This window comes from Kriegella aquimaris (assembly GCF_900103215.1).
In the GTDB taxonomy this organism is placed as follows: domain Bacteria; phylum Bacteroidota; class Bacteroidia; order Flavobacteriales; family Flavobacteriaceae; genus Kriegella; species Kriegella aquimaris.
Window position 1 is genome coordinate 1,201,375 of record NZ_FNGV01000001.1, and the last position, 43,490, is coordinate 1,244,864.

Annotated in this window: 31 protein-coding genes; 18 read left to right on the forward strand and 13 right to left on the reverse strand. The window is 38.8% G+C overall.

Features of this window, described 5'->3' with window-relative positions; translation table 11 throughout:
- From BLS33_RS05050 to BLS33_RS05065, 4 genes are all read left to right on the forward strand, one after another.
- Positions 1-1,276 (forward strand): thrombospondin type 3 repeat-containing protein (locus tag BLS33_RS05050; protein ID WP_176801326.1); only part of this gene is annotated, 1,276 nt, incomplete at its 5' end.
- Positions 1,277-1,302: 26 nt separating this feature from the next.
- The gene (locus BLS33_RS05055; protein ID WP_176801327.1) at positions 1,303-2,190 is read left to right on the forward strand and encodes a PorP/SprF family type IX secretion system membrane protein; all 888 of its coding nucleotides are present in this window, start codon (positions 1,303-1,305) and stop codon (positions 2,188-2,190) included.
- Between the two features lie 1,000 nt (positions 2,191-3,190).
- The gene (locus BLS33_RS05060) at positions 3,191-5,098 is read left to right on the forward strand and encodes a ThuA domain-containing protein (RefSeq protein WP_089886048.1); all 1,908 of its coding nucleotides are present in this window, start codon (positions 3,191-3,193) and stop codon (positions 5,096-5,098) included.
- A gap of 97 nt (positions 5,099-5,195) precedes the next feature.
- Positions 5,196-7,979, forward strand: a complete 2,784-nt coding sequence (locus BLS33_RS05065; protein WP_176801328.1) for a 3-keto-alpha-glucoside-1,2-lyase-like domain-containing protein — start codon at positions 5,196-5,198, stop codon at positions 7,977-7,979.
- A 143-nt stretch (positions 7,980-8,122) separates the two neighbouring features.
- Here the strand turns inward: BLS33_RS05065 and BLS33_RS05070 are convergent, their stop codons facing one another.
- The 3 genes from BLS33_RS05070 to BLS33_RS05080 form a co-directional block, all read right to left on the reverse strand.
- Positions 8,123-9,529, reverse strand: a complete 1,407-nt coding sequence (locus tag BLS33_RS05070) for a sulfatase family protein (protein ID WP_089886050.1) — start codon at positions 9,527-9,529, stop codon at positions 8,123-8,125.
- A gap of 38 nt (positions 9,530-9,567) precedes the next feature.
- Positions 9,568-11,421, reverse strand: coding sequence for an arylsulfatase (locus BLS33_RS05075; protein ID WP_176801329.1), 1,854 nt, complete (start codon positions 11,419-11,421; stop codon positions 9,568-9,570).
- Positions 11,422-11,513: 92 nt separating this feature from the next.
- A complete protein-coding gene (locus BLS33_RS05080) occupies positions 11,514-12,740 on the reverse strand; it encodes an ROK family transcriptional regulator (protein WP_089886055.1) in 1,227 nt (408 codons plus the stop codon).
- A gap of 498 nt (positions 12,741-13,238) precedes the next feature.
- Here BLS33_RS05080 and BLS33_RS05085 point away from each other — a divergent pair, with 498 nt between their 5' ends.
- The 3 genes from BLS33_RS05085 to BLS33_RS05095 all read left to right on the forward strand — a co-directional run bounded on the left by BLS33_RS05085 (position 13,239) and on the right by BLS33_RS05095 (position 20,636).
- Positions 13,239-16,319 carry a T9SS type A sorting domain-containing protein gene (locus BLS33_RS05085; RefSeq protein ID WP_176801330.1) on the forward strand — a complete coding sequence of 1,027 codons (3,081 nt, stop codon included), beginning with the start codon at positions 13,239-13,241 and terminating at the stop codon, positions 16,317-16,319.
- A complete protein-coding gene (locus BLS33_RS05090) occupies positions 16,320-17,030 on the forward strand; it encodes a hypothetical protein (RefSeq protein ID WP_089886058.1) in 711 nt (236 codons plus the stop codon). It begins immediately after the preceding gene.
- 231 nt (positions 17,031-17,261) lie between these two features.
- Positions 17,262-20,636, forward strand: coding sequence for a tetratricopeptide repeat protein (locus tag BLS33_RS05095; RefSeq protein WP_089886060.1), 3,375 nt, complete (start codon positions 17,262-17,264; stop codon positions 20,634-20,636).
- 4 nt (positions 20,637-20,640) lie between these two features.
- On the opposite strand, the gene BLS33_RS05100 is transcribed toward BLS33_RS05095, so the two are convergent.
- The 5 genes from BLS33_RS05100 to BLS33_RS05120 form a co-directional block, all read right to left on the reverse strand.
- A complete protein-coding gene (locus BLS33_RS05100; protein ID WP_089886062.1) occupies positions 20,641-24,069 on the reverse strand; it encodes a 2-oxoacid:acceptor oxidoreductase family protein in 3,429 nt (1,142 codons plus the stop codon).
- Between the two features lie 83 nt (positions 24,070-24,152).
- Positions 24,153-24,704 carry an OsmC family protein gene (locus tag BLS33_RS05105; RefSeq protein WP_089886064.1) on the reverse strand — a complete coding sequence of 184 codons (552 nt, stop codon included), beginning with the start codon at positions 24,702-24,704 and terminating at the stop codon, positions 24,153-24,155.
- A gap of 176 nt (positions 24,705-24,880) precedes the next feature.
- Entirely contained in the window at positions 24,881-26,731 is a 1,851-nt protein-coding gene (locus BLS33_RS05110) for a sigma 54-interacting transcriptional regulator (RefSeq protein ID WP_089886067.1), read from the reverse strand.
- Between the two features lie 46 nt (positions 26,732-26,777).
- Positions 26,778-27,227, reverse strand: coding sequence for a ferritin-like domain-containing protein (locus BLS33_RS05115; RefSeq protein WP_089886069.1), 450 nt, complete (start codon positions 27,225-27,227; stop codon positions 26,778-26,780).
- Positions 27,228-27,480: 253 nt separating this feature from the next.
- A complete protein-coding gene (locus BLS33_RS05120) occupies positions 27,481-28,002 on the reverse strand; it encodes a DUF421 domain-containing protein (RefSeq protein WP_089886071.1) in 522 nt (173 codons plus the stop codon).
- Between the two features lie 726 nt (positions 28,003-28,728).
- Between BLS33_RS05120 and BLS33_RS05125 the strand changes: the two genes are divergently transcribed.
- Positions 28,729-28,881 (forward strand): YqaE/Pmp3 family membrane protein, encoded by a 153-nt coding sequence (locus tag BLS33_RS05125; RefSeq protein ID WP_089886073.1) that lies wholly within the window; start codon positions 28,729-28,731, stop codon positions 28,879-28,881.
- Between the two features lie 210 nt (positions 28,882-29,091).
- Here BLS33_RS05125 and BLS33_RS05130 read toward each other — a convergent pair whose 3' ends face one another.
- Positions 29,092-29,523, reverse strand: a complete 432-nt coding sequence (locus BLS33_RS05130; protein WP_089886075.1) for a BLUF domain-containing protein — start codon at positions 29,521-29,523, stop codon at positions 29,092-29,094.
- Between the two features lie 177 nt (positions 29,524-29,700).
- Positions 29,701-30,003 (reverse strand): ribosome hibernation-promoting factor, HPF/YfiA family, encoded by a 303-nt coding sequence (gene hpf, locus BLS33_RS05135; RefSeq protein WP_089886077.1) that lies wholly within the window; start codon positions 30,001-30,003, stop codon positions 29,701-29,703.
- A 323-nt stretch (positions 30,004-30,326) separates the two neighbouring features.
- Between hpf and BLS33_RS05140 the strand changes: the two genes are divergently transcribed.
- From BLS33_RS05140 to BLS33_RS05150, 3 genes are all read left to right on the forward strand, one after another.
- Positions 30,327-31,607: a HipA domain-containing protein gene (locus BLS33_RS05140; RefSeq protein WP_089886079.1), complete on the forward strand. Its 1,281-nt coding sequence runs from the start codon at positions 30,327-30,329 to the stop codon at positions 31,605-31,607.
- 202 nt (positions 31,608-31,809) lie between these two features.
- Positions 31,810-32,337 (forward strand): pyridoxamine 5'-phosphate oxidase family protein, encoded by a 528-nt coding sequence (locus BLS33_RS05145; protein WP_089886080.1) that lies wholly within the window; start codon positions 31,810-31,812, stop codon positions 32,335-32,337.
- Positions 32,338-32,381: 44 nt separating this feature from the next.
- Positions 32,382-32,816 carry a response regulator gene (locus BLS33_RS05150; RefSeq protein ID WP_089886082.1) on the forward strand — a complete coding sequence of 145 codons (435 nt, stop codon included), beginning with the start codon at positions 32,382-32,384 and terminating at the stop codon, positions 32,814-32,816.
- Positions 32,817-32,844: 28 nt separating this feature from the next.
- Here BLS33_RS05150 and BLS33_RS05155 read toward each other — a convergent pair whose 3' ends face one another.
- Positions 32,845-33,573, reverse strand: coding sequence for a phosphatase PAP2 family protein (locus BLS33_RS05155; protein ID WP_089886084.1), 729 nt, complete (start codon positions 33,571-33,573; stop codon positions 32,845-32,847).
- Positions 33,574-33,966: 393 nt separating this feature from the next.
- Between BLS33_RS05155 and BLS33_RS05160 the strand changes: the two genes are divergently transcribed.
- The 3 genes from BLS33_RS05160 to BLS33_RS05170 all read left to right on the forward strand — a co-directional run bounded on the left by BLS33_RS05160 (position 33,967) and on the right by BLS33_RS05170 (position 37,519).
- On the forward strand, positions 33,967-34,425 hold the full coding sequence (locus BLS33_RS05160; RefSeq protein ID WP_089886086.1) for a response regulator: 459 nt from the start codon (positions 33,967-33,969) through the stop codon (positions 34,423-34,425).
- Complete coding sequence (locus BLS33_RS05165; protein WP_089886089.1) at positions 34,416-36,935, forward strand: PAS domain-containing sensor histidine kinase; 2,520 nt, start codon at positions 34,416-34,418, stop codon at positions 36,933-36,935. Before BLS33_RS05160 ends, BLS33_RS05165 begins: the two co-directional genes overlap by 10 nt.
- A gap of 131 nt (positions 36,936-37,066) precedes the next feature.
- Positions 37,067-37,519 carry a response regulator gene (locus BLS33_RS05170; protein ID WP_089886091.1) on the forward strand — a complete coding sequence of 151 codons (453 nt, stop codon included), beginning with the start codon at positions 37,067-37,069 and terminating at the stop codon, positions 37,517-37,519.
- 93 nt (positions 37,520-37,612) lie between these two features.
- On the opposite strand, the gene BLS33_RS05175 is transcribed toward BLS33_RS05170, so the two are convergent.
- On the reverse strand, positions 37,613-38,062 hold the full coding sequence (locus BLS33_RS05175; RefSeq protein WP_089886094.1) for a DUF6789 family protein: 450 nt from the start codon (positions 38,060-38,062) through the stop codon (positions 37,613-37,615).
- Positions 38,063-38,256: 194 nt separating this feature from the next.
- Complete coding sequence (locus BLS33_RS05180) at positions 38,257-38,628, reverse strand: hypothetical protein (protein ID WP_089886096.1); 372 nt, start codon at positions 38,626-38,628, stop codon at positions 38,257-38,259.
- Between the two features lie 502 nt (positions 38,629-39,130).
- Between BLS33_RS05180 and BLS33_RS05185 the strand changes: the two genes are divergently transcribed.
- The 4 genes from BLS33_RS05185 to BLS33_RS05200 all read left to right on the forward strand — a co-directional run.
- Positions 39,131-40,375 (forward strand): alpha/beta hydrolase family protein, encoded by a 1,245-nt coding sequence (locus tag BLS33_RS05185; RefSeq protein WP_089886098.1) that lies wholly within the window; start codon positions 39,131-39,133, stop codon positions 40,373-40,375.
- Positions 40,376-40,432: 57 nt separating this feature from the next.
- Positions 40,433-42,487 (forward strand): hypothetical protein, encoded by a 2,055-nt coding sequence (locus BLS33_RS05190; RefSeq protein ID WP_089886100.1) that lies wholly within the window; start codon positions 40,433-40,435, stop codon positions 42,485-42,487.
- A gap of 79 nt (positions 42,488-42,566) precedes the next feature.
- Positions 42,567-42,704: a hypothetical protein gene (locus BLS33_RS24795; RefSeq protein WP_176801331.1), complete on the forward strand. Its 138-nt coding sequence runs from the start codon at positions 42,567-42,569 to the stop codon at positions 42,702-42,704.
- 562 nt (positions 42,705-43,266) lie between these two features.
- Positions 43,267-43,490, forward strand: a 224-nt coding sequence (locus BLS33_RS05200; RefSeq protein ID WP_449405321.1) for a hypothetical protein, incomplete at its 3' end; no start/stop codon positions are given.

The following is a 43,490-nucleotide window of genomic DNA, read 5'->3' on the forward strand; positions in this document are numbered from 1 at the left end:
TGGAGCAACTTCTTTTGATCAGAATATTGGTTCTTGGAATGTAAGCAATGTAAGTAATCTGGATGGAATGTTTTATAATGCTACTTTATCCACATATAATTATGACCAATTACTAATTGGGTGGTCGGCACTAAGCTTAAAAAATGGGATTCCATTTCATGGTGGAAATAGCAAATACTGTTTAGGATCCGATGCGCGCCAGAGCATAATAGACACTTTTGGTTGGACCATTTCGGATGCGGGTATGGCTTGTCTAGACTCGGTAAGTGATGCCGATAATGATGGTGTCATGGATGATGTAGATACCTGTGCAAACACCCCAAGTGGTGAAACTGTTGATGCCATCGGATGTTCAGATTCACAAAAAGATTCGGATAACGATGGTGTTAACGATGCTTTGGACACCTGTGCAAATACCCCAAGTGGTGAAACTGCGGATGCCAATGGTTGTTCTGACAGTCAAAAAGATGCCGATAATGATGGTGTCATGGATGATTTGGATACTTGTCCCAACACACCAGTTGGAGAGACAGTAGATGTCAATGGGTGTTCCGATAGCCAAAAAGATACGGATGTAGATACCGATGGAGATGGTATCATGGACGATGTGGACACCTGTGCAAATACGCCAAGTGGTGAAACTGCGGATTCAAATGGGTGTGCGCCTAGCCAAAAGGATAGCGATTTTGATGGCGTGAACGATGCTGTAGACGCCTGTTCCGATTCTCCCGAAGATGAAGCTGTGGACAGCAATGGTTGTTCCGATAGTCAGAAAGATGCCGATAACGATGGTGTTATAGATGCTATTGATACGTGCAGTAATACTCCATCAGGAGAAACGGCAGATGCCAATGGGTGTTCCGATAGCCAAAAAGATACGACCGAGGATAGCGATAATGATGGTGTTCAAGATACTTTAGACAATTGTCCGACAACCTATAACCCTGATCAAGAAGACAGAGACGGTGATGGTCTTGGTGATGTATGTGATACCGTTGAACTTGACGTATCACAATCCTTTACCCCGAACGGTGATGGCATCAATGATACCTGGGTTATCTATAATATAGAGAACTATCCGAATTCTTTGGTCAGGGTGTACAACTCATGGGGCAAAGAGGTATTCTCGGCAAAGAACTACCAAAACGATTGGGAAGGGCAGTACAAAAATTTGAATAACAAACTACCCGATTCAGGATCGTATTATTTCCAGATCGATTTGGATGGAAACGGAAACGTGGACCAAGATGGATGGCTATACCTGACCGGTCTTTAAAAAAACAACCAACAATAGAAAATAACATGAAGAATATAAAAAATACAATTTTAGGCGTACTACTGCTCGGCTGTAGTACACTGTTCGCACAACAAGAAGGCGTGGTCACTAATTATATGTACCATATGAACGCCTTTAACCCAGCTTACGTGGGAGTAGACGGCCGAACAGCAATCACAAGTACGTTCAGACAACAATGGACGGGTATTGAAGACGCACCTAGCTCACAATTGGTCTCCTTCGGCACCACATTGGGCAAGAACTTAGGGTTGGGGGTCTCTATATTGAACAGCCGCACCTTCGTTGAGAAACAGACCTTTACGGCAATCGATTTTTCTTATAGGATAAAAGTTTCGGAAAAAGCAGATCTGTACATGGGCCTAAAGGCGGGAGGTAATTTTTATAGTGTGAATACGGCGGGGTTAAGAACTTATAACCAAATGGCCGACCCCAATATCACTTCTATATCGAATTTTAATCCGAATATAGGGATCGGAGCCCTCCTTAAGCTCGATAAATGGCACTTCTCTTTGGCAGCCCCAAGACTGCTGTCCACCGATCGCGCAGACAATGAAGACGGTATGGTTACGGTGGCCAAGGCAAGGCCCCATATGTATGCCGTTGCAGGGTACGACCTTTTATTGAATCGATCGAACAACACCTTTCTTAAGCCTTCCGCTTTATTGCGCTATGTGAACGGGGCACCGGTCTCTTTAGATATCAATACCATGCTTTCCTTCGATGGTAATTTCGAAATCGGTGCTACCTATAGAACAGATGCCGCCTTTGCCGGTCTGATAAACTTCAGTATTAAAAAGCGCCTCTTGTTAGGGTATGCTTATGAAGTGAGTACTAGAAAGCAATTAGCCGATATGGGCAATACTAATGAAATACTGTTAAGGTTTTTGTTTTAAGCGATATTAAAGTAAGCTGATAATAAAAAAGGGGAGGTCTAACGACTTCCCTTTTTTTTATGCGCTTTTCTAGCTTTGTACAGAAAGGTTTTTTTACCGTCAAGAGTGGATAAACTTGTCACAACAATGGACAGTTTCGTAGCAATGTCACCACTATTACTGTATTGTAAATTTCCATTTCAATCAAGGTTATATTTCCCTATGCAATGAAATCTTAATCTGTTATTAGGTTGCCATCCATTAGCTAATCATCCCCTCAAGATCAGAATCAATTCTTTTCTACAGCATATAACTGATGGGAGGAATGGGGAACTTCATACCTGTTTATACAAATATCATGGAAATCAGAAGCTGTGATCATAAAAGCAATCTGAATTTCAGATACTGTTGAGATTTAATTAAAATTTAATCACACTACGTTTACCTTTAATAAATCACCTCATGAAACTATGAACATAACAATACTACTATTAAACTTAATTGTTTTGCTAACAATTAATGTTTTTTGCTAATGAGATCCAGCAAATCAAAAACAGTTTATACATAATTTTGCCCCAACGAGCAGAAATGAAATTGAACTTCAAAATAATTTGGATGTAATTCTTTTTGTCCCAAGATAATTGATGTTTTAGCGGCTTATCTTGATGGGTATTCTATATGGGAGGATGCCCTTCCTCCGAATCAGCAAGTTGGGAATTGACAAAATGGCCCTAAGGGTTAATACCAGAGATGAATTAATGTTATTCAGCTAGAAAAGCTGTTTTAGAAGAATTTTTTAAAGTAAATTCATGATTTTTAAATAAGTTTTACCTTTTCCTTTCAACCCTAGAATTTCGATTATAATTGTTAGGATGGAAATGCTAAAGGGTAAGCACTTTTTTCAATAGGATAAAAGGCAGTTAGATTGGGGATTGCGGTGATACTGCGAAGTTTTTAGCGGTTAATACGACATCATGCTTTCATTTGGTCAGATTAAGGATAACAATAAAAAGTAAAGATTATGAAAAATAATTTCTACAAGAAATTTGTCATTATAGTGTCGATTTTATGCTGTAATGTATTACCAGTTAAGGCCCAGATAAAAAATGCCTCCTTTGAAAAAGACGTAATAACTGGTGAGAGACAGATAACCGAAAAAATCAAAGGCTGGACTATTAGTAATGGTAATGTCGAATTAATTACAAGTAACGTATTTTCTGCTGTTGACGGAAACCAAGTGCTAGATTTAAATGGAAACCAACCCGGGCGTATTGCACAGACCGTAAAAGGGCTTCGAAAAACCACGGATTATACCTTAAAGTTTGAATATGCGGACCAAAAAGGAAGACAGCCCGATGATCAGACACTGTTGGCAACTGCGAATGTCATTATTAATGGGATAACGGTCGCCACGCTCCAAAATCTATCACCAGCACCTAATTATATCGGGGGTATTGGATTTGGTTTTAAATCAACAGCCAAAGGAACCGCAACTATTGAATTTGTTTCAACAACAAAAGGGGATATGGGGTTGGTGATTGACAACCTAAGAATAGAAGAGGGACCGCCAATGAACCCTCCGGTAAACAATCATTTAGTAAATGGTGGTTTTGAAATGAAGGTGATTAGTGATAGCGGGAATCCGCATTTATACGGAGACCAGCTGCCAGGGTGGTTGATCATGAGAGAGAATATAGACCTAATTGCCATAGACCGCTTTGGTTCACCAAGTGGAAAATGGGTAATTGATTTAGGGGGGCATGGGCCTGGAGGCATAGCACAAACCATAACCGACTTATCACCAGGGGTCAAATATCACTTGTCGGCATTATATTCCCGTCATCAATATTGGGATCAAGAGGATCCGCTTACAGGTGAAATCTTTATCGATGACGAATTAGTATTAAGCCTGAACAGGGACAAATTGGCAAAAGCACCACGTTGGGAAAGGATATCACACGATTTCATGGCACCATCCAACGGAGAAATAACACTCTCATTATTTTCAACGGCATTTAAAGTAGGTGGTGGAATTTTATATGACGATATTAAGATTGAAAAGGCAAGTGATATTGTTGTACCAAAAAAAATACCCGTCTTGATTATTGATGGTTTTAGTAATCATAATTGGGAATTGAACACTGAATATTTACAAAAAATATTGGAGACCACTGGGAAGTTTAAAGTATCGGTAAGCACCTGTCCAAATCAAAAAGAAAATGAATCGGAGTGGGAAAATTGGAGTCCTGATTTTGATTCTTATCCCGTTGTTATACAGACGTGCAATAATATTTTTAAAGAAGATAGCTTGCAATGGCCCAATCATGTAAAACAGGCTTTTGAAAAATATGTGACGGAAGGCGGTGGCGTATACATGTATCACGGGGCGACCAATGCCTTTAAAGGATGGCCTGCCTATAATAAAATGTTAGCTTTGGGATGGCGAAATAAAGATTTTGGCGAAGCCGTAACCATTAATGGAAAAGAAGAGCTGGAGATTATTCCAAAAGGAGAAGGCGAAAACACAGGGCATGGTGAACGCACAGATGCCTTGGTAACCCGAATAGTCGGTCATCCTATTCATACAGGTATGCCAAAATCTTGGAAAGCTGCCGATGTAGAGATTTACCGTTACGGGAGAGGAACTACCGAAAACCTAGACGTATTATCATATGCGAAAGACCCCAAAACAGAGTTAAACTTCCCTATGGAATGGACGGTTAAATTTGGAAAAGGCAAGGTTTATTGTTCTACCTATGGTCATTTGTGGAAAGATCAAGAATGGCCCCCAAATATGCGTTGTGCCGCATTTCAACAATCCATGACAAGAGCGCTACAATGGTTAAGCGGCAATGTGGTCGATAATTATGTAGATCCAGATTTTCCCACTTCTGAAAGTACCGTTTTAAGATCCCCTATTTTAGATTAAGCTTTTATAAAATATGATGTGCAAAGTAAAAATGTCAATTTCCTCTAAAACTTTCAATAGCTATTCATTGCTATTCGCCTCTATTTTATTTTCCTTAATGTCATGCGGCAGAGAAGAAACGAAAATAGATTCAACTATTGAAAAAGAACCAGACCCGCTTGATAATTACACCGATTGGTCAATTTATAGAGGCGATAAAAAGGGCAATCAATATTCAGAATTGGCACAAATTCATGCTGCCAATGTACATCAGCTAGAGTTGGCATGGCAGTACCGAACGGGTGATGCCACAAAAAATTCGTCCATTCAAGTTAATCCGATTATTGTTGATGGGCTCCTATATATTTCCACCCCAAGTTTAAATGCCGTGGCTTTAGATGCCGCAACCGGAAAAGAAGTCTGGGTTTTTAATTCTTCAAAATTTAACGAAAATCAAACTGCCTTTAATGGGAGAACTAGAGGTGTTACTTATTGGAGTTCTAAAGACGGTAGCGACCAGCGTATTTTTCTTTTTGTTAAAAACAGAGTTTATGCTTTAGAGGCTAAAACAGGCGAACTCATTACCTCATTTGGCACAAACGGCCACATTGATTTACGAGAAAATTTAGATATGGATGTTAATAAAGCATCCATTGAAGTAACGTCGCCCGGCATTGTTTATGAAAACTTTTTAATTGTAGGTTCCCGTGTTCCCGAAGGGTACGAATCCACACCCGGTAACATTAGAGCTTACGATGCCGTAACAGGAGATTTTAAATGGGTTTTCCGTACGATTCCCAAAGAAGGTGATTTTGGATTTGATACCTGGCAATTTAAGGAAGGGGAAACGTATGGAGGTGCCAATACGTGGAGTGGTTTTACTGTTGACGAAAAACGCGGTTGGGTATTTTTGGCTACGGGTTCACCAGCTTATGATTTTTATGGGGGAAACAGAAAAGGTGAAAACCTATTTGGCAATTGTGTGTTGGCCCTCAATGCAAAAACCGGTGAGCGCATTTGGCATTATCAAACCGTTCATCATGATATTTGGGATTACGATAATCCATCAGCTCCAATTTTAATTACAATTGGTAATGGCAAAAAGAAAAAGGATGCCGTAGTACAACTTACAAAAATGGGATTTGTATTTGTTCTGGATAGAGAAACGGGAGAGCCGCTTTTTCCAACTTTAGAAACACCAGTTCCAAAATCGCAGGTCGAGGGAGAAGAAGCATGGCCCACACAACCGATACCAACCAAACCACTTCCTTTAAGCCGCCAAGGCATTACAGAAGCTGATTTAACTACTATTTCTCCAGAGTCCAATGAATATGCACGAAAAAAGTTCAATAACTATATGGCAGCAAGTTTATATACCCCTCCTTCGGAAAGGGGAACAATAACAAGTCCTAGTGTATTAGGGGGCGTAGAGTGGCAAGGCGGGTCTTATGACCCATATACCAATATCCTTTATGTTAATTCCAACAATGTAGCTAGCATATCCAAACTAAAAAAAGTTTACGAAACTACCGATAGCTCCAACTTGACAAATTTGCAATTGGGCAACCAAATATATATTAAAAACTGTGCCTCTTGCCATGGTCTAAACCGTGGTGGTGTTCCTCCAACATACCCTTCAGTAATTCGTTTGAATAAAACAAAGGAAGAGATAGCATCAATTATTAAAAATGGCAAAAACATAATGCCCGCTTTTTCACAATTTACTACTAAAGATATTAATGCCATTACCGATTTTGTTATGAGTAATGATACCGTTTCCAATAATGAAAAAGATATTTTGGAAACAAAAACAAGGTACACGCATACGGGATATAATCTTTTTTTGGACCAAAATGGATATCCTGCTACTAGCCCGCCTTGGGGAACATTAAGTGCCATTGATATGGGAACCGGCGATTATGTTTGGAAAAAACCTCTTGGGGAATATCCAGAACTGGTAAAACAAAACATTCGCAATACGGGAACCTTAAATTATGGCGGGGCCGTGGCAACAGCAGGCGGCATTGTTTTTATCGCTGCTACCGCAGACGAAAAATTTAGGGCTTTTGAAAAAAGTCGCGGCAACATTTTATGGGAGTATGATTTACCTGTGGGTGGCTATGCCACGCCTAGTGTTTATATGCAAAATGGACGGCAGTATGTTGCCATAGTAGCTGGAGGTGGAGGCAAGAATAATACGCCTTCGGGAGATTATGTAATGGTATTTGCTTTACCGGAAGAAAACGATAATACCAATGAAACATCAAAGAATAGTAGGGCGGACTCCGATGGATGGATATCTCTTTTTAATGGGAAAACATTGGATGGTTGGGTACATATGAACGGCTCGCACACCTATGCGGTCGAGGATGGTGCGATTATTGGAAGAACCACGGAAAAAAGTCCTAATTCTTTTTTATGTTCTCTCCAAGAGTTTGAAAATTTTGAATTGGAATGTGAAGTTACCGTTGATGATATCACAAACCAAGGCATTCAGTTTCGCTCCTCCGTTCGACCTGTTACCGAAAAGGATCAAGATGCTTGGAGAGCAGGAAGGGTCTGGGGACCACAACTGGAAATACGTAGAAAGATGGGTGAAAATTCTATTACTACAGGCTTGCTCTATGGTGAAGCCCTGGGAACCGGTTGGCTTTCTTCGAAAGAAAAAGTAGCAAAAGGACATGACTATTTTATTTCTGAAGGATGGAACAAAATCAGGATTATTGCCGAGGGGCCTAGAATTCAAACTTTTGTGAATGGTCACTTAATCGAAGATTTAGTAAACGATGAAGTATTCAAAACCCACCCAAAGGGCTTTATCGCTTTGCAGATTCATGGAATTAATGGTGAACGTCAATTCACGATGCAGTGGCGGAATATTAAAGTACGTCCAATAGAATAACCGCTACCGTACCAAATACATTCAATTACCCGGTACAAATTCCCCTGGGCCACCCCAATAAAAAAAGGTTTTTTTTCTTTGATCACGATTTATGATTGAAACAGAACCTCAAAAAAGAATTCAGACTGAATGAAGGAGGCCTATTAGTTCACATTACGTTTTGCCATCAATTCAGCTACAACGGAATCACATTTCTTGGAATAGAGCTTTACCAGATCCTTATATGTATTCTCATAGGCTAGATTATTGACCTCGTTACTATCTTCTTTTAAGTTATAAAGTTCCACGAACTCGGGGTTTGCTTCATACCTAATGAATTTATAAGTTTGATCCCTGAAACTTTCGGTCTTGGGGAGTAAAGATTCCCCTTCCCGCTGATGCTCGAAAAAGGCTGAAGAACGCCAATTCTCTGTATTGCCATCATAAAAGGAAACCAGACTTTCACCTTGATAAGTTTTTGGAATTTCCACGCCCGCCAAATCTAAGATTGTTGACGCAATATCAAGATTTAAAACCATCTCTTCAAAGGTTTTCCCCCTTTCAGATTCTGCTTGTCTAGGGTCATAAATCATTAGGGGCACACGAAGAGACTGTTCATGCATCAACCATTTTCCCGCAAAGCCACGTTCTCCTAAATAGTATCCATTATCGCCCATAAATACGATGACTGTATTATCTGCCAAGCCTTCTTCTTTAAGGGTTTCCCGTATTCTACCAATGGTACTATCCACCGTACTTATCATTCGATAATACCCTTTTACCATTTTCTGAAATTTCTCAGGGGTATCGTAACGCCAATACCACCTTTTTCTATTCATGGAATGTTTCATGAAATCGGGCAGGGCTTCAAAGAATTCAGGAGCGGCAGTCGATGGTACAGGAATTTCATTTTCTCGATACAAGCTATCGACATAACCCGGCCAGAAATATTGCTCTTCCGCTCCATCATCAGCGTGCGGCGACCAAAACGAAAGTGATAGGCAAAATGGTTGTTCTTTACTAGATTTTATAAAATCAATGGCATGGTTTCCGTTAATGTCGGCTAGGTGTACTTGCTTTCCATCTATTTCTCTTAGATAGGGCCAAAATGTTTTAATACTTACATCGAACAATGAGTCTTCAATACCTTCATTGACCTTAACTCCGAACTTACCAATTAAACCCGTTTTATATCCAGATTTCTTTAATAAGTACGGGTAGCTCTCTAACATGTAAGCATCTTTCAATTTCGGTTTTCCAAAATTGAAATCATGCGTTCTTTCATATAAACCAGTGAGTATCGTAGCCCGACTCGCCGCACAAATAGGTGTAGTTACAAAAGCATTTTTGAAATAAAGTCCCGAACTGGCCAGCGCATCCATATTCGGGGTTTTAATTATGGGATTTCCGGCATGTCCTAGCGCATCCCACCGTTGATCATCAGTGAGTATAAAAATAATATTGGGCTTTTTGGAATCAACGACCGTACTTTTATTCTTAATTTTTTCCTCACATCCTATTAAAAAAACAAACACTACAAGAACGGATCCAGCAACTCTTAATTTTCCCATACTTTTATTTTATAGCCCATTATAATCTGTTTATCCTATCAATCGTAGGGTATCACTTTTTGCACATATCCTTCTTTCAAAAGTTTATCAGGCACCGAGGCTACATAATTAATAAGCTTTTTTTCGTCAGCTTCACCTAAATAGTTAACATAGATACATTCTGTACTCAGTGTTTTTCCGTCTTCCTCAAGATTAAACGCCGTTTGAAAACACGTTGTTCCTGCTTTTAAATCTACTTCGAACTTCACCGCCGTCATATTTTTACCCACCTTCGCACTCCTTTCAACATTTCCCACTTTCAACCAGGCATTTTCAACCTTTAGCTCTTTATCTCCTGCCCTATTTTCAACTATTTTTTTACCGGACTCCTCTGGCCACCGATTCAAGCGAATCTCATATTTTCCTGCTTTTGAAACATTAACTACCCATATTTTTTTTCCATTTCTGGTATGAGCATCGTGAGCATATAACTTTACAGGATTTTCATGAGGCGTTCCCACATGTATCTTGGCATATTCATCAAAGTCAACAGATACATCACCCCACCATTCTTCGTATCTACCGTAAAGCTCTTTTACAATGGCCGGATGTTGATTTGCTACATTATGCAGCTCTTCAGGATCCTTTTTAATATCGTATAACTCGTCAGCATCTCTTTTGACTAGTCTCCAATCTTCCGTAAGCACTTGATATTCCTTGTCCTTTATCGGATACTCTACCCGTTGATTCTGCACAAAAAGTGTTCTATCATCGGGCCATTTTGAAATTTCTTCCCTTAAAATTGGAGCAAAACTTCGCCCATCCAATTGAAGTTTCTCTGAACTATTCAAACCGCACAATTCGATCAACGTAGGCATAATATCGATGTGACCTGTTAGCGCATTTACATCTTTACCACCTGTTATTCCCCCTTTAGGCCACCGAATAAAAAATGGTACGCGATGGGCATTTTCGTACCCCCAAATCTTACCACCTTTCATACCCGCGGTATACCCTTCTTCGACCAAGCCCGTATCAAAATCCATTATTACACCGCCAAACCAAGGGCAAGGACCATTGTCGGTCATAAAAATGACAATCGTGTTGTTCCTCAACCCCACATCATCAATTTTGTTCAACAACTTTTTAACATCTTCATCAATACTGTTTACCATGCCGTAATAGCGTGCCAAACGTTCGGAAACCCTACCTCTGTAAGGTGCCACATATTTTTCATCGATCAATAAGGGTGCGTGCGGCAAATTGGTGGACAGATAGCAAAAGAATGGCTTATCCTTATTTTCATCTATATATTCAATAGCCTTATCGAACCATATATTATTGCAGTATCCTTCGTACTTTTCAAATTTCCCATTGTGCTTATAGGTATCGTCGTAATAGTCATTACCCCAATAATCAGGTCCTTGTCCGACACCGCCGCCGCCATGTACGATTGATTCTTTAAAACCTCTATCTTGAGGCCTGAAAGGATAGTTCTCCCCCAAATGCCATTTACCGAACGCAGCGGTTTCATAACCATTTGAAGAAAATACTTCTGGCATAGTAGTCATTCCTTCTTTTAACAAAGATCTACCCCCAATGGTATGCCATACGCCCGCCCTCGAGGAATAATTGCCCGTTAGCAAGGCCGCTCTTGTTGGCGAGCAGGAAGGGTCTACATGAAAATCGGTAAAACGAACACTTTCTGCATACAAAGAATCCAACGCCGGAGTTTTGACATAGGGGCTCCCATGGCATGCCAGATCCCCATAACCTTGGTCATCTGTCATGATAAGAATTACATTTGGTTTTTCAGGAACTGAAGCAGTACGCCGCCCCTCCGCACCCCTTTTACAATTGAAAAAGAGCACAGCCAATAAAAGCGGTATTCCGAAGCATTTAAAGTTCTTCACGACCATTTTTAGATATCTTAAGGTTTATAAGTAAAAAGCTGCCATAAAGAGGAAAATCTATATTCCACCGTCTACCGATACAGCAAAACACTTTAATTCAGGGATAATTCTAGATTTAATATTTTTTCCAATATCAAGGAAACAGCGCCTATCGAGGTCGCTTGGTCACCGTGTGTACACGGCATTATTTTTACTTTTGCATTTGCGGGCAACAAATACTTATTTTTTTTCTTTTCAATAAGGTCGAACAACAAGTCTCCACTTAATGAAATTCCACCTCCGACATACACAGTTTCCGGATTCAGCAAATTCGCTATTGTACCAATGCCCTTACACAGATATTCAGCTACCTCTTCGTAAATTTTAATTGAGGCTTCATCACCCTTTTTCGCAGCTATGGCAACCAACTCGGCCGTTATTAATTCTTCATTGCCTTGACATAGTTCTTTCAACAATGCAGAGCTATCATTAGATAAAGCAAGCTTACCCAAAGAAGCTATTCTATGACCCGATGCCAAAGCCTCCAAACAACCATACATGCCACATTTACATTGGACCTCACTATCTGTATCGACCGAAATATGACCAAATTCGCCTGCGAAACCCGAAAACCCCTTGAGAAGATTACCTTCTACAACCAAACCTGATGCAATACCATAACCTATGTTTATGACTGCAAAGTTTTTCTGATTCTCTTTCACACCCATCTTCAATTCGCCCAAAGCCATTAATCGCGTAGAATTATCATAAAAGAAAGGTAAATCAAGATGTTTATCAAGCTCCTTTCTTAAATCAATGTCAGACCACCGAAAGTCAGGCGAAGATTCAATAATTCCAGTTTCGCTATTCACGAGACCTGCGACACCAATTCCGACGCCCCATATTTTTGCATCTACATCTTTTCGATTATGAAGTTTATTAATAACCTTCACAACCTTTTCGATGATACTGAAAAAACCTTTTTCCAATTCCGTCGGAACTTGTATTTCGGATACAAAATTCGCGTTTAAATCTACCAAGCAACCCCTTATGTAGGTTGCCCCTAGGTCGATTCCGATAATTAAATTATTGTGATTCTTGAATTTGACTATGACCGGGGGTCTTCCCCCACTGGAATCACCTACCCCGAGACTCTCGACCAATTTATCTTTAGAAATCAATTCATCTACAATTCGAGTAATCGACGGGGGTGTTAAACCTGATTTTTTAGATAGCGAAGAACGTGTAATCTCGTCATGATCTTTTATCAGTCTCAGCACGACCTTTTTATTGGCAAGGTGCAAGAGCCCTACGTCCATTTTTGTATATTCCCTTTTCATTGAATGGTATGTTATCTATTCAAAGATATTAAAATAGCTTTCATATGCCAATAATATTGGATTTATAATTCACAATTAAAGCTATATAGTGCGTAAAACAAACCTTATTTAATCGATATTAATAACTTATTCTTTATAGGTATAGCATTCAATCATTAATGTTCATAATATCATTCGACGAACATACTATTCCCTTTTAACCCTTTAATTTCAAACTTGTCCCAAAACCCATTTCAAAGCTTAGAAACCTTCTAAACCTTTTCTTTTATCACTAATATTAGGCAACCATACTTTCATAATCAACCCCTACGAGCATATTCGTTTCTTTGTTTTGGTCTATGAGCCATATATAATATATAGAATTTACAGGCGTTTGGTACTAACCAATTATAATAACGCATGTTTCATTTTTTGAAAAAATCCTGCAGAAGCCATTTTGTTCTTAGCGTGTTATTTATTGTTCTAGTAGCAGCTTATAGCAGCGGTCAATCATGTCCTGTGGTCAATTTTATCGGAGATGATTTTGTCTGGAATTCAAACCTTTATGGCAATGGAATAAATAACATGGCCGAAACCAGCGATGGCTTTTTGGCCATGGGGCGAAACAACGCCGATGATGATTTCCAATCCGTTAATGGCCAAAATTTGATTATACAAGATCAAGGCGCCTATCTAATTAAGTACACAAACAACAGTAATGTTGAATGGTTTGTAACAATCAAGTATCCAGATGGCACTGAGCCAAACGAAATAGATGCAATAGAGGCCGCTGTAGAAGATTTGGATGGCAACATTTATTTAACAGGATTTAGTAGTGGGAACTTTTACGATACCTCCGGAAATGAGATTTCACTTTATAATCCTACATATAGTACTAATTTTCAAAAAAAAGCAGGTTTTATAATCAAGCTGGATAAAGATGGGCAACTACTATGGTATATGCAAACAGCATACACTTACCCCGAGAAGTTATTCATAGACAACCAAAACAATCTAATCTCTATAAATAGAAATTATGAGGCATACGATCACGATATATATTTAAACGGTGTATTCTCCGAAACGATATTGAAGAGAGAAGTAGATGATAGTTACGGAGCTTCTATATTAAAATTTTCTGCAAACGGAAATATACTCTGGTCAAACATTCTAGATTCATGGAATTCGAATGGATATGTCGTAGAGTCTTTAGATTTTGACGACCAAAATAATATTTATCTGATTGGATATAGCGAGTTGTGGACTAAAATATATTCCGCTGGAGACACTGCACTAAAGGCACAAATATCAAGGGCATCCTCTGGTAATAAGATCTCTTTTCTAATCAAATACAATCAGCAAGGGCAGTATTTATGGAATATGAAGAGTGAGGCGAGCAATCAATATAGTACCATACGTTTCAATGATCTTGGCACTGACGATTTTGGAAATTCCTATATAACAGGAAAAAACAATAGGGTTACGGGTACTGGAGTTCATATTTTTGAAAACACCGATGGCTCTACAACCACTACTAGTGAAGGACCATACTTTGTGGCAAAAGTTGACAATACGGGAGTATGCAAATGGGTATACGGAATAAGTGATGCCAACAGAAGCGAAGGGCATAAAGTTTTTGTAGATGATGACGAAGTTTATGTGGTTGGGGAAGCCTCTGTAAATAATCAAGATTTAGCTAGCCCAACTTTTTTTAGTGCCAATGATGAAAACTTAAGCTTTGAAATCGGCAGAAGTGACATTTTTATGGCGGTTTATGATCCATTAGGAAATTTAAAAAGAATAATCCTTAACGGTAACAATGGGTATTTCGGTTCGCAGACCATACAAGGCTTTTTCAAGGGCTCCAATGATTCTTTTTATTTAGGGGTGAATATGAGTTGGTTAGATGGTAAAGAAAATTATTCACATTTTGGGAATCAAATAAATACAATAAATGGCGTCGAAGGAACAATCGTAAATTTTAGTGAAGATTGTGGCACTGTAATCAATAACACGGCTGTGACAGCTATAGTTCTCGATGTGACGGTTAATAAGGTCAATTGTAATGGCGGTACGGACGGAACTATTCTTGTGAACGCCTCGGGTGGCACACCCCCATACCTTTATGAACTATTAAACAGTGAGAGCGTTTTGATTGAGCAAAGTTCCACCAATGTTTTTGACCATCTTGGCGCTGAATCATACATTGTCAGGATAGTAGATACAAATGGGGATTCGCCGGAAAATACCGAGGTTCTATTGGAAGAACCTTCGCCGATTGAAATTCAAATAGAACAAACCGGCGTGACCTGCACCAATACCGATTCGGGTAGCCTAACGGTCAGTGCCACTGGAGGATTCCCCCCTTATCAATATAGGTTGAATGATGGAAATCTGGTTAATTCAAACGTTTTTTCCGGTTTGGGCTTAGATACTTATACTATTGGTGTAATCGATGTTACCGGATGCGAGAATTTTCAATCCGTTACCATGATTGAAAATGGCCCACTGGTTTTTGAGGGCATAGATTTCAAATTGGTTTCTTGTAAAGGTGGAGATGACGGTATGATTACTATAAACGCTTCTGGAGGTCATGCTCCTTATCAATATTCGGTAGATGGAGAAAACTATCTTGAATCCAACCAAATAATGGGACTATCGGCCGGAGTTTATAGCGTTACAATTAAAGATAATACCAATTGTGTTTCCGAAATAATCCAAGTTAAAGTTGACGAAGTTAATAGTTTCGATTTTGACGGTGATGGTATTGGAGATGATTGTGATATTGATCGAGACGGAGACGGTGTTCTTAACGAAGATGATTTGTGTGAAGAAACGCCCTTAGGTTCTTTCGTAGGTGTTGATGGATGTATTGTATTTAATCTGCCCGCCGAAAATTTTCAAGTACTTGCAACAGGGGAATCCTGCATTGGAAGTGCTAACGGCAGTATAGAAGTAGCAGCGTTAGTAACTAGAAATTATGTTGGCACATTAACAGGCGAATCTTACGCTGAATCCAAAGAATTTGATGAAAATGTTGTATTTGGTGGTTTAAGTCAGGGAGATTATAGGTTGTGTATCACAATTAAAGATCAAACAGATTATCAGAAGTGTTTCGATTTAAAGATCACTGAGCCTTTGCCATTGGAGATATATGCAGAACTGAATGTCCCCAATCGAATGGTTACCCTGAAACTGGATGGCGGTAAGCAATATTTTATAGCTGTTAATAATACGGTTTATACCACGAATAAAGATGAAATACGTGTATCTCTCAATCAGAAAAGAAATGTTATTACGGTTAAAACCGATCAAGATTGCCAAGGTATCTACACAGAAACCTTCAATTTAACCGATGAAACTCTAATCTATCCAAATCCTGTAAAAAATGGATTGTTGACAGTAGCATGTGAAACCAAAAACAACCAGACGCCCAATATGACTTTGTTCGATAACCAAGGCCGAAAAGTTGATTTTGGAAGCGCAATTCATAAACAAAATCAAGTTGATTTGAATTTAAATGGATTATCATCTGGCCTATATTACCTTACTATTCAAACGAATAATTCGATAGAAACAAAACATATTATAATTAGATAAATGAAAAAGGTTAAGCATTCTTACTGGATATTGTGCCTCTTTCTTTTTGTGCAATGTGGACCAAAAGCGGATTTCGATGAAAATCTTTTAGAAGATATAATTGATGAACCTCAGGTATCCCAATTGATTTTTCCGGAAAACAATACGGAATGTAATCAGGGAACAGTTCTAAATGAAAATGAAAGCAATGTTTTGTTTAAATGGCAGCGTACCGAGGAGACTGATTTCTATACCCTGCATTTGAAAGACCTTGCGAAAAATTCAAAACAAACATTTGAGGTCGATACAATAGAGATTGAAATAACATTGAACAGGGGCACTCCTTACGAGTGGTATGTGACATCGGAGTCTTATATAAGTCCCATTACGGCAACAAGTGAGAAATGGCGCTTTTTCAATGCATCAAGTGGCACGTCTAATTATGCTCCTTTTCCGGCGGAAGCCGTAACACCAAAAATGGGCGAAACTGTTTCTTTAAGACAAGGCAATGTACTTGATATTGAGTGGACAACTACAGATATTGATGGCGATAATTTAACTTACGTTCTTTTTTATGGCAAAGAGAATCCCCCAAAATCGAATAAAAACGAAACCGACAAGAACAAAACTGCAATATACCTACCTGACGGAATATATTACTGGTATATAAAGTCAATCGACCAATATGGAAATGCCTCTGAATCTGATATTTTTCAATTTAAAGTAGATTAAACGGAATCTGCTAGAAGGTTACGGGTCCCCGTCTCGTCATCTTGCAAACCTAAAGATGCTCATTAGATACAAAAGCGAACAGAGGTAAACACGTAAAAAATTTCCATCGAAAACTCTAAAATAAGCCAAAGAATCAGGCTTAGCGCAACTTTGGAGAACCCTATTTTTTTGTAGTTTCATCGTTAAATATTAAATTTAATGTTATTAGCCGAGCTATAGCCACCAACCAAAATGAAAGGGTTTTTATTTATACTTGTTCTGGTTCTATACTTTTCTGCATTTGGTCAGACGAACAAAATCGATAGTCTTAAAATTATTTGGGAAGACGTCTCCATGACCGATTCATTGAGATTTGAAGCGGGGCTTGAAATTCTCAAGACACAATTCGGAAAAAACATGGATACGGCAAGAGCTACCGGATACCAACTACTTTTATTTGCTCAGAACAAAAAAAACGAAAAATGGAAGTCAACATCACATAGATATATCGGTAACAGTTACGCTGCCGAAGGTCGTTATAGAGAAGCACTGGACGAATTTGAAAATAGCCATAAAATAAATACTAGCCTTAATGACGAAAGGGCTTTGGCCACCACCTACAGCAACATAGGCACAATCTATTATGAATTAGGAAATTACACTCAAGCACTAGAAAATCTATTGGCAGGATTAAAATTATCAGAAAAGTTAGAGGATAAACCTGGTTTGGCCAGGGTTACGAATAACTTGGGTAATGTATATATCGATCAAAAAAATAATATTAAGGCTCTAGAGTATTATACCCGTAGCCTTCATATCAAGAAAGAATTAGACAATAAAAATTCGTTGCCCGCTGCCTATAATAATATTGGTCTGGTATACACTAATCTTAAAAATCATGATCTAGCCTTAAAAAATTTGCTAAAAAGTGCAGAAATAGCGGACCAAATCAAAGATAAAAAATCATTTAGTAGAGCATATAACAATATTGGTGAAGAATATAACCAGCAAGGGGAATACGAAAAAGCCTTAAAATACCTCAATGAAAGTATTCGAATCAAGGTTGAGATAGGAGATCAAGAAGGACTACCATCGGGATACATATTTAGAGCCAAGACCTATTTGCATCAAAAAAAATATCGATTGGCGATTAGAGATGCTGAAAAAGCGCTTGAACTATCCAAGAAAACAGGAGCCTTAACGATTCAAAAAGAAGCCTACGAAGTCTTAAGCAGGTCTTGGGAAGAATTAAAAAATATTCAGAAATCGTTGGCGTTTTATAAGCTTGCCGTTGTCGCCAAAGACTCATTGATAGATCAAGAAAAAATACAAGAAATTACCCGGCAAGAAATGGAGTATCAATTTGAGAAACAGCAGCTTGCAGATAGTATTCTATTTCACCAACAAAAGGCCAAGCAAGAACTGGCGTTTGAAAAAAATTTAAGTAAACAACGTACTACGCTTTATTTTATCATTTTTGGAATATTGGGGTTGTTTGTGGGTGTCTGGTTCTACTGGAACACGAAGCAAAAAAATAAAAAACTAGCTCATGAGCGTACTATTATTTCAAGATTGAAACAAGTAGACACCCTAAAAGATCAGTTCTTGGCAAATACCTCCCACGAACTTCGGACTCCCCTTAACGGTATCATCGGGCTTTCAGAATCGCTAAAAGACGGGGCAGCAGGAAAATTAACACCTAAGGCCATTGAAAATCTTGACATGATTGCGAATAGCGGTAAACGCCTTTCCCATTTGGTCAATGACATTCTCGATTTTTCTAAACTAAAGAATAGCGATCTAGAATTGGACCTTAAACCTGTAGATGTTCATGCCGTCACTGATATTGTTTTGAAACTGTCTCGACCATTAATACAAGACAAGAATTTGAAGCTGATAAACGCTATTCCGAAGAACATTCCTCTGGCCGAGGCTGATGAAAACAGGCTACAACAGATTCTGCACAATCTCATCGGAAATGCAATTAAGTTTACTAAAAAGGGACAAGTTGAAATCAACGCCATTGAAAAAGATGATCAACTTTCAATTTCTATATCAGACACCGGAATTGGCATTCCCGAAGAAAAATTTGAATCTATTTTTGAATCTTTTGAGCAGATTGATGGCGCTACTGCCCGAGAATATGGGGGAACAGGATTGGGACTTTCGGTGTCAAAACAACTGGTACAACTGCATGGAGGCACTATTGAGGTACAATCTGAAGTGGGTAAGGGATCCACTTTTAATTTTACGCTTCCCCTCAGTAATAAAAAACGGGAAGATTTCTCCGCACAAAGTAAACCATCCTTAGAAAATATATCACAAGTCCAGCTTGATATAGAAGAACAGTACAATGAAAAAACTACAAAGCAAACTGTATCTCAAGTGGGCAAAATACTTATTGTTGATGACGAACATATAAATAGAAGAGTTCTTGAAAATCATTTGTCCGTAGCCGGTTACGCAATTTCAGAAGCAAAAAATGGACAAGAGGCATTGGAACTTTTAGACAATGGAGCTGCATTTGATTTAATTCTTTTAGATGTCATGATGCCTGGTTTATCAGGTTATGAGGTGTGTGAAAAAATTAGGGAAAATCACATGGCCAGTGAACTTCCCATCGTGTTATTGACCGCCAAAAATAGGGTAAGCGATTTGGTTGCCGGATTTACCGTTGGTGCCAACGATTACTTGACCAAACCTTTTTCGAAAAATGAGTTGTTAAGTAGAATAAAGATGCATTTGAACCTTAATGGCATCCATAAAGCTACAAGTAAATTCGTTCCGACCCAATTTATAAAGTCTATAGGAAGGGAAACTATTACAGATATAGTTTTAGGTGATCATGTTGAAAAAGAAGTTACGGTACTTTTCAGCGATATAAGAGGCTACACCCACTTAGCCGAGAGCATGACACCGAAACAAACCTTTAAATTCGTCAACTCATTTGTTGGTAAAATGGGACCATTGATTCAAAATAATAGAGGTTTCGTCAATCAATATTTAGGCGACGCGATCATGGCACTTTTTCCGAATAAAGCGGAGCATGCCCTAAAAGCGGCAATTGAAATGCAAAAAGCAGTTCAAGGTTATAATAGCCACAGAATTTCTGAAGGAAACGAGCCAATATCCATTGGTATCGGTCTTCACACAGGGCCTTTGGTGATGGGTATCATTGGCGATAGTAATAGAAATGACCCCGCGATAATTTCTGATACAGTAAATACCGCTTCTAGAATGGAAGGTGTGACCAAACATTTTGGCGCAAAAATCATCATTAGTGAAGATAGCCTAAGTACCGTGTCGAACAAGAAATCTTTTCGATTACGCTATTTGGGGAAAGTACAGGTAAAAGGAAGGCATAAAGTAATCGGTATTTATGAATGTTTTGATGCCGATGAAATAAAATCAGTTGAACTCAAAACAAAAACACTAAAAGATTTTAAAAAAGGATTGGATTTCTTCTTTGCTAAAGAATTCCCGAGAGCTTCTGCAGCCTTCGACAAGGTGTTAAGTAAGAACCCCAACGATTCAGTAGCCAAATATTTTGTGACAAAATCTGCGGAATATACCATTTCAGGAACGCCAAAAGACTTAGAATTCGTGAATACCATGCACGAAAAATGAACCTTCAGACAAGAATGTTTGCCGGTAATGTCATCGCCAAATATTTCTGATATCGCTTGTTTACTTGTTTTTGCAGTTGGTTTATTTCGTCAAAATGTTGCGTTTCGGTCTTAAAGACTTTCTCAAAACGTCTTTCCAATTGTAAATATTCTTCGATTGCAATTGTAGGTTCAGGGCAATCTAGTTGTAACGTATTTTCTCCATTATTTGTTCTTCTTGGGTCGTTTCGGTACAACAACCACTGCCCGGAGGCCACCGCAGCTTTATGATACTGTTTCGGTTGCTTCATATCAATGCCATGGGCAGGACTATGACAATAGGCAATAATAAGGGATGGACCGTCATAACTTTCTGCCTCCAAAAAGGTTTTTAAGGTTTGTTCTTGATCTGCGCCCATAGCGACCGCAGCAACGTACACATCATCGTAACACATGGCCAGTAGACCTAAATCTTTCTTTTGGCTTTGCTTTCCTTTTGCTGCAAATTTTGCAATTGCCCCCAAAGGAGTTGCTTTCGACATTTGAGCTCCGGTATTGGAATATACTTCATTGTCCAAAACCAAGATATTGACATTTTTTCCTGAAGCCAGAACGTGGTCCAATCCCCCATATCCAATATCGTAGGCCCAACCATCGCCTCCAACAATCCATACGCTCCGCTTCACCAAACTGTCAGCGACCATAATTAATCTTTGCGCATCAGGCGAAGCGATGGTGGCTAGGTGGACCTTTAATCTTTCTATTCTTTTTTGTTGTTCGGTAATTTGTGGTTCTGTTTGCTGCTCCGCATTCATTATTTCATAAACCAAATCAGGATCAATCTGATCATCCAGCTTTTTAATAAGGCCTTTCGCCTGTTGCTCCTGTTGGTCAAGTGACAATCGAAACCCCAAACCAAACTCGGCATTATCCTCAAAAAGGGAATTTGCCCAAGCTGGTCCCCTACCCTGTTTATTTCTAGACCACGGCGTCGTTGGTAGAGCACCCCCGAAAATCGAACTGGCTCCCGTTGCATTTGCCACTAGCATTCTATCACCGAATAGTTGAGACATCAATTTTAGATAGGGAGCTTCGCCACAACCATCAACACCAACTGAATATTTAAACAAAGGCTCTTGCAATTGTTGCTGACTAACTTTGGCAACATCAATTTTAGATCTATCCATTTCAGGAATAGTTTCAAAATAATCCCAGTTATTTTTTTCAATTTGCCACTGTGATGCCGCATCGACCATTTTCAAAGCCTTTACCGAACATGCATCGATACAGATGTTACAACTTTTACATTGATTAGGGTTTATTTGAAGGGTATAGTTCAACAAATCGATTTCCCATTCTGGCTCTATAGCTTTCGTTGCTTTTAGATTTGAAGGTACCTTGCTCAAATAAGAATCGTCATAAACCTTGATACGAATGGCTCCTTGCGGACAAGCCATGCTACAAGCACCACATTGTGTACAGGCATCTAAATCCCATTTGGGTAAAGTGTCTGCTGTTCTATCCCTGTTGAATTTTGAGGTGTCGGTTGCATAGGTACCATCGACGGGGAATGCACTTACAGGAAGCTCATTGCCCTTTCCAGCTAGCAATTTTCCTAAAAACGAATTGGTAAAATCATCATCAGATTTGCTACCGTTTGAAATATTACTTTCGAAAATTTCTACTTTGAAAATAGATTCCTTGAGAAAATCAAGGGTTTCATCAACACTAAAATCTTTGTTTAAAGCTAAGAAACAGCTTTGCAAACCATTGACCATAACCTCTTCCACTACATAGTTCATCGAAATGGAATTCAAGTTTACGGTATAAAGGAAAATCTTATTACTATAAATCCGCTGTTGAACCTTGGTCGAAAGGGATTGTCGAAAATCATTGTTATTCAATGTTGTATGAACTAATAGCGTTCCGTTAGGTTTGATACGGTCCAGTACATTGTCCCTTTCAAGAAATTCTACGGAATCACAACCAATAAAATCTGCATTTTCAATCAAATAAGGTGCTTTTATGGGATGTGAACTTATTCTCAGATTGGAAATACTTCTGGAACCCGATTTTTTATAATCGATTTCCGTATAACCTTGCACGTATTGGTCTCCTACACCCAGAAGATGTAAAGCGTTTTGAAAACTTGAAACAGAACTTTTGGATTTGGTTTCGTAAAAAAGGACCTGATAATTCTGATTTTGAATGTGAAGATCATCCGAATAGGATAAGCTGAGATTGGTGATATCATCGGTAATCCCTATTGAAAAATTATTCTTGGGATGCTCCTGTTCGAGGTTCTCGATGATGGCCTTGACCATATTTGGAGTAAATTCCTTTGAAGAAAGCCCATAGCGGCCACCAACGATTTTTGGAAATGTAGCGTAGGTATCCCTTACCGACATTAGCGATTGTACGATATCAAGATATAAAGGTTCGCCAGTAGCCCCAGGCTCTTTTGTTCTGTCTAGAACAGCAATCGCTTTGCAAGATTGTGGCAATATTTTTAAAAGATGATCTGTACTAAAGGGTCTAAACAATCGTACTTTAATGAGTCCGATCTTTGCTCCTTCATAATTTAAATGCTGAATAGTTTCTTCAATGGTTTCGGTACTTGATGCCATTGATATGATTACTTGCTCCGCTTCGGGATGGCCCACATAATCAAAAAGCCGGTATTGTCTTCCGGTTAAGTCGGCAAACTTATCCATCTGTTGCTGTACAATATAAGGACAAGCGTTGTAATAGAAATTAACGGCTTCCCGACTTTGAAAAAAAACATCGGCCCCTTGTGCCGTCCCTCGTATTACCGGGCTATTCGGATTCAAAGCCCTATTGCGATGGGCTTGAATTACACGGGTGTTCATCATAGAATTAATCACATAATCGGAAACCACTTCAATTTTAGATGTTTCATGTGATGTTCTGAATCCATCGAAAAAATGAACAAAGGGAATTCTAGATTCTAAAGAAGCTGCTTGAGAAATCAAAGCGAAATCCATTGCCTCTTGTACTGATGCCGCCCCTAAAAAGGCATAGCCCGTATTTCTGACCGCCATAATATCGCTATGGTCTCCGAAAATCGATAGGGCATGTGTTGCGACAGATCTTGTGGCCACATGAATGACGTTGGGAGTCAATTCACCAGCTATTTTGTACATATTGGGCATCATCAATAAAAGCCCCTGGGAGGCTGTAAACGTCGTTGCCAATGAACCCGTTTGTAAAGCACCATGTAGAGCTCCGGCAACACCGGCCTCGCTCTGCATTTCAAAAACCGTTGGCACGCCACCATAAATATTTTGTTTTTGTTCTGTACTCCAGTCCGCCACTAGTTCAGACATTTCCGAAGATGGTGTAATAGGATATATGGCGCAGAATTCGTTGGTTTTATAGGCTATCTGAGCTGTTGCCCTATTGGCATTTGTGACGATGAATTTTTTGGTATCCATGTTGTGTTGATGAGAAAGTACTTGAATGAAAAAAATAAAAGACCGCCCCGATTCAATTTTGAAGGAGCGGCCTTTTATTGGTACTACTTTACAATTTCAATTGAAACTGGTGTAGGATTGGTAATCATATCGAATACCGGAGAGAATTTCGCCAAATTCTCCAATTGCTCGACAGAAGCATCGGATTTCACTTTGATTCTTACTTTAATACCGTCGAAACCTTTTCGTACCTCGGCATCCAATCCAAGAAAACCGTGCAAGTCAACTCCGCCTTTTAAAGAAGATTCGGCACCTTCTATTTCGATTCCGTTGGCCGCGGCATGATAGACCATAGCCCCTGTTAGGCAAGAGCCTAAAGCGTGAAGTACAACCTCTGGTGGCGTAGCGGCTTGATCCTTTCCTAACAAAACGTTAGGATGGTCACACTCCATTGTGAAAATTTCCTGTCGAGAAGTGTCCTCGGCTCCAACTCCATAAAAGCTCTTGATACTTGAAACACAATGTCCCCCTTCGATCCAGTTGTTTTTTGATCTGAATTCGAATTTTGCCAATTCAGGATTTTCTTGAACTGCTCCAATAGTTTCTACTAATTGGTCTACGTTTACTCCGTTTTTAATGTTTGCTGTTGTAATCATTTTTAATAAGATTTAAATTATTAGCATTATTGCTGCTAGGTTTAATGCATTTGCCGTGCCAAAACAGTTAAACATCTGATTAACAATTACTTACAAGGCTTAGTGTGTAATAGAAAACTAACGATATTCCGTTAATTAACGGAATATCGTTAGTTTTTTTACGAGATTTCGTAAAATCAGATGGAACGCACTATATCAAGTGCTTTCATTTTTGAGGTAAGCGTGGTAGGTCGTAGTTTCAATAAAGCTGCGGCTCCATTTTTTCCCGATATTTTCCAATGGGTCTTTTTTAAAGCGCGAAGAATATTTTCTTTTTCCAATTTAGTCAACTGGTCTGAAGTCAAGATATTTTCTGAAGTGCTTCGCGCATTCAATGGAATATTCTCTGTTGAAGAGGGTATAATGGCCTGCCAATCAATATTTCCATTTTGTGACACAATTATCGCACGTTCCACCAAATTTTGAAGTTCTCGCACATTACCCGGCCAATGATAGGACAATAGGAGGTTCTTGTCCGATTCCGACAGCTCAACTACGGTCTTGTTGAGTTTGGCAGCAAATTGTTGAATCATTTCTTGTGCGATAAGGCAGACATCTGTTCCCCTGTCCCTTAAAGCCGGTATCTCAATCGGAAATACGTTTAGGCGATAGTATAGATCCTCACGAAACTTTCCTTTCCCTGCATAATCCAAAAGATCTCTGTGGGTAGCCGCAATGATTCTAACATCAACCTTTATAGTTTCAGAACTGCCTACGGGGTCAAACTCTCCTTCTTGAATTACCCGAAGTAATTTAGGCTGTAAATCCAAAGGAAGTTCGGCAATCTCATCTAAAAAGATCGTGCCCTTTTCAGCCAAAAGAAAACGTCCTTTCCTACTAGCCGTTGCTCCGGTAAAGGCACCTTTCTCATGTCCGAAGAGTTCACTTTCTATTAAATTGGTCGGAATCGCACCACAATTAATCCGTATCAAAGGTTTATCATTTCTTGGACTTGCCTGATGAATGGCCCTGGCTACGAGTTCTTTTCCCGTTCCCGTTTCACCATTGATTAAAACGGTAGCGTCGGTATGGGCCACCTGTTCAATAAGATTTAGCACATTGATCATGCCTTCATCTTCTGCCAAAATCCCGTAATTACGGGTAAGTTCTTTAATTTCTTCTTGTAGGTATCGGGTTTGATTGGTTAAAAAATTTATCTGATCTTCGGCTAGCAAACGTGCTTCAATATCTCTGAGAATGAGCGTATAGAAGGTTTCTTGGTCACTTCCGTACTTACTTATGGTTCCCTCGTTAAGGGTTTCCTTTTCATTACTGCCAATTACCTTGACACTATTGGGCAAGAACTTATTGAGTGTATTTGAATGATCGTTCAAACTCGATTTTACCAACGACTCGATTAAAGCGGCACTTACTTCATCAAAGAAAAATAAAACATTGCGTTGTATCACATCATCGTTTTCCAATAATCTATTTGCGGATGGATTCGTCAAAATAATTCTATACTTTGAATCAAACATAATAATGGCATCCATCGCACCATTGATAAGACCGCTCATTTTGGCATTCGCCAACTCGATTTGTTTTTTTGAAGCTGCCAAACTTCTTTGAATGTCATCAACCTCTCGGTGACGTTTGATCAGAACTGATAGAATGCCTTTCGCAAAAGCATTATCATTGGACATCAAATCGATAAAATGTGGGCGTTCAATTTTTAAGACCGAAGTTTCTTCTTCTGCTGTTACCGACGCGGATCTTGGCTGATTATCGATTAAGGCATATTCACCAAAACATTCCCCTTTGCCCAAAAACCCATAAACATGCCGATGTTCATGAATTTTCACTCTTCCCTCAAGAATTATGTACATGGCGTTACCTGCCTCATCCTTTTCGAAGATGGAATCTCCTTTATAAAATGTTTCCGCATTTAAATCCTGGCAAAGATGCCTAAGGGATGCATCGGATACTTCCGAAAAAAAAGAAACCTGAGAAAGAAATTTCGTGATTCGTTGGTGTTCGGTTTTGCCCATTGGTCGACTATGATTGCTTCCGATCCAATAAATATAATAATTTGAATCATATCAAATCTTCCAGTGTCTTAATCTTTTGTAAATCCTGATAAATCCAGTCCCTCTGATTTCTTATTGCCGTGGCGGCTTCTAAAGGTAAGTGTGTATCGGCCAGCACTTCATTGTACTCCTGTATAGCTGCTTTATCACCCCTTATAGCCTCTTCCAACATAGATTCATCATTATCATCAGAAAAGAAGGCTTTCACATCCATCCAGACCCTATGCATGGATCCGGCAGCACTTCCTTCTACACCTTCCCTACTCTTCAGAGCCGGTGCTGCAGCTTTTAATTCAATTAAAAAGTTACTACGCTCGATAGCCTTTTTTCGAAAATAGTTTTGCAGGTTTATGCCTTGTGCATGTTCAGCTGCTTTTTCGTACCCTTTAATTGCATCTTCATTTTTTTGAATGATATCATTCAATCTATCTTCAATTTCTTTAATATCGTTGTTCATTTTCTTAAGATTTTATCGGTAACAAATTGCCTACCGTTTAGCATCAATTTAAAGATACCACTGTAGTTTTACCTAGGTTGATCCAAAAAGTAGTTTTATGAACTGCAAACATCAACCCTCCATTCGTCTTGTAACATAAACACCCCACAAGTCTGTTTCAAAGTTTATGATGTATGCGCTGTGATTGCCGTATCATGACAATGTGGATAAGATATGCTCCTTTTTAAAGGTAAAATAAAATGAGCGTCAGCCTTTAATTTCGGGCCACATCTTCCATAAGGAAATCCTCAACAGGTCGATTATGGGATTTATGTAGAACGGAAATGTCTCCAGTAGTTTCAAAGACTACCGCTTTTACTTCAGAGAGTTCCGTTATGTTTGCCTCCCTTAATTTTGCTCTCAAATCAGATTCCGCCACCCTTCCCTTTCGTAAATTGTCTTCCAATATAATTGGGCCATCCATAAGTAATAGTGGCTTATTATCCATAACCTTTTTTACCGCATCATTACGTCGTATGAATGCGGCACCCAACTGAAGTAAATAGACTACTACAACCCCTATAATGCCATCCCATAGACTGACCGTTTTAGACAGTATCGTTGTCGCGATTATAGAACCTATGGCTACGGTCATGGCAAAATCAAAACTTGACATTTTTGAAAAACTTCGTTTTCCACAAATACGAGTCATTAAAATAACAGATATGTATATGCCCAAGGCCGAAATGCAGATCGCACCCAAAGCTTCCCAAGAAAATTTAAACCATTCTTCCATTTGTAACAGTGTTATTTATTAAAGTGATTCTGCGGTTTTAGAAATTAATCAATAATCGTTAGCTGTTTTAGGCAATCTTTAATTTGCTGTAAAGCTAGCCAAGCCCAATCATTTGTAATGCCTTCTAGGTGTGAACACAAACATAGTCCATCTGTACAAAGTAGTTTGCTCTAATAAAATCTGTCATTGATGCTATCGATTTCACTTCTTTGATATGCGCACGTAAGGTAAGTCCAATATTTTCTGAGTATTCTAAATTTCAAATATTCCATTTAGTTCAAAAACCTAATTCGAAAATTGCTATAATGCTGCAAGAAATCAAAGATTGAATTTTCAAAATCAACTTATATATAAAATCGGAAGGGAACAGACCTGTATTACTGTTTATTTTGTCATAGCATGGAAAGGAGCTTCAATTTGCACGCTATTCTCTTGGGATGAATGCACCAAAGGTTTGCTTTAACAAAAGTTCGTAATGAAAGAGGTGACTAAGCGGATGGAGGAACTTTGCAATTATTTTGCCTCTGCTAACTATTCAGTAGATATATCAATCTGAAAATACTCGTCAAATTAAAAATGTAGCGGGAAACTCAAGAAGATAAGTATTTCGCCTTAAACGCGATTCCTAAAGGAAGGCAGTCGTTTAAAGTCCATTATAAATGGAATCGGGTTAAAAAAATCGGTCGAAAAACTACACTTTTGCTTCGAATCATAAAACATCATCAAATGTCGTTATTAACTATCATCCTCAATATTCTATTACCTCCGCTAGCAGTTTTTCTGAAACATGGCGTAGGCACCACATTATTGATCAGTATTCTGCTAACACTATTGGCTTGGTTACCCGGAGTCATCCATGCATTTATAGTAAACAAATAATTTTACGTAAATCTTCCAACTCAAAATTACAGATGCGTTCTATTACAATGCATTAAGACCTTTTACTCGGAAGAAAAAGATTTTTTGCTGGTTTTGTCACTTCAGTAATTTTAGGCCGCCAAACCTGAATTCCGGACTTTGGCGAAATCGATTTATTGTATAAGTCACAGTTATTCCATTAATTTTCAGTAGCGCTAAGCGCATAAAAGATTAATTAGGGGGTTGAGAGATAAGAAACTTTACTTTCTTCCAAAAAATACGCACGGTTACGCTCGTTGGCTCTGAAAAGTCGTAAAGTAATTTCATATTATTCCGAAATTGCAGCACTTCACTATGACTAGCTTCCTTATCATCCAGTGGGCAGAAAGCCATACCCCACCGCGGAAATGTGCGTTCCTCAATTGTATCCTCTGATATTAAGCGAATATTCTTGTGGCGGCTGTCTAGCCTAATACGAGCGAACAATTCTTGAACGCCTTCTTTCTCTCCTTCCAAGACCTGAATAAATTGTTGATTGTGGTATATCAAACAACCTGATATATCGTTTTCAGAATTAAATTTCGTAGCAGTCTGTAATATATTATGTATTTCCTCAGTGGGCAAACCTCTTAAAGCTCGTGATTCATAGGTCAGTGCGTGCATAGAAATTAGGTTAGTTTGCTTAAAAGTAGGCAAATAATGGGCAAAATTAAAATCCGATTTGCCCACGTCTTATATGATGCCTATTAAAAGTAAGCACAAATATTCATGACACTATTAAACAACGGTAACAAAGCTTTCAAACGATTTGGAAACAAAATTACAATTGAATTGAGTAATTCAATAATCTTTCATTTTCTCTTTGCGCTTTCGCAATTGCTTGTTTAATTCGCTAACGGATTCAGCTATCGATTTTGCAAAATCATCGTGACTGGCCTCGGCAAATAACCTTGGTCCGGGGAGACTCATGCGAATATTACAAATTTTTCCAGTTTCATCAGAGGTTGTATTCTCTTCTTTAAAGAAGACATCTGCTCGAATAATCATGTCAAATTTACTCTCTAAATTCTCTAGTTTCTCTTTAGCTAACTGTTCTAAACGGTCACTTTGAGCGACATCGTGGTATTCAAAAATGATTTGCATAATTTAATATTTTTCGATTTTACGAAGAGCCGGCGACTCTTGGCCTTTGGTGAAGTTAGGTTATTTTAGCTTGGGTGCTTGACCTAAAAAGTCAAAGTATTGATCGGAAAAATAAACATTAAAATTTGGTTGGTTAGAAATTGCCCACACTTGTAAGGAAATTTAATTCTTGAATATTTCAATCACAATGCGCAAATTCAATAAACTCATTGAGCTAACATTCTTCTCATTGCAGCAAACTTGCATCACAGAATTTGGTAATTTTTGCTTTAAGCCAGTATGATAAATAGGCAATAGTTAACTACAACTAAACCATATTACCAATGACACTTAAACGAATAATACTGCTAATCACAGCCCTTCTCTTGGCACTAACCGCTGTGATCTATATATCGGTCGCAGACAATAAAGAGACATTCGCCACTTGCGAGATTCTTGATTTAAAAGATGTAGGAAATATCGATTTTAGAAAATACGATTCTGTACTTGTAGCTGCAAATATGCTCTATACAGGTAACACGGTAAAAAAGATTGTGCAGGGAGAACAGTATCGAGAAGTTTGGTCAACGCCCATAAAGGTTCCCATTGCTTTCATTGACACGCTTAAAGGAGGCCTCAAGGTAGTAGAAGAAGGCGGTGGCCAACAAACACATTCCCTTGAAGTAAAAGCTGCCGAAGGAACCGTTTATAGTCTTAGAAGCGTAAGTAAAAATCCTGAACCCTTGATACCTGATTTTGTAAGGACACTTGGACTTGAAAATATAATTGTTGACGGCATATCTGCCCAACACCCTTATGCCGCACTAGTGGTTGCTGAACTGGCAGAGAATATAGGTGTTTTGAGTACAAAACCTCACCTGCTATTTCTACCCCGTCAACCCGATTTAGAAAAATACAATCAAAAATTCGGTAACCGCCTTTTTCTTTTGGAGTATGAGACCAAGGGCAAGGCAGATTGGACGGGTATCAGTGATGCAACGGAAATTGTTGACACCGAGAAATTGCAAGAACTAAAAGTTGAAAATCCTAAAAATTTAGCTATTGACGAGAAGCTACTGGTGAGAGCTCGCTTATTTGATATCTTAATAGGCGATTGGGATAGGCACGCCAAACAGTGGGGCTGGGTAATTCAAACAAAGGGTGATAGTTTGAAGGCCATTCCATTACCATGTGACCGCGACAATGCTTTTTTCAAAATTGAAGGAATCATCCCCACAATCATATCTAATAAGAACATACTTCCAGACCTTCAAAATTTCGAAAAAGATATTGATTATCTACCAGGTTTAATCATGGATTTCGATGTCTATTTCTTACATAAAACAGATAGAAAAGTTTTTCTGGAACAAGCGGAATATATTCAAAACACTTTAACAGATCAAGCTATTTCCGATGCATTTAAAATATGGCCCGAACAAATATTTCAATTAAACGGGGAAGAAATAATTGAAAAAATCAAAGAACGAAGAAGCAACCTCAAGGAATATGCTTCAGAATTCAAAGATTTGCTTGCTGAAAGAAAACCATTGACCGAGAAGTTGAAAGGCTCTAAGGATGTTGAGTTACCTGATGGTTTGCTCGGCTGTTTTGAATGTCTTCCGTAGGTTGTGTTCTGCATTTTCATCAGCATTGATTTTTCGGAAAATAAGATTAGTGGTTTCATGTTGCGTATGTACTTGAAAGAATTTGGCCAATGAAAGAGATGCAATGACCTACTGAAATTTTATTGAGTTAATATCCTGTGGAATCGGCGCAACTTATGGGAAAATTTTCAATTAATTTCATGGCATTATTTTAAATTAAATTATGAGCGAGAAACATTTATTCAGTAAAGAGGCAAAGAAAAAACTCAGGGAACTGGCAGAAGGTATTGATTTTACCATGATGGAAACGAATCTCGGTGCCAAACCGTCACACTTCGTTCCGATGAGTACCAAAGCGGTGGATGATGCGGGCTGTATTTGGTTTTTGAGCAACAAGAATAGCGAACACAATTCTCATCTGAATTCTGATAAAAACATTCAACTAGTTTATTCGAAACCTAGTGCTATGGAATTTATGACCGTTTACGGCACAGCTTTCATTACTACCGATAAAAAAGTTTTAAAGCGCTATTATGGAAAAATGGACGATACGTGGTTCGATGGAATCGATGACCCCAACCTCACGGCCATCAAGGTCATTCCTGAAGATATTCACTATTGGGACACAAAAAACGGCAAAATCGTAAGTCTTATAAAAATGGGAATAGGAGCTATCACTGGAAAGGAACAGGATTTAGGTGAAGAGGGAGATTTAAAAATTAACCGACCTGATTACCCCTTTAACCATTAAGATATAGTTCATAAATTGCATAAAATTCTTCAAACCAAATTACCATGAGCGCTATTAAAATTTATCTGGCCGATGATGATGGAGATGACCGGGAACTCTTTATCGAAGCCTTATCAGAAATACCATTAGAGACTACCGTCACCGAATTTGATAATGGCATTGATCTAATGGATGATCTATTTTCGAACAAGCCATTACCTGATGTGATATTTTTAGATTTGCGCATGCCCCTGATGGACGGATTCGAATGCTTAAGTGACATTCGTAGCTTTAATCAATTTTCCCAAGTCAAGGTGAACGTTTATTCCTCTTCATACCATGAACGCGAAGTGAATCAACTAAAGGAAGATGGCGCCAATCGCTATCTACAGAAGCCTACCTCGTTCAATCAACTAAAAACCTTGCTTTATAAAAGTATTAGACACTTAGAAAAAGATGACAACCAAGGTTCGGCTGCGCAATTTGTAATCTTGACCTAAATGAATCCATCATACGACCAATAATGGATTAAATCTTGGGATCTCTTCTGAAAATCTCTACCAGATCAAATACAAGAATACAGAAAACAACCCAGATAAAACCTGCAATAAAACCTCCTGCAATATCTGATGGAAAGTGCACTCCGAGATAAATTCGACTTATTCCTATACTTAAAATTAGTAAAGCTAATACAAGAATTACTAAGAATTTCAAATACCTGTTCATCTTGAATTTACAAAATAAGAAGATTATAAACCCATAAAAAGCCATTGCACTCATCGCATGACCACTTGGATAACTTAGAGTCTCGACCGAAACCATATGTTCAATACCAGGTCTTGCCCTATCTATAAACCTTTTCAAAATCATATTGGAAACAGTGGCCAAAAACAAAACAAGTACAACCTGCGCGACATATTTCCAGTTTTTGAAAACTAAAGTGGAAATTATTGTAATAACACCCACTACAATGAGGTATCCATAAAAATCACCGACGTAGGTGACAAATAGAAAATATTGTGTCAAGATAGGCCTACGATAAGATATTACAAAATCTGTAATCTTTGTGTCGTAAATGGCCAAGGTTTCCGTTCTTAAAGTATCTGTCAGCTCTACAAAAAGGTTGATACCCCCAACAACAATAGTTAATGCAATCGCAACAGTAATAGCATAGGGAACGTATTGACTATATTTCGTTAATGTCAGAGCCAGAAATGCTCTTATTCTTTTTACCAATGCCTCAAGAAACTGCTTCATTGAAAGTTAATTTTAGGTATAATTTTTGAAACGGTTTTTACTAAATACCCCTGACCCATACACGTATTATGGCCAATGGCATTGGACTCATCCCCTATTTTTATGTTGTTGTTTTTGGACACGGTTAAAAAAGTTTCAATATATTCAATTCACAATGGTGCAGGGGGCTTAAATCAAAGAAAAATTGATTCGAAAAGAAAAAATACCTTAAAGATTTAATCAACTTTGACAGAAATAGATACTATCCAGCTTATTTTTTGAACTAAATATTTAATTTATTGAGTTCGAGTGTTATAATTAAAAAAATCATCTTGGCAGTTGAGAGGTAACTTATATTTTAACCTAAATTTAGTTGCATCGATTGAGTAATTAAATCATACATAAACCTACATCATGAGCAATAAACCATATTATATTTTCTTGATTGACGATGATGAAGATGATCGCGATTTGTTTAAAGATGCTTTAAGAGAAATATCAATTAAAACTGAAGTAGTATCTTTTAACAACGGTCTTGAGTTAATGGCGCAGCTCGAAGACGAAAATAATGGTCTCCCTCAAATAATTTTTCTTGATTTACATATGCCCATTATCGGAGGTGAGGATTGCTTAAAGAAAATTCGAAAAAATGCTCAATTTAATGGAATACCGGTTGTCATTTATTCGACCTATTATATCCAACAAATGGCAAATAGACTAATGGGTTTAGGCGCTAACCTATATATTCAAAAGCCCTCTTCCTTTTCGCTACTAAAATCGATTTTGGAAAGGTGTATTATTGCATTACTTGAAAATAAAGTTGCGCAAGAAGAGGATACTAATTTTGTACTAAAAGAAAACGAATGGGAGTAGATAATAAAAAAACTATCCCAAAGTTTCTGCAAGGCGGCGGCGAAATGGGCCAAATAATGCGGGATAAAGATTGGGAGTCACATGTTTTAGGTGATCCTGTAAACTGGCCACTTGCCCTAAAATTTGCAATCAGTACTATGCTGAATACCAAGTTTCCGAATTTCATTTTTTGGGGAGCGGATTTTCGCTGTTTTTATAACGATGCTTACCGCCCAAGTTTGGGGAAAGATGGTAAGCATCCTTCGATTTTAGGCGAAAAGGGAAAAGAAGCATGGTCTGAAATTTGGGATACGATACACCCACTCCTCCAACAGGTCTGGCAGACGGGCGAGGCAACTTGGAGCGAAAACCAGCTCATCCCTTTCTATCGCAACGGACAAATCGAAAACATTTACTGGACGTTCAGTTACAGCCCCCTAATCAGCGATGATGAAAGTATCGGAGGCGTTTTGACCACCTGCACCGAAACTACGGAAGCAGTACTCAATCTACAGAAATTGGAAGAAAGTGAGGATCTTTTAAAATTTGCCATTGACTCGGCCGAACTTGGCACTTGGGATTATAACCCGCAAACAAATGAATTTAGTGGCAATGAAAGACTTAAAAACTGGTTCGGCATCGCTAACGACGATAGTATAGAATTGCCTGCAGCCATGAATGTAATTCTTCCAAAAGACCGATCTCGGGTTGCTGATGCCATCAAAAAAGCTTTAGGTGGCTTCAACCAAGGTAAGTATGACATTACATATTCAATAAAGAATCAAAAAAACCATGAGGTGAAAATTGTACGGGCCCTTGGCAAGTCATGGTTTAATAAAAATGGAGAAGCTTACCGTTTTAATGGAACATTACATGACGTTACCGAACAGGAGAAATCTGCTGAAGAAATAAAGATTGCAAACCGGCGTATCAAAAACGAGAAAGATCGGTTTAAGAATATCATCCAAAACGCGCCTGCGGGTATCGCCATTTTTAAAGGGCCAGAATGTTTGGTAGAAATGGCGAACATCTCTCTCTTAGATATTCTCGATAAAACCTCAAGTGAATTAATTGGAAAAGCACTTTTTCAGGTATTACCCGAAATAGAGGTGGAAGCTAGTCCATTATTCGAAGAAGTACGACGCAAACGTAAATCAGTTCGAGGCACCGAATTTAAGTTGCCCATCAAAAGAAAAGGCAAAATGGAAATTGCCTATTTTGATTTTATCCTTCATCCTGTAAATGAAGAAAGTGATGACCATTTAGAAATCATGTTGGTGGCCAACGAAGTGACCGATTATGTCACTGCCAGAAATGTTCTGACAGAAAACGAATATCAATTTAAAAATCTGGTAATGCAATCGCCGATAGCAAAGGCAATCTTCAGAGGAACGGATTTAAAAATTGAAATGGCAAATAATCGAATGTTAAATCATTTTTGGGGAAAAACTTGGGATGACGTTATCGGCAAAAATCTTATTGACGTATTTCCTGAACTTAAAGACCAGCAGTACATCAGCGAGTTGAAAGAGGTTATACGAACCGGTCAAGCCATACGGAACCAAGAGTCTAAAGGCATGCATTTTAAAGATGGCAAAAAATTTGAGTTCTATATAGATTATGTGTACTTGCCCTTAAAAGAGATAGACGGATCCATTTCCGGTGTTATGATTACGGTTACCGACGTTACTGATCAGTTTTTAGCCAAAGAGAAGTTGGTCAACTTCTCCAAAGAACTTAAAGAGCAAGTCAAAGAACGTACCGCATTATTGAACCACGCCAATAAGAAATTGCAAAACTCCATTAAAAAACTGGAAAACGCCAATGACGAATTGGAGTCATTCGCATACGTTTCAAGTCATGACCTACAAGAACCATTACGAAAAATACAGATATACACTTCTCGGATTTTAGAACAGGAGCAAAAGAGCCTTACAGAGACAGGCAAAAAATATTTCGACAAAATTACGGTCTCGGCAAGCCGAATGCGTACGCTGATAGATGACCTTTTAGCTTTCTCACGAATGGAGGAAAGCAAAACAGAATTCAAGCCGACCAACCTCAATGAGGTTTTGAATGAGGTTATAGAAAATCTATCTATAAAAATCGAAAATACAGGGGCGAAAATTAGCAGTTCAAGCTTACCGACGGTCAAAGCCGTTCCTTTTCAAATGCACCAAGTTTTTAGTAATCTACTGGGCAATGCCCTGAAGTTTTCAAAAAAAAACAGAAAGCCCTTAATTGAAATCAGTTCGAAATCGGTTAATCGTAAAGAATTGATAAATTTAGGTTTGAACACAAGTAGAACCTATTGTAAAGTTACCGTCAAGGATAACGGAATCGGCTTTGCGAATGAAATGGGCGAACACATTTTCGAAGTATTTAAGCGTTTGCACGGTAAAAGTGAATATGAAGGCACTGGGATGGGACTGACAATAGTGAAGAAAATTATCGTAAATCATGATGGAGCGATTCAGGCTTCGGGAATGGAAGGGGAAGGTGCTACCTTTACTATATACCTTCCCATTTAACAAAGCTTAAAAATCTATTCTGTTCCTAAAGCGCAAGATTTTTCCGAGGTACTGATTTTTTTTTTTGCAATGCTTGATAGTCATATCAATTTTTGTACGTACTTTGAATAGCAACACAACACCGAGAATGAATGACCAAAAAGAGCAACCTTATTAGTAGAATTATTTTGGTCGATGACGACGAAGATGACAGAGATCTCTTCGCCGAGGCTTTTCAAAGCCTTAACTTAAAGAGTGACTTTGTTCAGTTCAAAAATGGGCAAGAATTGTTAGATTATATTAAGGAAATAGATCACTCGATTGCTACACTTGTTTTTCTAGATTTGAATATGCCTATAATTTCAGGAATGGAAGTTTTAAAACAACTTCGTAAGACCCTGAATATCAATGATGTTTTTATAACCATTTATTCTACTTCCTCTTCCCAGAAAGACGTGGAAAATGCCTATAACTTTGGAGCTAACGGTTATCTAAGAAAACCTTCAAACTTCCAGCATTTGTGTAAATTGATTTATAAGGCTATAGATACCGTAACCACTAACCGAGGAAATGAAGTGGCTAAAGAAGAATTTGTATTAAAATAAAATTAATTTAATCGTACCGTTTTGTCGCTCCTAATAAATTCGTCCTTTACCACCTAAAACTGAGTTGTAAAAATCTATTTCTTGCAGATAGAATCAAATAAATACTCCAAAAACTAGTGCAGCACTAGCTCCAAAGATGCAATGTGCCATCAGCAATTGTATTATAAACTCCTTTACATCGGTCTCGGGGGCATTGGCATGAAAAACAAAAAGTCCCAACCAACCAACAGCACCCACCACTCCAGCTATAAATCCCAGAATTCCACCAAGCCAAATAGTCATTGGCCAAGCAGAGAGTAAGAAAACGCAATACATCCAAATCGCGACGATGATTCCGATAACATAGTGTATAAACCAGCCCCAAACAGCATTTTCGTTGTTTACTTCTGGAAGACACTTTGTATTATCGATGAACTTATTGAGGAGCTGTGCTTCATTAAATTCACGATTTCGGATTTTGGAAACCACGTGACTGAATATGGTCATAACTGTAGTTGCTACGACGCCAGCAAGAAGAATGACATAAATTGCAGTTGTACCCATTAGTAATCCAGTGTAATTCCACTCACATATTTATTGAATCGAAACTAATTTACGATTTCGATCCCAATTCCAATCATGGCAAGCTTCTATTTTAAAAACCATCTTCCATCCTTTGTCTTCTAATCTCCCTTTACATTTGTTTTTTAGTTCAGTGATAAACATATCAAATTATAAGCCTAGGCTTATAAACTTTTTTACCCCAACTTAGTTGAGGGCCAATTCATAATTTCGTTCTGTATCTCTTTTGTGCTGCGTTGTTTTCTTTTTGCCAAGCGATCCATCAAAATATTAAAACTTCCTTTTTCATATTCCGTGTCTACGTCTTGCAAATCGGGATAGTTCGCCAGATATTCATCTCGTACTGCTAGCCATTGCTCTTCCAACTGCGGTTCATATTCGGTAGATTTCACGCCACCACTATCAACGGGATTCCCGAATTTGACATTGGGTTGTTTATGGGGTACCTTCTCTTGATAGTTTTGGTCCATACCTCGATTTTGCGGAACATCGTTTTCCAAGCCTCCGTGATTTCGTTTATTGTCTTTATGCTTGTTTTCAGTAATCATTTGACGCTGTTTTGATTAATAGAAGCAAGTTAGAAAACCCTGAACTTTCCAATAGCTCAAACGGAATTATAACTAACCTTAAAAATTTAGATAAATAATGAAGGCTCGGACGGGATTTATAAGGACGTCATTTTTTTATCGAAGTACCCCTAAGAGTAGTTCCATGTCTTTTTTTGAAAACCTATCGGTTGATTTCTGAATCTTGAAACATTTCCAACAAAATTATAGGGTTCTCAATACAGGTTGATTTTCTCTTGCAATTGGTGGATATAATTTCCAATTCCGTTTTTCAATAGACCAAATTTCCTTGCGATTTATTCCCAATTTTTCGATTTTGTCCTTATACATTTTAAAGCCTTCCTTTTTAGAAAGGCCACAAAACCGAATTAAATAATATGATGAACCCAACCTAAATAGCAAGATAAAACCAAACCATCACTTTCTTGGTTATATTAGGGGCAGCTATATGAATTTTATTGTAAAATACTATTTACCAATCACTATGATAATTGTTAAATCAATACTTGAGAGAACGTTTATAATGGCATTGGCACTATCGTTGACCGGCCTTATTATTTCTTGTCGGGACAGCAATAAGGTAGAGGTAACCCAAAATAATACCTTGATAGAAAAATCAAAAGTCGGGCAGACCTATCACCTCACAGAAGCAGAGGGCAAGAAATACCTTAACGAGATCAAGCAATCAATACGGACTCCGGAAGACTGGCGAACAAGGGCCAATGAAATTCGATCATTTATCTTAGAGGCTACGGATTTAGACCCGCTACCTGAAAAATGTCCACTTAATCCCATTTTTGGGGCTATAAGAAAATTTGATGGCTATCAGGTTCAAAATGTGGCATTTGAAAGCTTGCCGGGGGTTTATGTTACAGGTTCCTTATATAGCCCATTGATAACGACAGAAAAACCTGCCGGCATTCTGAGTCCACACGGCCATTGGCCTAAAAGGGAAGATTATGGTCGGTACAGACCGGATGTGCAAAACCGATGTGCATCGATGGCGCGTATGGGAGCGGTTGTTTTTTCCTATGACATGGTCGGTTATGGACAACTTGCAGAACTTGGCTGGGTTCACGAAAGTCCCCAAACCATGAAATTACAAATTTGGAATAGTATCAGATCGGTTGATTTTTTGATCAGCATGGGCGTTGACCCTAAAAGGATTGCCAGTACGGGCGCATCGGGCGGTGGCACCCAAACCTTTCATTTAGCTGCTGTAGACCCCCGTATTTCGGTTTCAGTTCCCGTAGTGATGGTTTCATACCGTCACTTTGGAGGGTGTGTCTGCGAACTTGGCATGGGCATACAGGAAGATGAAGGATTCAAATATAACAACGCGGAGATTGCTGCGTGCCTCGCTCCTAATCCGCTGTTATTGGTTTCAGTTGGCACAGATGCCACTGAATCTACTCCTGAGGTCGAATTTCCGTTCGAGCAGTATATCTATGGATTATCCGGTAAATCTGAAATGGTTGAAAACGCCCATTTTCCTAACGAGCAACATGGATACGAATCAAGTAAAAGAGCCGCTGTTTATCCCTTTCTGGCCAAACACCTTAATCTTGATCTTTCAATGGTCATGAATACCGATGGAACCGTGAACGAAGATGGGATCATCATTGAAGAAATTGAAGCCCTTTATCCTTTTGACCAACAACATCCATTACCAAAAGAAGGTATCAGGGCCAATAAAGATGTTGTGTGGGATTGGAAAAGCAACTTATAAATGAGATACAAAGAAGGAAAAACAATATAAAACATAGACCTTAAAACCAATTATGATATGAAAAATGTAATTCAATTGCTGCTGTTGATAGTTATTTTATCAGGGTGTCAACAACAGGATAGTTATGATAAGGTGCTTTTAACCGATGATTTTAGTTCCATTCGAAGAGGCCCATACTCCGTTGATGTTGGTGCACATACCGAATATCATTATTTACATGAAGCGGCACCACGGTCTCAATGGGCGGTCTCAACTTTTACCTGGGATTCTGATTTCAAACATGCTTGGCATGTTCGTCAAGAGGGCGATGACCGTCAAATGATACAGGTAATGACAAATGACAGAAAACAGCATACCCATCCGATGGTGGTTGCAGGTGATCATGATTGGGAAAATTATTCTGTCAGCATGCAATTCACACCGCAATCGAAAGAATTCCAATCCGGATTGGTATTTCGGTATCGCAATGACCGAAATTATTACTTCACCGGCGTAAAAGGTGATTCGTTAATACTAAAGATGGTCGACGATGCCAAGGGGTTCCATCAGCCGTATGAGGTGATATTGGGTTCTGCTTTTGTTGGATGGGACGAAGATGAATTGTTGACTTTGAAAGTAGAAGTCGAAGACAACAAGATATCATGCAGTATTAAGGAGGTAACTATTGATGCGGAGGATGATACCTATCCTAAGGGCAAAGTCGGTCTGTTGGCCGATGTACCGACAAAATTTCACCGAATAGAAGTCAAAACATCGAATGATGAATTGCAAAAGCTAAAAACTTCCAGGGATGCGTATACACTTGAATTGGAAAAAATCAGTGAATCCGTGCCTGAAATGAAAGTCTGGAAAAAAATCAACACCACAGGATTCGGTGTCGGTCGAAATCTGAGATTTGGAGATTTGAATAATGACGGAACACTTGATGTTTTGGTAGGTCAAGTAGTAAATCATGGCCCACAGGATAGAAATTCTGAATTGAGTTGCATGACCGCCATGACTTTCGACGGTGATATCCTTTGGCAAACCGGAACCCCGGACCCATGGAAGGTCAACCTGACAAGTGATGTTGCCTTTCAGATACATGATTTGGATAATGACGGAAAGTCGGAGGTAATATATACCATGAACAGGGAATTGATCGTAGCGGACGGGGCTACTGGAAAGATTAAATATAAGAAAACGACACCGATGGTTACCGATCAGGAAGTTATCAGCCCGGAGACGCACAATATGTTTGGAAACATCTTAGGTGATTGTCTTTATTTCTGTGATTTAAGGGGTAAGGGCTATGATAGTGATATTATTATTAAGGATAGATACGAGCGGGTTTGGGCCATGGATGATCAACTGAATATTCTTTGGTATAGCAAACTTAACACGGGACACTATCCATTTGCCTATGATGTAGATGAGGATGGAAAGGACGAGCTCCTCATCGGATACTCCCTACTGGATGATGATGGCAGCACCATGTGGACACTTGAAGATAAATTGGAAGACCATGCCGATGGCGTTGCGGTAGTAAAATATACAGAAGATGCAGATCCGATTGTCATGTGCGCAGCCAGCGATGAAGGCCTATTCTTTGCCGACCTTGATGGGAAGATTACAAAGCATCACTACATAGGGCATGGGCAGAACCCCGCGGTAGCCAATTTTAGGGATGACTTACCGGGACTGGAAACCATTTCCATGAATTTCTGGGGCAATCAAGGTATTATACATTTTTATGATGCGAGCGGGGATATTTATCACGATTTTGAACCCAATCAATATGGCAGTATGCTATTGCCAGTGAATTGGACGGGAAAATCCGAGGAATTCTTCATTGTGAACCCGAACGTTGATGAGGGGGGTGTATTCGATGGTTGGGGCCGGAAGGTCTTGGATTTTCCTGATGATGGCCATCCCGACATGTGCAATGCGGTGATGGACATTACAGGAGACGGTAGGGACGAGATTGTAGTATGGGATCCCAACGCTATTTGGGTTTATACCCAAGAGGATAATTCATCCCAAGATAAAGTATATAAGCCACTTCGAAATCCACTTTACAATTACTCAAACTATCAAACCACAATTTCATTGCCCAATTGGGAAGAGTTATAATAAACATGGAGAATTAAAATAGATTGAAGGTAAAGTTCAAGAAGGATAAGATGCTTGATCATTGGAAGAGTATGAATCTATGATAGGTACCGTAAAATCGGCAATGTCATCCGAGGCCAAAATTGTTAAAACTGGGGCTATTGGAGAAGCTGTGTTGGCGCTGATCGAAGTAGCCAAACTTAGTCCTTTAACTGAAATTGGGCATTTCTACTGGTAAAGCAAAATATTAAAAAGATAATTGGACGGAAGAGTATATTTCTTGGCAAACTAATTTTATAAGTCATATGCCCCATAACTTTTAAGAATTATATAGGACAAATATTGATTGATTTATAGTACTATTTGTATTTATGTTGTCAGTTCATATTTGGATGTGGTTTACCATAAATCTCTTCCAGCAATAGGGGATGGATTACTACGATTACCTGAACCTCGGCTTTCGTATTACAGCAGCGGCTGGTAGTGACATCCCCTGGGGATCTACGCTAGGCGAAGTTCGAACCTTTGTATTTACCGGTGATACGTTCTCGGCAGATTCCTGGTTCAAAGGACTGAAAAAGGGACATACCTTCGTATCCAACGGCCCGGCCCTGTTCCTCGAAGCGGACGGATCCCTTCCGGGAACAGAGATTACCCTTAGCAAGGGATCTGTAACCAATCTTCCTACCAGAAAAACCAGTTGAGTTTTTGAGCTAACGGTCGTACCTTTAGACTAGGCTCCTTGTCAAGGCCGGTTTTAGCAGTGGTGCCTAAAAAGCCCGAGCGCAATCAAGGTCCGGATGCAAAAAGTAGGGGATATAATTTCTTTACTTGGGTTAGAGTTGAATGGTGATGCCCTTGTGGCAATCCCGATTGGAATAATTTCAAAATATGTAGTTGCATCCCCTGGGGCTTTTTATCAACCACTAAAAGTTCTTATCATGGGCAAAAAGAAAATTTCATTGGAAGTGATCAATCCCAATGCCGCGGGGATCGACATCGGAAGCAAGAGCCATTGGGCAGC

Bases quoted from the DNA above. Each gene is read 5' to 3' on its own strand.
- BLS33_RS05170 (WP_089886091.1), top strand. From the start codon at position 37,067: ATGACCAAAAAGAGCAACCTTATTAGTAGAATTATTTTGGTCGATGAC.
- hpf (WP_089886077.1), bottom strand. From the start codon at position 30,003: ATGCAAATCATTTTTGAATACCACGATGTCGCTCAAAGTGACCGTTTA.
- BLS33_RS05145 (WP_089886080.1), top strand. From the start codon at position 31,810: ATGAGCGAGAAACATTTATTCAGTAAAGAGGCAAAGAAAAAACTCAGG.
- BLS33_RS05080 (WP_089886055.1), bottom strand. From the start codon at position 12,740: ATGAAAAGGGAATATACAAAAATGGACGTAGGGCTCTTGCACCTTGCC.
- BLS33_RS05095 (WP_089886060.1), top strand. From the start codon at position 17,262: ATGAAAGGGTTTTTATTTATACTTGTTCTGGTTCTATACTTTTCTGCA.
- BLS33_RS05180 (WP_089886096.1), bottom strand. From the start codon at position 38,628: ATGATTACTGAAAACAAGCATAAAGACAATAAACGAAATCACGGAGGC.
- BLS33_RS05100 (WP_089886062.1), bottom strand. From the start codon at position 24,069: ATGGATACCAAAAAATTCATCGTCACAAATGCCAATAGGGCAACAGCT.
- BLS33_RS05055 (WP_176801327.1), top strand. From the start codon at position 1,303: ATGAAGAATATAAAAAATACAATTTTAGGCGTACTACTGCTCGGCTGT.
- BLS33_RS24795 (WP_176801331.1), top strand. From the start codon at position 42,567: ATGATAGGTACCGTAAAATCGGCAATGTCATCCGAGGCCAAAATTGTT.
- BLS33_RS05125 (WP_089886073.1), top strand. From the start codon at position 28,729: ATGTCGTTATTAACTATCATCCTCAATATTCTATTACCTCCGCTAGCA.
- BLS33_RS05140 (WP_089886079.1), top strand. From the start codon at position 30,327: ATGACACTTAAACGAATAATACTGCTAATCACAGCCCTTCTCTTGGCA.
- BLS33_RS05070 (WP_089886050.1), bottom strand. From the start codon at position 9,529: ATGGGAAAATTAAGAGTTGCTGGATCCGTTCTTGTAGTGTTTGTTTTT.
- BLS33_RS05130 (WP_089886075.1), bottom strand. From the start codon at position 29,523: ATGCACGCACTGACCTATGAATCACGAGCTTTAAGAGGTTTGCCCACT.
- BLS33_RS05150 (WP_089886082.1), top strand. From the start codon at position 32,382: ATGAGCGCTATTAAAATTTATCTGGCCGATGATGATGGAGATGACCGG.
- BLS33_RS05175 (WP_089886094.1), bottom strand. From the start codon at position 38,062: ATGGGTACAACTGCAATTTATGTCATTCTTCTTGCTGGCGTCGTAGCA.
- BLS33_RS05160 (WP_089886086.1), top strand. From the start codon at position 33,967: ATGAGCAATAAACCATATTATATTTTCTTGATTGACGATGATGAAGAT.
- BLS33_RS05155 (WP_089886084.1), bottom strand. From the start codon at position 33,573: ATGAAGCAGTTTCTTGAGGCATTGGTAAAAAGAATAAGAGCATTTCTG.
- BLS33_RS05185 (WP_089886098.1), top strand. From the start codon at position 39,131: ATGATAATTGTTAAATCAATACTTGAGAGAACGTTTATAATGGCATTG.
- BLS33_RS05165 (WP_089886089.1), top strand. From the start codon at position 34,416: ATGGGAGTAGATAATAAAAAAACTATCCCAAAGTTTCTGCAAGGCGGC.
- BLS33_RS05120 (WP_089886071.1), bottom strand. From the start codon at position 28,002: ATGGAAGAATGGTTTAAATTTTCTTGGGAAGCTTTGGGTGCGATCTGC.
- BLS33_RS05090 (WP_089886058.1), top strand. From the start codon at position 16,320: ATGAAAAAGGTTAAGCATTCTTACTGGATATTGTGCCTCTTTCTTTTT.
- BLS33_RS05060 (WP_089886048.1), top strand. From the start codon at position 3,191: ATGAAAAATAATTTCTACAAGAAATTTGTCATTATAGTGTCGATTTTA.
- BLS33_RS05190 (WP_089886100.1), top strand. From the start codon at position 40,433: ATGAAAAATGTAATTCAATTGCTGCTGTTGATAGTTATTTTATCAGGG.
- BLS33_RS05105 (WP_089886064.1), bottom strand. From the start codon at position 24,704: ATGATTACAACAGCAAACATTAAAAACGGAGTAAACGTAGACCAATTA.
- BLS33_RS05065 (WP_176801328.1), top strand. From the start codon at position 5,196: ATGTCATGCGGCAGAGAAGAAACGAAAATAGATTCAACTATTGAAAAA.
- BLS33_RS05110 (WP_089886067.1), bottom strand. From the start codon at position 26,731: ATGGGCAAAACCGAACACCAACGAATCACGAAATTTCTTTCTCAGGTT.
- BLS33_RS05115 (WP_089886069.1), bottom strand. From the start codon at position 27,227: ATGAACAACGATATTAAAGAAATTGAAGATAGATTGAATGATATCATT.